Raw genomic sequence first — 41329 nt, 5'->3', positions numbered from 1 at the left:
GCATCCCCCCGATCGCTGGCCCATTGCCCCAGTGCGAACTCGCCCTGGCCCACCTCGCGGTGGGCCGGGCCCAACGCGGCCAGCAACTGCGCCTGGACCTGCTGCAGCTCCTGCCCTGCCTGTTCGCCCTGCCCGCGCTGCAGGGCCAGCATCGCGCGGGCGCGGCGCACCACCAGCGCCTCGGGATGGCGCGGGCCCCAGGCATCCTGTGCCGCCTGCCAGGCCAGGTCCAGTTCGCTGGCAGCAGCCTCGGTCCGGCCTTGCCGCGCCAGCACTTCGCCCCGTTGGCGGTGCAGGCCGATCACCTGTGGGCTGCGGCCATCGCTCGGCTGGTCCAGCAGTCCCAACGCCTGCTGGTAACCGGCCAGCGCCGCAGGCAGGTGGCCGGCGCTGGCATCCAGCCCGGCCAGGTCGGCCAGCGATTCGGCGCGGCCAAAGCGCTGCCCGATGCCCTCGTGGCGCAGGGCGAGGGCCTGTTCGAATGACGCGCGGGCCGCGTCCGCATTGCCCAGCTGCGCCTGGCAGCGGCCCAGCTGGCTGTGGAACTCGGCCACCGTCGCCGGCAAGGCGTCGGCTTCGCTGGTGGCCAATGGCTGCAGCGGTTGCAGGTGCGCCAGGCAATCGCGGTCGCGGCCCAGCATGCGCAGCGCGCGGCCCCGCTGGGTCACCGCTTCCAGCTGCAGGGCAGGCGGCACGTCGTCCACCTGCTGCAGCAGCCGGCGCTGCTGGTCCAGGGTCTGCAGGGCCAGCTGGTAGTCGCCCAGACCGATCCGCAGGCGGCCGATCACGCCTTCCAGTTCGGCCAGCGCCAGGGGCTGGTCGGCCAGCTCGGCCTCACCGCGCTGCTGCCCGGTGGCCAGCAGCTGCGGCACGTCGAAATGGCCATGGCGCTCACTGGCCGCCTTGTCGAACAGGCTGACGGTGAAATCCTGCATCGCCTGCGCGCGGGCCATTTCCACCTGCGCCTGGCGCGCCTGCCACAGCGCGACGGAGGTGGTCCCGAGCAGCGCCAGCACCGCCAGCGAGGCCAGCGCCACGCCCCAGCGGTGGCGGCCGATGTACTTGTTCACCCGGTAACCCACGCCGGGCGGCCGGGCCTGGATCGGCCGGCCCTGCAGGTAGCGTTGCAGGTCGCCGGCCAGCGCCTCGGCCGAAGCGTAGCGCTGTGCGGGATCCTTCTGCAGCGCCTTTTCCAGCAGCACGTCGAGGTCGCCGCGCAGCTGCCGGGCCTGCCGCTGCAGCGCGCGCCGGGCGGCACCCGGCTGGTCGGCCAGGCGCTGCAGCAGCGCCGAGGCGCGCGGGACCTGCACGTCCAGGATCGACCGTTCCCATTCGGCATCGCTGTGCCGGCGCAGGCGGTAGGGCTTGTGCCCGGTCACCACCTCGAACAGCACCACGCCCAGCGAGTAGACATCGGTGAGGGTGGTCACCGCCTCGCCGCGCACCTGTTCCGGCGCGGCGTAGTGCAGGGTGAACGCGCGCACCTCGGTGGGCGGGTGGGTGGCGTCGGCATCGTCGTGGTCGAGCAGCGCGGCGATGCCGAAATCGAGCAGCTTCACCGTGCCATCGGCGCGGACCAGGATGTTGGAGGGCTTCAGGTCGCGGTGCACCACCAGGTTGGCATGGGCATGGCTGACCACCGCGCAGACCTGCAGCATCAGCTGCAGGCGGGTTTCCAGCGGGGGCTGCAGGCGCCGGCAGTAGTCGCTGATCGGTTCGCCTTCCACGTAGTCCAGCGCCAGGTAGGGCTGGCCGTGCTGGTCCACGCCGGCATCCAGCAGCTGGGCCAGGTGCGGATGCTGCAGGCGGGCCAGGATCTGCCGCTCACGGCCGAAGCGCTGCCGCAGCCCGGGGTCGGCCACGCCGCTGCGCAGCAGTTTCAGCGCCACCTGGCGCTGGTACAGGCCGTCGCAGCGCTCGGCCAGCCAGACTTCACCCATGCCGCCCTCGCCCAGTGGACCCAGCAGGCGGTAAGGGCCTACCTGGCTGCCGGCGCGCCCCGGTGGCGGTGCGGTCCACAGCGGCTGGGCCATGAACTCCTGGCTGTCGGCCTCCTGCAGCAGCAGGTGTTCCAGGTCGCGGCCCAGGGTCGGGTCATGCTCGGCCAGGCGCTGCAGGCGCAGCTTCCGCGCCTCCGGGGCCAGCTCCAGCAGCTGGTCCAGCCAGGACGACAGTTGCTGCCAGCGCGCGGCATCCATAGTCGGCCTGCGCGCCTCAGTCGCCGCGCATCGCCGCCAGCAGGAACAACCGCGCCTTCTGCCAGTCGCGGCGGATGCTGCGTTCCGAGCGCTGGCTGAGTTCGGCGATCTCCTGTTCGGACAGGCCGGCGAAGTAGCGCAGCTCGACCACCCGCGCCAGGTGCACATCGACCGCCTGCAGGCGCTCCAGGGCGACATCCAGCGCCAGCAGGTCTTCGTCCAGGCGCACGCCGCTGCTGCTGTTCTCGGGGATCTCGGCCACCCGCTTCAGGTCGCCGCCGCGCTTGCGTGCCAGCCGGTTGCGCGCGTAGTCGACCACCACGCTGCGCATGGCCGAGGCGGCATAGGCGAAGAAGTGCGCGCGATCCTCGAAGCGCGCCGCGCCGCGGCTGCCCAGCAGTTTCAGGTAGGACTCGTGCACCAGCGAGGTGGCGTCCAGGGTGCGCCCCTGCTGGCCGGCCAGCTGGCGCCGGGCCATGCCGTGCAGTTCCTGGTAAAGCGTGGTCAGCACGCGGTCCAGCGCCGTGCGGTCGCCACCGCGCGCGGCATCCAGCCAGACAGTGATATCCGGTCCTTCGTCCATCGCAACCTCCCCCGCAGCGGATGCTGTGCGGACTATAACGCCGCCCGCGTCCGCTGCATGAAGAGATTCAGCGCTGGCAGCGGCTGCACCACACGCTGGCGCGCTGGCCGATCATCGCGTGCTTGAGCGGGCGCCCGCACTGCGGGCACGGCAGGCCGTCGCGGCCATAGACCAGCAGCTCCTGCTCGAAGTAGCCCGGGGCGCCATCGGGGCTGATGAAGTCGCGCAGGGTGGTGCCGCCGCGGGTGATGGCATAGCCGAGGGTGTCCTTCACTTCGCGGGCGAGCCGACGATAGCGTTCACGCGAGACCTTGCCGGCTTCACGCAGCGGGCTGATGCCAGCCTTGAACAGGCTTTCGGCGGCGTAGATGTTGCCCACCCCGACCACCACCGCCTGGTCCATCAGGAAGGTCTTCACCGGTGCGCTGCGGCCGCGGCTGCGTTCGAACAGGTAGTCGCCGTCGAAGGCGTCGTCCAGCGGCTCCGGGCCCAGCCCCTGCAGCAGCGGGTGGACCTCGCCGGCCGGCTGCCAGAGCAGGCTGCCGAAGCGCCGCGGGTCGTTGAAGCGCAGCAGGCGGCCATTGTCCAGGCTGATGTCCACATGGTCGTGCGCGCGCAGCGGGGTATCACCCGGCAGCACGCGCAGGCTGCCTGACATGCCCAGGTGCAGCACGGCGCTGCCGACGGCGGTATCCAGCAGCAGGTACTTTGCGCGCCGGCGCACCGCGTCGATGCGCTGCCCCGGCAGCAGATCGGCCACCTCCGGCGGAATCGGCCAGCGCAGGTCGGCGCGGCGCAGGATCACCCCGTGGACGCGGCGGCCTTCCAGGTGCGGCGCCAGGCCGCGGCGGGTGGTTTCTACTTCGGGCAGTTCAGGCATGGGCTGATTCTACGCCGGGCCATGCGAAGCCGCCGGGCATGGCCCGGCGCTACCGGTGATCGCGCTACCGCAGCGTCAGCGCGGCGGCGCCGACAGTTCGCGTGCATCCAGGAAACCATCGCCATTGGCGTCCTGCTTGTGGAAGCGCTGCACGATCACCTGGCGCTGCTGCTCGCGGGTGATCGGCCTGCCCTTGCCACCGGGCAGTTCATCGGCGGTCAGCACACCGTCGCCGTTGCGGTCCATGTGGTCGAAGGCATACAGCATCCACTGCACGTATTCGGTTTCGCTGACCTTGCCATCGCCATCGCTGTCCATGCGCTGCAGGTAGGTGGCGGTGTCACTGACCTGCGCGGCCGCGGCCAGCGGCAGCAGGCACAGCAGCGGAACCAGCAGCTGCCTCATGCGCCCACCAGGGTGTAGCCCTTCAACCGCGCGGCGTACGCCTGCAGCCCAGCGATGCCGCTTTCCTCGGCCTCGTGGCACCACGCCTGCAGGTGGCGCAGGCGCTCGGCGGCATCGTGGCCACGGGCTTCCAGCAGCGCGGCAAGGCGCGCGCGGTATTCCACCAGGGTGCGGATGCGCGGGCGCTGCGCGACCCACGCGCTGAGCTGGGCGCGGCTGTCGGGCTGCAGCCAGCGGCCATCGTTGACCAGGCCACGCCGCAGGCGGCGCGGCAACAGGCGGCGCAGCTTCGCCCCGGCCTGCGTGGCTTCCTCGCGCAGGGCCGGCATGAACACGTTGCGCTGGTAATCGGTCATCGCCTGGAAGCGGTGCGAGAGCAGCGCCTTCAGGGTCTCGGCATCGGGCACGGCGATGTTCGGGCGCACGTCCATGGCCGGTGCAACGCGCAGCACCTTGGCCAGGCGCAGCGCCTGCAGCAGGCGGATCGCGCTCCAGCCGATGTCGAACTCCCAGCGCCGCATGGCAAAGCGCGCCGAGCTGGGGAAGGCATGGTGGTTGTTGTGCAGTTCCTCGCCACCAATCCAGAACGCCCACGGCGTGAGGTTGGTGGACGTGTCGGCCGACTCGTAGTTGCGGTAGCCCCACCAGTGGCCCAGGCCGTTGACCACGCCTGCGGCCCAGAACGGGATCCACGCCATCTGGATCGCCCACAGGGCCACGCCGGGCAGGCCGAACAGCACGCTGTTGATGGCCAGCAGCAGCACCGGGCCGAGGGTGGCGCGCGGGGTGTAAAGGTGGCGCTCGATGGCATCGTCCGGGGTGCCACGGCCGTACTGTTCGATGTCCGCACGCATGCCGCGGGCCTCGCGGTAGAGCTCCACGCCGTGCCAGAACACCTTGCCGATGCCACGGGTGACCGGGCTGTGCGGGTCGTCCTCGGTTTCCACCTTGGCGTGGTGCTTGCGGTGGATGGCCACCCACTCACGGGTGATCATCGAGGTGGTCAGCCACAGCCAGAAGCGGAACACATGCGCGACGGCCGGATGGAAATCGACCCCGCGATGCGCCTGGCTGCGGTGCAGGTACAGCGTGACCGAGAAGATGGTGAGCTGGGTGAATACCAGCAGCACCGCCAGCATGGCCCAGCCGCCCAGGCCGAGCACGCCACCGGTGAGCAGGGAGATCAGGGCATCGGGCATGGCGGCACTCCAGATCGACGCGGGATGGCAGACATGATGGGCGCTTAAGTTGCAAACTGCACCCTCGCGACGGTCGTCGTGCACCGTCATAAAGTGGCACTGTTCACAGTTGGGGACCTGAGTTGTCGAGCCTTGATCCGCGCACCCGCGCCATTACCACTGCCCCGTCCGCCGCGGAGCTGCCGCCGCTGATCGAACTGGACCACGCCAGCGTGGTCCGCGGCCAGGTGAAGGTCCTGCACGGGCTCAGCCTGCGCATCGCGCAGGGCCAGCACACCGCGCTGCTGGGCCCGAACGGCTGCGGCAAATCGACGTTCATCAAGCTGATCACCCGCGAGCTGTACCCGCTGGCCCAGGCCGACGGCCGGGTGGCGGTGAAGGTGCTGGGGCAGAACCGCTGGCAGGTCGATCGCCTGCGTTCGCAGCTGGGCATCGTCACCGGCGACCTCAGCAGCAACCTGTCCGACATGCCCGGGCTGACCGTGGAACAGGCGGTGCTGTCCGGCTTCTTCGCCAGCTATGTGGTGCCGGCGTTCCGCGAGGTGACGGCGGACATGCGGGCACGGGTGGGCGAGACGCTGGCGATGACCGGCGCACTAGCCCTGCGCGAGCGCGCCTATGCCGAGCTGTCGGCCGGCGAGACCCGCCGGGTGCTGATCGCCCGCGCCCTGGTCAACCGGCCGCAGGCGCTGCTGCTGGATGAGCCCTCCACCGGGCTGGACCTGGTGGCGCGGCAGCAGCTGGTGGCGACCATGCGCGTGCTGGCCCAGCAAGGCATCACCCTGGTGCTGGTCACCCACCATATCGAGGAAGTGATTCCCGAGATCGAACGCGTGGTGCTGCTGCGCGACGGCCGCGTGCTGGCCGACGGCACCCGCGATGAACTGCTGCGCGACGAACCGCTGTCGGCGGTATTCGGCGGGGCGATCAGCGTGGTGGAACAGAATGGGGTCTTGACCGCGTACGCGGGGTAATCGACATGCCACTGTAGAGCCGAGCCCATGCTCGGCTGCTCCTGGCTACCGGGAACGGCAGCCGAGCATGGGCTCGGCTCTACATCATGCGGTGCGGGGGGGGGGGGGGTAAGGGCCGGCCCCCCGCCGGGGGCCCGGGGTAAAAAATCGGGGGGGGGGGGGGGGGGCCCCCCCCCCCCCGCCACCTTCTCCTCAGAACCGCAGCGCCAGCGCGCGTGATTCGATCGGCGCCATCCGGCTCTGGTCCTGCAGCTGCAGGTCACGCAGTTCATACGGCGCGCCGAAGCCGGGCGGCAGTGCGGCCTGGTCGAACGGCAGCACCAGCGCGCCACGGCCAGCGCCCTCGAACCATGCGGCCGCGTGCGCCTGCGCCACCGGCTTCAACTGGCCATCGGCGCCGGTGGCGTACAGCGTGCCGCGCGCCTCGTAGCGACCGGCCGCGGCGACCTGCAGCGGCAGGCTGACCTGGCGGCTGGCCGCGTCGGGCGTGGCCTGGCCGCTGAAGCGTGCGGTCGGCTGCGCCACGGCGAAGGCCACCTTGCCATCGCGCAGCACGCCATCGGCCTGGGCGAACACCTGCAGCTCCCACAGGCCCTGCACCGTGCTGGCCTCGGCCGGAATGCGCACCTGCGCACGCAGGCTGCCATCGGTGGTACGCAGCAGGCGCTGCGGCCAGCTGCGGCCGTCGGGCGCCACCAGCAGGGCTTCGCCGCCGAGGCTGCTGCGGCGCGTGGCCAGTTTCGCGGCGCTGGGGCCGTCTTCCAGCAGGCGCGCCTGCAGCTGCACGCTGCCACCGGCCAGCACCTGCGCCTGGCTGGCCTGCACCTCCAGCCGCACCGGGCTGTTGGGCTCCAGCACCTGCACCACGTAGCGCCCCTGCGCCTGCGCGCTCTGCAGCCGGTACGTGCCCACCGCGCTGCTGGCGCCAGTACGCAGCATGCTGCTGCCATCGGTCACCGCCATGCCTGCGGCCTGCAGCTGCCGCGCATCGACACTGCGCGCCACGCTGCTGCGGCCGGCCGCATCGCGTACCTGCAGTGCCTCGGCAGGCAGCGCGCGTGCACCGGTGCCCGGGCTGAGCTGGATCACGGCATCCGGTGCGGTCAGCGGCAGGTCCAGGCCGCGTTGCAGTTCGGCGGCGTCGACCTGCTGCCAGTAGCTGCGGCTGACGGCCGCGTAGGCGCCCGGTGCCTGCAGCGGCTGCGCCGGGTCCAGCGCCCAGGCGAAGGCCAGCGGCACACGCTCGCTGTCATCGGCCGGCAGCGGCGCGGCCACCAGTGACGCGGGCACCTGGTCACCGGCAGCGGCGGCACGCAGCGCCTGCGCGGCATGGGACGGCACGGCGGCAAGTGCTGTGATCACGGCTGCGGCCAGCAGGGTTGATTGGATCTTCATGGTCGTCTCCCTCACTGGGTCAGGTCGTTGCGCAGGATCGTGCCCAGGCCGAAGCACTCGCGGCGGCTCTGGTTGTGGCTCAGCGGCTCGGCGCCCTGGGTACGCGCCTTGTCGGTGAACCACAGCGTGCCGGCCGCCTTCTGGCTGCTGCACTCCAGGAAACCGTCCGAGCAGGACGACAGCCAGTTCTGGGTGAATTCCAGGCCGACATTGGCCGGGTAGCCACCGCAGTAGCTGTTGCTGTCCCACACCGCCGATTCGACATCGCTGCCAACCACCGCGCGGAACGGCCTGGGCAGTGCCGGGCGCCCCGCCGTGCCGTACAGGTTCTGCGCGTTGTAGGTCGCCATGTGGCCCACCTGCTGCATGCGTACCGCATCGTTCTTGTAGCCCAGCAGCCAGCCCAGCGAGGTTTCGAAGGTGTTGCCGTTGAGCACCGCGTCGGCCAGCGGCGTGCCGGCCGAGGACGGCGCCAGCGCGGTCACCTTGCGCAGGGTGCTGATGATCTTCGGGTAGCGGCTGTCGTAGGTGGGGTTGGACAGGATCCAGCGCACCACGTTGCCGCCGTTGGAATGGGTGATGACCACCAGCTGGGTGATGCCACGGCTGTCGATGAAGCCGGTCAGCTGTCCCGCCAGGCAGCCCGCGGCTTCCGGCTTCCACATGTACTGGGTGAAATCGCAGTTGATGACCACGTAGTTGCTGCTGTTCGGCAGGCCCTGGCGCACGGTGTCGATGATGGCCGGCTGCCAGTAGTCCTGGGTGGCGTTGGTCTGCGCGCCGGTGCCGTGCACGAAGGCCACGCCATACACGTCGGCGGACCAGGCCGGGGCGCTGGCCAGGCCCAGCAGCAGGGCCAGGGCGGTACTTCCTGTTGCGGTGCTGCGCATCGCATCTCTCCCTCGTCAGCGGATCCCCCCGGCCCGGCTGTGGGCCGATGCTGGCGGCGAACGCGCGTGAAAGTCCGTGCGCTGCGCCCGTATTCGGGAGATTGGCGACGATGGATGCCGTTGTTGCAGAATCGTGACCCCGGCGCGCCACCATGCCGGGTCTGGCCGTATGACCGATGGACGCTGCGGGCGGCGGGAGGGGCTGCGATCATGGCCGCTGTGTTTCCTGTCTCGAGCCTGCCCATGTCTTTGCCTGCCCTCCCCGCCCGCCCCCTGCTCGGCCTGGCCATCGCCCTGTCGCTGGCCGGTTGCGCGTCCACCGCCCCCGCGCCCACCGCGGTGGAAGCCACCATCACCACCAAGGCGGTGGGTTACCTGGACAAGACGGCCGTGCCGGCCAGCATCGCCCTGGTGCCGGCGCCGCCGGCGGCCGGTTCGGCCGGTTTCGCGCTGGACGAACAGGTCAGCCGCGAAGCCCGCGCCCTGCGTGGCACGCCGCGCTTTGCCCAGGCCACCCGCGATGCCGAACTCGGCTTCCCGGCCGGCGCCAACCAGTTCTCCTGCGCGGCCGACATCGACGTGGACGCGGTGAAGACCCCGGCCCTGTACCGCCTGCTGGAACGCAGCCGCATCGATGCCAGCGCGGCCACCAAGGCGGCCAAGAACCAGTACCAGCGCCCGCGCCCGTTCATGGTCAACGGCGAGCCGACCTGCACGCCGGACGATGAAGCCGGCCTGCGCAGGAACGGCTCCTATCCGTCGGGCCACACCTCCATCGGCTGGGCTTGGGCGCTGATCCTTTCGGAGATCGCCCCCGACCGCGCCGATGCCATCCAGGCGCGCGGCCGCAACTACGGCGAGAGCCGCCTGGTGTGCAACGTGCACTGGCAGAGCGACATCCTCGAAGGCCGCTTCATGGGCGCTGCCGCCGTGGCCCGCCTGCATGACAACGCGGCGTTCAACAAGGATCTGCTGGCGGCGCGCAAGGAGATCGCCGATGCGCGCAAGGCCGGCCTGCATTCCAGCCGCGACTGCGCGGCCGAGGAAGCGGTGCTGAAGGTGCGGCCGCAAAGCGCGCTGTAAGCGCAGGGCGGATCAATCGCTGCCGGCCAGCGGCCGGCACTACCGGGGACGAGCAGGGGTAGCGCCGGGCCATGCCCGGCGGACCTGTAAAACAGAAGGGCCGGCATTGCGCCGGCCCTTCTTCATTGCATCACGCCATCAGCCGCCTCAGAACTTCGCGGTGAACTCGACGCCGAACGTGCGCGGCTCGTTGAGGAAGCCGGTCAGGTTGTTGAAGTCGATCGCGCCGACCACGCGGGTCTGGTTGGTCAGGTTGCGGCCGAACACGGCCACGTCGTACTGGCCGTAATCCCAGTTGTAGCCCACGCGCAGGCCACCTTCCAGCGAGCTGCGGCTGCGGAACTCCGGCGACTCGTACAGGAAGAAGTTGACCGCACTCTTGTACGCCCAGTCGGTGTACACGTAGACCTCGCTGGCATCGTTGACCGGGAAGCCGGCACGCAGGGTCAGGTTGTGGATCCACTTCGGTGCCTGCGGCAGCGGGTTGCCGTTGACCAGCGCGTAGGTGCCGCCGTTGATGACGGTGGTCGGGTCGGTGATGGTGCAGCCACCGCCACAGATCGCCACGGCCAGGTCACGGTCCTTGATCTCGGTGTCGTTGTAGCTGCTGCCCAGGGTCATCAGCACGTGGTCGGTCAGGTACGCCTCGAAGTCCAGCTCGAAGCCCTGGCCGATGGTCTTGTCGGCGTTGAGCAGGGTGGCGGTGTTGTTGCTGCCACCCACGGCGATCAGCTGCTGGCCATCGACGTTGTAGCGGAACACGTTGAAGCCCAGGCGTGCGCGGCGGTCGAACAGGTCGGCCTTGATGCCGGCTTCGTACGAGATCACCTTCTCCGAATCGGCCTGGGTGACGCCGCCGAAGGCCAGGCGGCCCTGGATCGACGGTGCACGGAAGCCCTTGGCCACGCGCGCATAGGCGTTGATGTTGTCGGTGATCTGGTAGACGCCACTCAGGTCCCAGCTGACGTCGTCGACATCGCTGTTGGCCAGGTACGGGCCGCTGACCGGCGTGCCGCCCGACACGGCCTGCAGCACGCTGGCGGTGAAGTCCTTCTTGTCCTGGGTGTAACGCACGCCGGCACGCAGCTTGAAGCGGTCGGTCACGTCCAGGTCGCCCGAGGCGAACGCGGCCCAGGCCTTGTTGCGCTGGCTCTGCACGGCGTGGCCGGTCTGCGGGTTGCCCGGGGTCAGCGAGTCGTAGTTGAAGCTGTCGATGGTGACGTCTTCATCGAAGTAGAAGACGCCGGCCTGCCAGTCAAAGCGGCCCCACTCGTTGGATTCGACGCGGAATTCCTGCGTCCACTGGCGGTGGTGCGGCAGGCCGTCGGCCGATTCGGATGGGAACGGAATCAGGCCCGGGCCGGAGTTGCCGGCACCCAAGAACGCCGCGCCATAGCCACCATCGACGTCGCCGTGGTTCAGCGATTCGGCGGTTTCATAGCCGGTGATCGAGTGCAGGGTGACGCGGCCCAGGTCCCACTTGAGGCGTGCGCTGCCGCCCCAGGTTTCCAGGTTGGAGAAGTTCAGGCCATCGGTGGAGACCTTGTCGCGGTCAAAGTTCTCGACCAGCGCGTTGCTGCCCTTCTGGATGATGTTGGCGCGGAACAGGCGGGCGGTGCCGTTGAGCTTGCGCTTGTGCAGGTTGAACAGTGCTTCGACGTCGTCACCTTCGTACAGGAACTGCACGCGGCCAGCGGCCTCGTCATAGCCCTCGAAGCCCGAGCTGGGCGCGGTGGTGATGGTGTTGTCGACGTAGTTCTCGCGGCGCTGGTACAGCGCCGACACGCGCGCCGACCAGCGGCTGGTCAGCGGGCCGCCGTAGGCACCCTGCACGTTCCAGGTGTCATACGTGCCGTAGGACATCTTCACGTAGCCATCGGCGTCCTGCGACGGACGGGCCGAATCGAACTTCACCACGCCCGCCGGGGTGTTGCGGCCGAACAGCGTGCCCTGCGGGCCACGCAGCACTTCCACGCCGGCCAGGTCGAACAGCGGGAAGCCCTTCAGCAGCGGGCTTTCCTGCACCACGTCGTCGTACACCAGCGAAACCGGCTGCGAGGCATTGAGATCGAAGTCGGTGTTGCCCAGGCCGCGGATGTAGAAGCGCGGGAAGGCACGGCCGTAGGACGATTCGATGTTCAGGCTGGGCACGCGCGCGGACAGGAAGCGGATGTCATCGCCGGCGGAGCCGAGCACATCGAGCTTCTCGCCCTGGATCGCGGTGATTGCGACCGGCACGTCCTTGGCGTTCTCGACGCGGCGCTGTGCGGTGACCTGCAGGGCGTCGAGGGCAACCGGATCCTTGGCAGCGGGGGTTTCCTGGGCGGCTGCTACCAGCGGCAGCAGGGCGGAAAGAGCGGCAACGAGGGGACGCGCGACCGGAAATCGGCCACGGGAAGTGCGGGTCGGAGACATGGCGGTAGGCTGTGTTTGGAGGGGTGGTAAAACGGCGCTACCAGATAATTGTTGCAATACAGCACCTGCGCCGCAAATGCCGATCGTTCATGGCCCCTGCCCGCAGCACCCCCGGCAGGCCGCTAGACTCGCGCTTTCCCCTTGCAACAGAGCTGCTGCGATGACCCAGTGGTACTTCCACGCCGCCGGCCAGGCCGAGCGTATCGGCCCGCTCGACGAGCACGCTGCACGCCAGTTTGCGCAGGCCAACCCGCGGGCGCTGGCCTGGTGCCAGGGCATGAGCGGGTGGACAGCCGTGTCCGAACTGGCCGCATTGCACGCGGGCCCGGCAGCGCCTGCTGCCGCCGCACCGCCGGTACTGCCCGCCGCCACGCCCGCCGCCAAGCAGGCAGCCAGCAGCAGCGGCGGCCACGGCGATCCCATCGATTTCCGCATCGTCGGCCATGAAATGCAGTTCGTGGAGATCGGCCTGGACCCGGGCGAAAGCGCGATCGCCGAAGCGGGCGCGCTGATGTTCAAGGAATCGACGGTGCAGATGGACACCGTGTTCGGCGACGGCTCGCAGGCCAGCAGCGGCTTCATGGACAAGGTGATGGCTGCGGGCCGCCGCGTAGTGACCGGCGAAAGCCTGTTCGCCACCGTCTACACCCAGACCGGCACGGGCCGCGGTAAGGTCGCCTTCGCCGCGCCCTATCCCGGCACGGTGCTGCCGATGAAGCTGGACCAGCACGGCGGGCGCCTGATCTGCCAGAAGGACAGCTTCCTGGCCGGCGCGCGCGGCGTGCGCATCGGCGTGCAGTTCCAGCGCAGGATCATGACCGGCCTGTTCGGTGGCGAGGGCTTCGTCATGCAGAAGCTGGAAGGCGACGGCTGGGTCTTCATCCATGCCGGTGGCTGCGTGATCGAGCGCGAGCTGGCCGCCGGTGAACGTCTGGACGTGGATACCGGCTGCGTGGTGGCCTACCACGCGTCGGTGGAAATGGACGTGCGCCGGGTCAGCGGCATCAAGAGCATGCTGTTCGGCGGCGAGGGCGTGTTCCTGGCCACGCTGACCGGGCCGGGCAAGGTCTGGCTGCAGTCGCTGCCGTTCTCGCGGCTGGCCGGGCGCATGTGGATGGCCGCGCCGCAGGGCGGCGGGCAGAGCCGCGGCGAAGGCTCGATCCTGGGCGGGCTGGGCCGCGCACTGGGCGGCGACAACCGCTTCTGATCCTGCACGGTAGCGCCGGGCCATGCCCGGCGAGCACAGCGGCAGCTGAACCATCCGCCGGGCATGGCCCGGCGCTACCCACGGATTTTGCACCTTCGGTATGCTGGCGCCCTTTCCTGAACCCGGCGCCCTGAGCGCATTGCCGATGAGCCTGTTCCGCCCCCGCGTGCTGCTGTCCGTCGCCCTGCTCGGCCTGTTGGCCGGTTGTGGTGGCGAGGAGGTCCGCCCCACTCCGCCGCCGCAGCCGATCCTGGTACCGCAGGCCAAGCCGGTGAAGATCGGCATCGCTCTCGGTGGCGGCGCAGCCAAGGGCTTTGCCCACATCGGCGTGATCAAGATGCTGGAAGCCAACGGCTTCGAACCGGTGGTGGTGTCGGGCACCAGCGCCGGCAGCGTGGTCGGCGCGCTGTATGCCAGCGGCATGGACGCGTTCCAGATGCAGAGCAAGGCCGTGGCGCTGGATGAAGCCAGCATCCGCGACGTGCGCCTGTTCTCCGGTGGCCTGGTGCAGGGCCAGAAGCTGCAGGACTACGTCAACGAGCAGGTGGCCAACCGGCCGGCCGAAAAGCTGAAGAAGCCGTTCGCCGCGGTCGCCACCCAGCTGGAAACCGGCGAGCGCGCGATCTTCGTGCGCGGCAACGTCGGCCAGGCCGTGCGCGCGTCCAGCAGCATCCCCGGCGTGTTCGAGCCGGTGAAGATCGGTGGCCGCAACTACATCGACGGCGGCGTGGTCAGCCCGGTGCCGGTGGATGCCGCGCGCCAGCTCGGTGCCGAGTTCGTCATCGCCGTGGATATCTCCAGCAAGGCCAGCGGCAAGGCACCGACCGGCATGCTGGGCATCGTCAACCAGTCGATCTCGATCATGGGCCAGCGCCTGGGCGAGCAGGAACTGGCACGCGCCGACATCGTCATCCGGCCGAAGGTGCTGGACATCGGTGCCGCTGATTTCAGCCAGCGCGGCACTGCCATCCTCGAAGGCGAGAAGGCCGCGATGGCGGCGATGCCGCAGATCCGCGCGAAGATCCAGCAGCTGCAGAAGGCGCGCGCGGCGGCATTGGCACCCGCTGCACCGGTCGTGCCGAAGTGCGATGAGCCCTCGCGCCTGGGCAGGATGATGGGCCGCAAGGAAAAGTGCTGAGTGCTCTGCCGCGTCGCTGCTGAGCGGCGCGGCATCCCGCGCTAGCGCACGGGCCGGTAACCGCTGGCCTGCTGCCGTTCGCGCCGGCGTGCCTGGCGCGCCTGTTCCTGCAGCGCCGCGGTGTGCTGCAGCTGTTCCATGCCATCAGCGGGCACGTGCAGCTGGCGGCGCGCACGGGTCAGCGCCAGGTACACCGCGCGCACCGGGTTGTGCCAGATGCGCCCGCCCTGCCCTGCGCTGAAACAGCCGGGCGACAGCGAGACGACGTCGAACTGCAGGTTCTTCGCGTGCTCGGCCAGGCACAGCACCACGCGTGCATCGGCGGGCGTGTCCTGGTCATCCAGCGCCTGCAGCAGTGACTGCACGCGGTCGGCCGAGGCGAACAGGTCCGCCCATGCGCCCTGCCCGTCGCCGACCTGCGTGGCCAGGAAACGCTCCTGCATCTGGTTCGACCCGCTATCGCGGCGGCGCCAGGCATCCAGCGGCCCCTGCAACGCGCTGCGCAGCGCGCGCAACGAGGCCGGGTGCAGGTAGGGCCGCAGCCCCTGCGCCTGCAGCTGTGCGGCGTCCAGGGCCAGATCGGCGGCATTGCCGTGGATGCGCAGGCCCGTGCGTGGCACCTGCGACCAGTCGCGGTAATGCAGCACACCCGTGGCGCGGTCAGCGGCACCCACAAACGGACCGCTGTCCGGGCCCAGGCCATCCAGCGCGAGCGCCTGGTTGACCAGGCCATCGACCTGGTTGCCCTGGCGCACCGACTGGTGCATTTCCAGCACCTTCGATGCGGCCCAGCGCGGCACCGTGCCGGACAGGCACTGGTGCGGGTCGCCCAGGCTGACCACACCCGGTGCGTGGCCGGCCAGCAACTGCTTCCACGACGGGCTCAGGTCATGCGCCTCGTCCACCAGCAGCATGCCCATGTCCTGCGGCGGGGTGACGCCGCGCAGCGCCAGCCACTTGCCGATGTGCGCCGGGCTCAGGCTCAGCAGCGTGCCGCGCTGCAGCTCGGCATCGAACATGCTGCGCCAGACGTGCTCGGCCGCCGCCAGGTAGGGCGCCACGTCGAGCATGGCGGCCGGCACCGAGCGGTCGAAATGCTGGAACGCCATGCGCGGTGCGGACGACGCGCACCAGCGGTTGATCGCCTCGAAGGCGGTCAGCAGCACCTGTTCCGGGCTGCGCCCAGCGATGCCCTGCAGGCCGATGCGGCCGGCGATCTCGCGCGGGGTGCGGGTGCTGCGCCGGTAGCTGGCGACGAAGCCGCCGGTCTGGCCACTGCGCGCGGCGTGCTGGGCCACGCGGTTGCTGAATTCGATCTGGGTCAGCAGGCGCACGGCCGTGCTGGCCGGCACGCGGGCGCGGAATGCTTCGACCTGGCCGCGCGACGGCGCGATGTAGGTATAGCGGCCCGGCCGCGCATCCATCAGCGCCAGCACCAGGTGGCCCTTGCCGGTACCGGCGTAGCCATCGAGGTCGATCAGTTCATCCGGGTTGGCCGCGATCGCGCGCAGCACGCGGGCCTGTTCGGACGTGTAAAGGCCATGGTGTTCGACCGCGCGCGAATCGCTGGCAACGGCTTCGTCCTGGTCGTCGTCCTCATCGTCGCTGGCGAACGCGGCCGGGAAGCGGATCTCATGCTCGGCCAGGGTTTCCTGGCAGGCCTGCTGCAGGGCCAGGCCCGGGTACTCGCTGGGCGACTGCGCGATGAAGTCCTGCAGGATCTCCGCCGGTGCCAGCAGCACGCCATGGGCGGCCAGCGCGGCCAGCCAGGCATCGAGTTCCGGCTGGCCACCGCCACCCGTACCGGTCAACGGCGTGGCAGCGGTTTCGCGGGTGGCAAACAGTGCACAGGCTTCGTGCAGCAGGCGCTCGATCTCGGCTGGCGCATGCAGGCGCGCGCGGCACAGCTGCGCGGCCATCAGCCCGGCCTGTTCCAGCGCGGTCTGTGGCGGCGTGCCATGGGCGATGTAGCGCGCCAGCGACTTGCGCTGCAGCGGCAGGAAGGTGGTGGTAAGCACCGGGTGCTGGAGTTCGGACATGCCTGGAACCGGAAAGGAACGCTGCGCCGCGCGCAGGGCGGTGATGCTCGGCTACCCGCCCGGCGCCGTCAAATCGCCGCGGCCGGTTTACTCCAGCTGCGACAGCGGCAGTGCCTGGAAGCCCTTCACCGTGCGCAGCACGAAGCTGGAATTGGCGTCGGCCACGCCGCCGGCGTTGAGCAGCCTGTCCAGCAGGAAGCGCGAGAAGTGCTCCAGGTCGCGCACGTAGACGTGCAGCAGATAGTCCATGTCGCCGGTCAGGGCGTGGCAGGCCACCACCTCATCCCAGCCCTGCACGCTGTCCACGAAGTGGCCGATGGCCGCCTGGTCGTGCTTTTCCAGCTGCACGCGGACGAAGGCCTGCAGGCCCAGGCGCAGCTGGCGCGGTTCCAGGCGCGCGCCGTAGCCGACGATCACCCCTTCGCTTTCCAGCCGCTGCAGCCGACGCAGGCAGGCCGACGGCGACAGGTTCACCCGCGTCGCCAACTCCGCGTTGGTGGCGCGACCATCACGCTGGATCTCGGCCAACAGGCGTATATCCGTGCGATCGAACTGGACTTCTCCGGCCATTGCTGCCCCGCAACACGGTGAGTACGCAAGGATATTGCGCCACGAGGCCCATTACGCGCAACTTTTGCAACCCTGTTGCGCGCGCCCTGCCCTAGCATCACCGGTATCCCTTCAAGGAGTGCCCCATGGACCTCGCCCAGCCCCGCCGCGTCGAACACCAGCAGACCGACAAGGGCTACGTGCCGGTGTACACCACCGCGCTCGTCGAGCAGCCGTGGGACACCTATACCGCCGACGACCACGCCACCTGGAGCACGCTGTACCAGCGCCAGCGCGAGCTGCTGGTGGGCCGCGCCTGCCAGGAATTCCTGGATGCGCAGGACGAGATGGGCATGAGCGCGCACATGATTCCGCGCTTCGACCAGCTCAACGAAGTGCTCGGTGCCGCCACCGGCTGGACCCTGGTCGGCGTCGAGGGCCTGCTGCCGGAACTGGATTTCTTCGACCACCTGGCCAACCGGCGTTTCCCGGTGACCTGGTGGATCCGTCGTCCGGACCAGATCGACTACATCGCCGAGCCGGACCTGTTCCACGATCTGTTCGGCCACGTGCCGCTGCTGATGAACCCGGTGTTCGCCGACTACATGGAGGCCTACGGCCGCGGCGGCGTCAAAGCCCACGCGATCGGCCCGGATGCGCTGCAGAACCTGACCCGCCTGTACTGGTACACGGTGGAGTTCGGCCTGATCGACACGCCCGAAGGCCTGCGCATCTACGGTGCGGGCATCGTGTCGTCCAAGGGTGAATCGCTGTACTCGCTGGAATCGGCGGCGCCCAACCGCATCGGCTTCGACCTGCAGCGGATCATGCGCACGAAGTACCGCATCGATACCTTCCAGAAGACCTACTTCGTCATCGACAGCTTCGAACAGCTGATGCAGGCGACCTCGCCGGACTTCACCCCGATCTATGCCGCACTGGCCGACCAGGCGCACCTGCCCGCCGGTGATGTGCAGGCCGATGACCGCGTGTTCCAGGCCGGTACCGGCGAAGGCTGGGCCGACGGCGGCGACGTGTAAGTACGCAGTCGCGCAGGTAGTCTGCGGGACATGACTGATGTGTTTTCTGCCTTCCGCGTCACCGACATCGCCTTCGACGACGACTTCATCCTGCTGACCTTGGCCGATGGCCGGCGTACCCGCCAGCCGCTGCGTTGGGCGCCGGCACTGTTCGAAGCCGCGCCCGAGCAGCGTGCGCAGTGGGTCGCCACGGCCAATGGCCTGGGCGTGAACTGGCCGGCCCTGCTGCCGCCGCGCGAGGATGGCGTGGTCGATGTTCCCAACCAGGTGTGGGACGACCGCTACGAGGCGGCGCTGGCGCGCTTGAAGGCGGCTGCATGGACGCTGGATGCGTTGTCCGATGAAGACCAGCAGCTGGTGGCGCTGTGGCGCATGGAAGCGGATATCAACAACGGCGGCTTCATGCAGTTCCTGTGCAACTGGGGTGACCCTACCTGCCAGCTGGCGCTGCGTGCATTGCAGGCGATGGGCGCGGTGCAGACCCACGCGATCCTGGCCGGCATGCGCGGGTTGCTGGACCGGCTGGAGGACGACCCGGCGATCACGCAGCTGCACGACCTGTACGGCGCGATGACCGAGCAGGAGCAGGATGCCCTGCATGCCTTTGACGAAGCCTATTTCGAGCGGCCGGAAGACCTGGCGCGGCTGGGGCTGAAGCATTTCGGCCCGGAGCCGTTGTAGAGCCAAGCCGAGCGTAGGCTCGGCTCTACAGATCAGCGCAGCCCGTGTAGAGCCGAGCCCATGCTCGGCTGCGTTCAATCACGCGGGTACGCCAGCAGCACCACCAGATCCTCCTCACCCACCTGCTGCAGCGCGTGGCTGCTGCCGGTGCGCGTCAGCAGCGCGTGGCCCGCGCGCACGTCGTGCTGCTTTCCATCCAGCACGTAGCTGCCCTGCCCGCTCACGATGTAGTAGATCTCATCCTTGTGCTGCGGGTGCAGGCCGATGCCGGCGCCCTTGTGCAGCACGCGCTTGCGCAGCACGAACGGCAGGTCCGCAGCGTCGGCGAAGAACGGATACGCGGTGGTCGGCCCGGCGCCACCATGCGGGCCGGGCTGCATGCGTGCAATCGTGTCTTCATGCAGCACCTGCGAGGGCCGCTGCGCATCGGTGCCCTGCCCTGCCCCCATCACGTCGCAGTCGATATCACGCACCAGCGCCGGTTGCAGCGCCGGCAGCAGCGGCACGGCCTCGCGCAGCACCAGGCAGGCCACTGCATTGGCACCGGCCACGCTGAAATGCGTGCCGTCGGCCTTGCCCTGCGCAGGCACGAACAGGAAGTACGGGCGTGCGCCCTGCTCGCCCAGCGCACGGATCCAGCGCGTGCTGCGGTCGTTGAGTTCGATCAGCACGACGTGCTCGCGCGCAGCCAGCTGCTGCATCGCCACCGTGTAGCGCGCGTGCGTATCCAGCAGTGATCCGAAGTCGTACAGCAGCCGCGCCACCGGCGTGACCAGGACCGGCGTGGCGCCCTTGTCGCGCGCCACCTGCACATAACGCATCAGCAGGCGCGGATAGTCGGTGTCCGGGTCGGTGTAACGCGTGCGGTCTTCGAACTTCGCGTCGTTGTGGCCGAACTGGATCAGCAGCACATCGCCGCGCCGCAGCTCGCTGGCGATCGCGTCCAGGCGCCCTTCGTCGATGAAACTGCGCGTGCTGCGCCCGCCCTTGGCGTGGTTGTGTACTTCGAAACGTGCCGGGTCCAGGTAGCTCTGCAGCGCCTGGCCCCAGCCCGCCTGTGGCGCACGCTCCGGCCCGTATTCGGCGGCGGTGGAATCGCCCGCAATGAACAGCCGCACCGGCGCCGCCTGCGCGGTGGTGCACGAGAGCAGCAACAGCAGCAGCAGGTTGCGCATGGCGGCACTCCTGTAGAGCCGAGCCATGCTCGGCTGTTTTTCGATCAGGGCGCGACAGCCGAGCATGGGCTCGGCTCTACAGAACGGTGCGCGTCAGCGCGCCAGCCAACCACCATCGACCGGCAGCACCGCACCGTTGATGTAATCCGACGCCGACGACGCCAGGAACACGGCCGCACCGGCCAGGTCGTCCGGGGTGCCCCAGCGGCCGGCCGGGATGCGGTCGAGGATGGCCTTGTTGCGGTCCTGGTCGGCACGCAGCTGGGCGGTGTTGTCCGTTGCCATGTAGCCCGGCGCGATGGCGTTGATGTTCACACCCTTGCCTGCCCACTCGTTGGCCAGCAGGCGGGTGATGCCGGCGATGCCGCTCTTGCTGGCGGTGTACGACGGCACGCGGATGCCGCCCTGGAACGACAGCATCGAAGCGATGTTGATGATCTTGCCGTGGCCCTGTTCGATGAAATGGCGGCCGGCAGCCTGCGAGATGAAGAACGCAGACTTGATGTTGACGTTCATCACGTCATCCCAGTCCTGCTCGCTGAAGTCCACCGCATCGGCGCGGCGGATCAGGCCGGCGTTGTTGACCAGGATGTCCAGCCCGCCCAGGCCTTCGATGGTTTCGCGCACCACGCGCGCCACCGGCTCGATGCTGATCAGGTTGGCTTCGATGGCCAGGCAGCGGCGGCCCAGCGCGGTGATCTTTTCGATGGTTTCGGTGGGCGGGGCGATGCCGGCCACCGCGACGTCGGCGCCAGCGGCGGCCAATGCCACGGCGATACCCTGGCCCAGGCCAGTATTACCACCGGTTACCAGAGCGACCTTGCCTTCCAGGCTGAAGGGATTAGCCATTGCGTATGCATTCCTTGATAGAGGCGAGCGGGATCAGCGGCAACGGCCGCCGGCGCGCGGTGCGCGGCGGCCGGGCAGGGCTTACTTGAGCTGGCAGATGTCCAGCACGTGCATGTCGGTGTAATCCAGGTTCTCGCCACCCATCGCCCAGATGAAGGCGTAGTTGCTGGTGCCCGCGCCCATGTGGATCGACCACGGCGGCGACACCACCGCTTCGTTGTTCTGCATGACGATGTGGCGCTGTGCGTCCGGTTCGCCCATGAAGTGGTAGACGCGGTCGTTGTCGCCCAGGTCGAAGTAGAAGTAGACCTCGCTGCGGCGGTCGTGCAGGTGCGGCGGCATGGTGTTCCAGACGCTGCCCGGCTTGAGCACGGTCAGGCCCAGCAGCAGCTGCGAGGACTGGCAGGTGGCCGGCACGATGTACTGGTAGATGGTGCGCTCGTTGCTGGTTTCCAGCGCGCCGCGATCCAGCGCCACCGCATCCTTGATCGACAGCTGCTTGGTTTCGAAGCGTGCATGGGCCGGGGTCGAGGCCAGGTAGAACTGTGCCGGGTTGGCGGCGTCCTGCGAAGCGAACACGACGTCCTTGCTGCCCATCGCCACGTACAGGCCGTCCTTCGGCCCCAGCGTGTAGACGGTGCCGTCGACCGTGACGGTACCGGTGCCGCTGCCGACATTGATCACGCCCAGCTCGCGGCGCTCCAGGAACGGGTGGCCGGCGGCCGAGGCCGGTTCGGTCTGCGCCGGCAGGGCCAGCGGGGCATCGACCGGGGCGGCGCCGCCGAGCACGAAGCGCTCGTAGTGGGTGTACTTCAGGGTCACCTGGCCGGCATTGAACAGGCCGTCGAGCAGGTACAGCTCGCGCAGCTGGTCGTTGCTGGCGCCCTTGATGGCATCGGGATGGGTGGCGTAGTGGGTCTTGCAGTACATGGCTTCTCCAGAGCAGGGGGCGGGCCGAAGGGTTCGGCCCCGGCGCGGTTCATGGTCGATTCTAGCGGCGATTGGTAACCGGTGTCATTTTGCGCCGCACGATAGGGGGGGGGGGCTGGAGAGTCACGACCAACGGTCGTGACCCACAAACGGTCGTGACCTACCGGATTGAGGCCTTAAGGTGTCGCGACCAACGGTCGCGACCTACAGGACTGATTCCTCCGGAATCAGTCCTCTGGCGGCTGGCAGGAGTCGCGCACGATCAGGTGCGGGCGCACGCTGGCGATCTGCAGCGCGGCCTGGCTGTCGGGCTGGATCAGCATTGCTGCGGCGGTGCGGCCGGTGTCGCGGGTGTGGCGGCGCACCGAGGTCAGCGAGGGCCACAGGCGCGAGGCCAGCGGGCTGTCGTCGTAGCCGACGATGGACAGCTGGCGCGGGATGTTGATGCCCGCACGCAGCGCCACCTTGTAGATGCCGGCGGCCATTTCATCGTTGCCGGTGAAGATGGCGGTCGGCCGCCGCTTGCCCAGCAGCAGCTTCTCGGCGGCGGCCACGCCCGATTCGAAGGTGTAGCCGGCCTCGATGATGCGGTCCTTGGGCAGCTCGATGCCGCGCTGGGACAGCGCGTCGATGAAGCCGGCGGTGCGCTCATGCGCGGAGCGGTAGGCGCTGGGGCCGGTCACCAGGGCGATGTCGCGGTGGCCGAGCGAGAGCAGGTAATCGGCCGCTTCGGCCGCACCGTCGCGATCGTGGGTGACCACCATCTGCGAGCTGTCATCCAGCGGCAGCGCCGCCACGCGGGTGAAGCGGCAGCCGATCTCGTCCAGCATGTCGGCCAGCGCCTGGTCTTCGGAGGCACGCGGCACCAGGATCACCCCGTGCAGCTTCTGCTGCTGCACGAAGCGGCGCACGCCGTCGATGTAGCCCGGGCTGCGGCTGTCGCAGGGGTGTACCACCAGTTCAAAGCTGGAGCCGCGCAGCGCGTCCAGCGCGCCGTACTGCATGTCCACGATGTACTGGGCGGTCGGGTTGTCGTAGACCATGCCGATCAGGAAGGAGCGGCGGAAGGCCAGGCCACGCGCCAGCGGGTCAGGCGTGTAGCCGACCTCGCGCATCAGCGCCTCGACCTTGTCGCGCGTGTCCTTGCGCACCAGGGGCGAGTTGTTGATGATCCTTGAAACCGTTTTCTTCGATACTCCCGACAGTCGCGCGATGTCGTTGATCGTGGCGGCCTTGCCCTTCGCCAATGCCGGCGTGGCGGCATCGTTCTTGTTGCGCACTGACATGTAGTGAACCCGGTAAGTCTGGGGATTCCAGCGCGCGCTCAGTCCAGCGCGCGATAGCGGAAGCTGCGGAAGGTTACCGCACCATCGCCGGCCGCATACAGGGCCGGTTTCAGTGCCAGGAACTTGCCAGCCACATTGTGATGGTAACCGGACACTTCCATCTGAACCGGGTACTTCTCCCAGCGCTGGCCATCGGTGCTGGAGTGGATCGTCACGATGTGGCGGTTGTTGGTCACCCGCAGCCACAGCTTGCCGCCCTTCGTGCTGGCCGCCAAGCGGGTGGGGCGCTCCTCGCCATAGCGGTGCATGATGAACTTCTCGCCGTTGCTGCCCACGCCCACGTACAGCCGGTCGCTGTAGAACAGCAGGGCGCCGCCCACCGCGCCCGGGGCGATGTCCATCTCCACCTCGAACTGGTAGGCCTTGTCGCCGGCGATGGCGGTCAGCGGCGAGCTGTCGCGCGGGGTCTGGCCCTTGCCCTGCAGCACCAGGCCCTGGCCGCTGAAGCCCAGCCGCCGGTATTCATCCTGGGCCGGGTTGAAGAACGACCACTGCGGGCCGAGCGCCTTGCCGCGGAAGTCATCGGACAGGGCCATGCCGTGCGCGCCCACCGATTCACCGGAGGGCTTGCGCAGCGGCTGGCCGAGGTCGCCGCCCTTGGCCACGAACCAGCCGTCGGCGGTCCATTCGATCGGCTCCAGCAGGGCCTGCCGGCCCAGGGTCCAGTACCCGTTCTCGTAGCCGTGGTACATCATCCACCAGCGCCCGTCGGTGCCCTCGATCACCGTGGCATGGCCGCGCGACCACCACGGCTCTGCGGCCGACTGCGTGCGCATGATCGGGTTGTTGGGCGCGTTCACCCACGGCCCATGGATCGAGCGCGAGCGCGCAGTGATCACCATGTGCCCGGTCGGCGGGCCGGCGGTGCCGCCCACTGCGGTGGTCATGTAGTACCAGCCATCGCGGAAGTGGATCTTCGGACCTTCCTGCGCATAGGCCTCCACGTCCCAGCTCTGCGGGTACTTCCAGCCGTCGTAGACGTGCTTCGGCGTACCGGCCACGCTCAGGCCGTCGTCGGCCAGCTGCACGTAGTCGCCGCCGCTGAGGAACAGGTAGCGCTTGCCGTCCTCGCCCACGGCATGGCCGGGGTCGATGTAGCCGCCCAGGCCGATGTCGATCGGCTCGCTCCACGGCCCCTTGATGCTGTCGGCCCAGACCACGAAGTTGCTGCGGTGTTCACCGGTGCGCGCCGGGAAGTAGATGTAGTAGCGGCCTTCATGCTTGACGATGTCCGGCGCCCAGATCGCGCCCACGTTCTTGGTGATCGCATGGCCCAGCGGCTGCCAGTTCACCAGGTCGCGCGAATGCCAGATCGGCAGGCCCGGGTAGGCATCGAACGAGGAAAGGGTGAGGTAGTAGTCCTGGCCGTCCTTCAGCACCGACGGATCGGGCCGGTCACCGGCGAACACCGGGTTGAGGTAGTTGCCGTCGCCCAGGTCGGCCTGGCGCTGGTTCTCGATGCCACGTTTCCACGACGTGGCCGGTGCCTGCGCCTGCGCTTGCGCGAGGACGGGCACGGCCAGCAGCAGGGTGGCGGCAAGCAGGGTCTTCAGAGCGGTGCGCGACAGCATCGGGTTCCTCCGTGGTGCGGGTGCGGTGGCAGGTGCAGCGTCAGGGGGCAGGGCGGCCGAGGCGCGCGCGCCAGGCCGGCGCATCGCGGTCGAGCAGGGCCTGCGGCCAGGTGCCATACCAGTGGTAGCCGGTGCGGCGCTCGCGGCCGACCTGTTCGTAGGTCTGCAGGCGGTCGCCCTGGCGGTTGGCCAGCACGACGCTGTTGTCGGCCAGGTCATGGAAGCGGCCCCACAGCAGCGGCGCGGCCGGGTCGGCCAGCAGGCGGCGATCGACCGTGCTGCGGTGGTGGGCGAACTGTTCGGCGGGTGCGTCGAAGGTCTGCAGCCGCAGGCCATGCAGCGCGTTGGCCTGGAACCACGCCAGCGCGCCTTCGATGGCCTGCACCGTCTGCGGCGAGGGATCGGGAATGGACATCAGGTAACGCACCACGCCCACGCTTTCATCGGTCACCAGCGCGGCCAGTTCGAATTTTCGACCGGGTGCCGGCTGCAGCGTGGTGGCATCGTACTGGCCGGCCCAGAGCGTCGGCTGGCCGTGCTGGCGCACCTGCAGGCGCAGCAGGCAGGCATCACCGCGCTGCACCGCCGTGGCCACCCGCGTGCGGCGCGCGGCGTCGACAAAGGCGAAGCGCGGTGCGTCCTGCACCTGGCGCAGGGTGGCCAGCACGCCACTGGTGACGTCGTCGGCGAAGGTGATGCGGTCGTGGTAGTCGGTGCGTGCCGGCACCGAATGCGGCCAGCCGCCACAGCGCTCGATCTGCTGGTCGAGGATGAAATCCAGCCCACGCAGTGCGGCGTCGCGGTAGCGGGTGTCGCCGCTGCGGGCGAAGGCTTCGGCCAGGTAGTCCACCTGGGTGTAGGTGGTGCGGTTGTCGAAGCTGCCGCCGGGTTCATCCTGCGCTACGAGGGCGGCCGCGCGCGCGGCGGCGTCCAGCACCCGCAGCGGGTCCTGGTTCACCGGCCAGCCGCCGGAGCGGCGCTGCAGCAACAGCAGGTTGTCGGCGATCTGCCGGTACTGCTGTGGCTGCAGCCGTGCGTAACCATCGGCATGGCCGCTGCGCCAGTGGTTCACGCCGTCGTTGAAGCTGCCCACCGGAATGGCAGGTGCTGCTGCCGGCGGCGCAGCGTGGGCCGCCGTGGCGGCCATGCCCACGCCCAGCAACAGCGGCAACGCGCGACGCCGCATCATGCGCGCAGCGCGGCCGGCAGCCACAGCGAGAGCTGCGGGAAGAAGGTGACGATCAGCAGCACCGCCAGCGCGGCGAACCAGAACGGCCAGATCGTGCGCATGCTCTGGCCCACGGTGATCTTGCCGATGGAGGTACCGATGAACAGCACCGAGCCCACCGGCGGCGTCACCAGGCCGAGACCGCCGGTCAGCACCAGCACCAGGCCGAAGTGGATCGGATCGATGCCGTAGGCCTTGGCCACCGGCAGGAAGATCGGCGTGCAGATCAGGATCATCGGCGCCAGGTCCATGAAGGTGCCCAGCAGCAGCAGCATCACCACGATCATCAGCAGCACCATGAACTGGCTGTGTGCGAACGACTGCAGGAAGTCCACTGCGGCGGTCGGCACCTGGAGGTAGGCCAGCAGCCAGCCGAACACGGCGGCGGTGGCGATGACGAACAGGATGACGCCGGTGCTGCGCGCGGCATGGATGACCGTGTCGAAGAACTCGCGCCAGCGCAGCTGCCGGTACAGCACGGTGGTCACCAGCAGGGCGTAGACCACGGCGATGGCCGCACTCTCGACCGCGGTGAAGATGCCCGCACGGATGCCGACGAAGATCAGCGCGACCAGGCCCAGGCCGGGCAGGGCGGAGACGATGCGCAGCAGCACCGCGCGCCAGCCCGGGAACACTTCCACGCCGTAGCCGCGGCGGCGTGCCACGGCATAGCCGGTCAGCATCAGGGCGACGGTCATCAGCAGCGCCGGCACGATGCCCGCGGCGAACAGATCGGCGATGGACAGGCCACCGCCGGCGGCGGCAGAGAACAGGATCAGGTTGTGCGAGGGCGGCACCAGCAGCGCCACCAGCGCGGCGGTGATGCTGACGTTCACCGCGAAATCGCGGTCATAGCCGCGCTTGACCATCTGCGGGATCATCGTGCCGCCGACCGCCGAGACGTCGGCGATGGCCGAGCCGGACACGCCGCCGAAGAACAGCGAGGACAGGATCGAGACCTGGCCCAGGCCGCCGCGCATGCGGCCGACCAGCGAGGACGCCAGTGCGATCAGGCGCTCGGAGATGCCGCCGCGCATCATGATCTCGCCGGCGAAGATGAACAGTGGAATGGCGATCAGCGAGGCCGAGCCGGTGCCGGCCGAGATCTGCTGCACCAGCACGATGCTGGGAATGTCCAGGTAGAGCAGGGTGGCCAGCGCGGCGGCGGCCAGCGCGTAGGCCACCGGCACGCCGAGCAGCAGCAGCACGGCGAATACGGCGAACAGGATGGTGATGCCCATGGGTCAACGATCTCCTTCAGCGTCGTCGCTGCCGGCGTCGCGGGCCTGCAGCGCTTTCCACGCACGGTTGAGTGCGAACAGCACCATCAGCGCACCACCCACGGCCAGCGGCAGGTAGTTGATGCTCTGCGGCAGCTGGGCGCCGGCGGTCTTGATGTCCAGCCCGTCCAGCAGCAGGTCGGCCGACCAGAAGGCGATGAAGCCCCCCAGCACGGCCACCACCAGCTGCACCAGCACATCCACCGCGCGGCGCAGGCCGGGGGCCATGTAGGCGTGCAGCAGGAAGAAGCCGAAATGGCGGTTGGTGTGCACGCCGCAGGCCGCGCCCAGGCTCATCGCCGTGGCCAGCAGCAGCAGGGTGACCGGCTCGGTCCAGCTGGGCGAATCGTTGATGACGTAGCGGGCGAACACCTGCCAGCCCTGCACCACCACCAGCCCGAGGAGGGCGGCGACGGCACAGTAGATGGCGATGTCGGCGATGCGGTCCAGCAGGCGCTGTCCAGGCCCGGCGGCGGGCGGCAAGGTCTCGGTCATGGCAGGGTCCTCAGGCAGCGCGGATGCGGTCGACCAGCGCGGCGATGTCCGGCTGTTGCAGGTACTGCTGCAGCAGCGGCTGGGCGGCGGCGCGGAAGGCGGGCATGTCCACTTCGTTGGCTTTCACCCCGAAGTCGAGCACCGCGCGGCGCGCAGCGCTTTCGGAGGCATCCCACTGCTCGCGCATCACGCCCACCGAGGCGCGCGCGGTATGCAGCAGCAGCTGGCGGTCATCGGGGCTGAGGCGCTCGAAGCTGGCGCGCGACATCAGCAGCACGTCCGGTGCGTAGGAGTGATCGCTCTGCGACCAGTAGTGCGCGGCCTCGAAGTGACGGCTGGAATGGAAGCTGCGCATGTTGTTCTCGGCACCGTCGATCATGTGCGTTTCCATGCCCGAGAACGTATCGCCCAGCGACATCGGCGTCGGGTTTGCACCGAGCAGGCGCATCAGCTGGATGAAGATGTCCGAGGAGGCCACGCGCAGCTTCAGGCCATGCAGGTCCTTCGGCGAAACGATCGGATGCTTGGTGTTGTAGAAGCAGCGCGCGCCGGAATCGTAGATCGCCAGGCCCACCAGGTCGCGGCTCTCGAAGCCGCGCAGCACCGCGTCGGCCACGCCGTCATCCAGTGCGGCGCGCTGGTGCGCGACCGACTTGAACACGTAGGGCAGGCACAGTGCCTGGGTCAGCGGGAAGGCGTTGTTCAGCGCACCGGCGTAGACGCGGGTGATGTCGATGGCACCGAAGCGGGCCATGTCGATCGCTTCCGATTCGCGGCCCAGCTGGCCCGAGTGGTACTGCCGCAGGCGCAGCCGGCCCTGGGTTTCGCGCTCCAGCGTTTCGCCGATCCACTTCACCGCAGTGACGGTGGGGTAGTCGGCCACGTGCACGTCGGTGGCGGTCAGCAGGGTGCCGCCGTCCACGCTGGCGCCCGGCCCGCGGCCACAGGCTGCGAGCATCGGCGTGGCCAGGGCAGCAGCGCCACCGGCCAGGAAGTTACGTCGTGTGATCATCTGCGCCCTCCCGCGCGTGTTCACCAGGGCAGGCCAGCGGTTATCCCGCTGGCACGGCCCGGCAGGCAATGTCGCCGAAGCCGGCGAAACGCACCAGCGCGGTCTGCCCGGCGGTGATGTCATGGATGCCGGTCGCGTTGCCGGTGGCGATCAGGTCGCCCTTGCGCAGCGGCCGGCCACGCAGGGCCGAACGGGACAGCGCGAAGGCGTACGCAGCGCGCAGGCCACCCGGCAGGCGCGTCGCACCACCGGTGCCGACCACTTCGCCTTCGATCAGCGTCTCGGCACGCAGCGAGGTTTCATCGCGTGCGGTCCAGTCGGCGATCTCCGGCCCCAGCACCAGGCCGTTGTTGTTGCCGAAGTCGGACACCACCACGCGCGGGCCGAGTTCGTTGATGGTGGCCAGCGGGCTGCTGGCCACTTCCACACCGATGTACAGGCGCGCGGGCAGGGCCTCGGCCTGCTCCGGCGACCAGTGCAGTTGTCCGGCCGGAGCGTCCTCCAACAGCTCCAGCACGTACTCCGCTTCGACCGCGGCAAAGCCGCCGACGAACACCGGGATGTCCGTTGTTCCACCGGTAGCATTTTTCAGCTGACGGGAAAAAATGGGGCCCAGCAGGCGGTCATCCGCGGACACGTCACGGCGCTCGGCGGCGATGTAACCCACCTTCCAGCCGACCACGCGGTCATCCCAGGCGGCGATGGCCAGGTCCTGCACCTGGTAGGCGCCTACCAGGGTGTCCGGGATGGTGCCCGGGAATGCGGCCAGCGACTGCCCGGCGCGGCGGGCGGTGGTGAAGGCCTGGGCGATCGCGGCCGCATCGTCCGGCGGCGGCGTCTGCCCATGTGTGCCGTGTTCGTTGCTCAAGAACGGTCTCCCTGTGTTTGTTGCACTGCCCATCGACAGCGTCTGCAGGAGGTGTATATGGTAAACCGGTGTCATCGTGCAAGCCGCAGCGCATCACGTGCTGCCACCGGATGCACCAGGCACCCTGTCCCTGTCCTGCCGGAGCCGTTGCCTGCCATGCGTCTGCGTCCTGTCGTGCTGTTGTTCTGCGGGCTGTTGCTGGCCCTGCCGCTGACCACCTCCGCCGCGCCGCCGCGCGACAACGAACGCCCCGGCCAGGAGCTGGCCGGCGAACAGATCGCGCTGTGGCCGGCCGGGCAGGTGCCGGGTGAGCAGGGACCGGTGCGGCCGGCACGGGTGGTCGAGCGCAGCCGTGATCCGGCGCAGCCCGACCGCTATGTCGACCAGATCGATGCGCCCTACCTGCTGGTGCATCCGCCGGCGCGGCCGAACGGGCGCGCACTGCTGGTTATTCCCGGTGGCGGTTACCAGCGCGTGGTGATCGACAAGGAAGACAGCGCCCTGGTGCCGGAGTGGGTGGACCGCGCCGGCTACACCCTGTTCGTGCTGCGCTACCGCCTGCCGCAGGCCGGCCGTGACCGCCAGGCCGCGCTGGCCGATGCGCAGCGCGCGCTGCGCGTGGTGCGCGGGCAGGCCGCACAGCGTGGGCTGGATGCCGGCAGCGTGTCGGTGATGGGCTTTTCCGCCGGCGGCCACGTCGCCGCGCGGCTGGCCACCGCCTTCGATACCCCGGTGTACCCGGCGCGCGATGCGATCGATCGGTTGAGCGCACGGCCGGCGCGGGCGGTGCTGGTCTATCCGGTCATCGACATGGGCGCGCATGCGCACAGTGGCTCGCGCGGGCGCCTGCTGGGCGAACACCCCGATGCGGCGCTGGCGGCGCAGTACTCCATGCAGCAGCAGGTGCGTGCGGACATGCCGCCGACCCTGCTGGTGCATGCCAACGACGATCGCGTGGTGAGCGTGCGCAACAGCGTGCTGATGGCCGCGGCACTGGCCGACGCCGGCGTTGAACACGAACTGCACCTGTTCGCCCACGGCGGGCATGGATTCGGCATGCGCGTGCCGCCGGACTCCATCCTGGCGGCGTGGCCGATGCTGGCGGAAGCGTGGTTGGCGGCTGCGGGCATGGGGTCGGATGGGGGGTCAGAGCCCCGCTCCGGTGGCGAGGGAATCCGACCCCGGGGTAGCCGATGAACACCGCGCCGAACGATCTGCAGCGCCGCCGCTTCCTGCGCGACAGCGCGCGCTGGGCCTTGGCCACGGCCACCGTGGCATCACTGCCGGCGGCGCTGGCAGCACCCGGCCCGCGCGATGACACCCAGGTGCTGGCGCGGGTGCGCGGCGGGCGCGTGCGCGGCCAGCGCGAACAGGGTGTGCTGGTGTTCCGCGGCCTGCGCTACGGCGCAGATACGGCCGCCCACCGCTTCCAGCCGCCGCGCCGCGAAGCGGCCTGGCGCGGCATCGCCGACGCGCTGGAATTCGGTGCTGCGGCACCGCAGGGCGGCAGCGAAGGGCCTGGCAGCGAGGACTGCCTGTTCCTCAACGTGTGGACGCCCGCGCTGGATGCGCGCGCGCGCCGCCCGGTGCTTGTGTACATCCACGGCGGCGGCTTCAACAACGGCTCCGGCAGCGACCCGCTGTACGACGGCAGTGCGCTGTGCCGCCGTGGCGACGTGGTGGTGGTCACCCTCAACCACCGCCTGAACACCTTCGGCTACCTGTACCTGGGCGCGCTGGGCGACCCGCGCTACGCGGCATCCGGCAATGTCGGCCAGCTGGATCTGGTGCAGGCGCTGCAGTGGGTGCGCGAGCACGCTGCGGCGTTCGGTGGCGACCCGGGCAACATCACCGTGTTCGGCCAGTCCGGCGGCGGCGCCAAGATCGCCACGCTGATGGCGATGCCGGCCGCGCGCGGCCTGTTCCAGCGGGCGTGGACGATGAGCGGGCAGCAGGTCACCGCCGCTGGCCCGCGCGCAGCCGCACAGCGTGCAGCAGTGGCGATGGACGCAGTGCGCGCGCCGGACCTGGCCGCGCTGCTGCGCCTGCCCGCGGCCGATCTGCTGGCCGCGACGCGTGCCCGTGATCCCTCGCGGGTGGAGGACAGCGCCCTGTACTTCGGGCCGGTGCTGGATGAGGTGGTGCTGCCGGTGCATCCGTTCTGGCCGCAGGCACCGGCGCAGTCGGCGGCCATCCCGATGGTGATCGGCAACACCCGCGATGAAACCCGTGCCTTCCTCGGCAACGACCCGGGCAACTTCGCGCTGGACTGGATCACCCTGCCGGCGCAGCTGGAGAAGCAGCAGTTCGTCGATCTGCTGCCCTCGGTGGTGATCGAGCACTACCGCCGCCTGTACCCGCACTACACGCCGTCGGAGGTGTTCTTCGCGGCCACCACCGCCGGGCGCTCCTGGCGTGGCGCGGTGGAAGAACTGGAAGCGCGTGCCCGCCAGCCGGCCACGGCGGCGCCCACCTGGGCCTACCAGCTCGACTGGCCCTCGCCGGTGCAGGAAGGGCGCCTGCGTGCCTTCCACACCCTCGACATTCCGCTGGTGTTCGACAACGCCGGCCTGCCCACGGCGCGCACCGGCGGCGGCGCGGATGCACGTGCGCTGGCCGCGACCATGAGCGATGCACTGGTCGCCTTCGCCCGCCACGGCAATCCCAACCACGCCGGGCTGGCGGACTGGGCGCCGTACACCCTGCCGCAGCGGCGCACGATGCTGTTCGACGTGCGCAGCCGCGGCGCCGATGACCCGCGCGGTGGCGAGCGCGAGCTCTACCAGCGCGTCCCCTTCCTGCAACGAGGAACCGCCTGACATGCGCCTGCTGCCTGTTCTGCTGGCCCTGGCCGTGGCCGGCGCGGCCCACGCCGCCGTCGACCCGTCGATCAGCGACCGCCCGGCACCCACGCCGATCCGCGCCAGCAAGATCGTACTGGTCGGCGATTCCACCACCGCCGTGCAGGGCGGCTGGGGCCCGCGCTTCTGCGCCGACCACGTGACCTCGTTCGCCGCCTGCCTGAACCTGGCACGCGGTGGCCGCAGCACGTACAACTACCGCGCCGAGGGTTCGTGGGCCCTGGTCGAGGCGGAGATGCGGACGCCGGGCTACGCCGCCACCTGGGTGCTGATCCAGTTCGGCCATAACGACCAGCCGGGCAAGCCGGGGCGCTCGACCGACCTGCAGCAGGAGTTCCCCGACAACCTGCGCCGCTACGTGCAGCAGGTCCGCGCGGCCGGCGCCAAACCGGTACTGCTGACCCCGCTGACCCGACGCCAGTTCGTCGATGGCGTGCTGGTGGACGACCTTGCACCGTGGGCCGACAGCGTGCGTGCGGTGGCGCGCGAACTGCAGGTGCCGCTGGTGGATCTGCATGCGCGCAGCCGCGCCCTGGTGCAGGCACTCGGGCCGGTGCCGGCGATGCGGCTTGCGCAGGCACCGGCGAGCCAGGCGCAGGTGGCCAGCGCCCTGGGCGGCACCACGGTAGGCGCGAGCCCCGGCCTGGCCGGCGCGCCGGCGGCGGTGCAGAACGCGGCATTGGAGCCGATGGGGCAGGCCAAGCAGGCCTTCGATTACACCCATCTGGGCGACGAGGGCGCGCAGGTGTTCGCAACCCTGGTGGCCACGGAACTGGCTCGCGAGGTGCCGGGGATGCGCGCACTGCTGTTGCCTTGACGCGGCCAACGCCAAGAAACGTCGGTTAATTACGTCGAATTATTTCGTAATTGGCCTTTCGGCCGCAGGCTGGGCGGCTGCAAACATTCTGTTAACCCAGCTCGCCTAGACTGGCTGGCATGGGAGCAGCATTCACACCATTGCCGTTCACGGGCCGGGATCGCCTGCTGGCGGCCATCGACGGCGCGGTCTGCCTGGCCGATCCGCCGTTGATCACCCACGCCCTGCAGAGGGTGCTGCGCGAGGCCATCATCGATCCGCTCATCGAACTGCCCGCCTGTGTACGCCGTCCGGTGGACGGCCATTACGCGCGCCGCGAACTGCACCGCAGCCCGACGTTGGGCTACAGCGTCATCGCCATGTGCTGGGGGCCGGGGCAGGGCACGCCGCTGCACGACCACGATGCGATGTGGTGCGTGGAAGGCGTCTGGCAGGGCGAACTGATCGTCACCCCGTATGCGCTGCTGGAACGGCAGGGCGATCGCCACCGCTTCGCCGCGCAGGAGGCGCTGTACGGCTACCGCGGCAGCGCCGGCAGCCTGATTCCGCCGCACGAATACCACACGCTGCGCAACGCCAGCGAGACCGACGTGGCGGTGTCGGTGCATGTGTACCAGGGCGTGATGGAACGCAGCGCGGTGTTCGACCCGCTCGACGATGGCTGGTACCAGCGCCGGGTGAAGATGATGGAGACCGACGCGGCCTGACGTCGCGCATGAGCATCGCTTTCCGTAGAGTCGAGCTTGCTCGACTGCGCTTTGCTGACCGCGCGCATGCGCATCGCTCTCCGTAGAGTCGAGCTTGCTCGACTGCGCTTTGCAGGGCACCAACAGCAGTCGAGCAAGCTCGACTCTACGCAGGCGAGGCAGCGGCACGCCCCATCAACGCGGCACGTCGGCCACGTTGTTCAACCGGGTCACTTCCTCGCCGCCATCGGCCAGCGCCACGCGCACGCGCAGGCCGCTGCGGTCACCGGCGGGCAACGGCAGCGACACCACCACCGTCTTCGGCTGCAGGTCGGTCGGTGCGGCCAGCGCCGGCACCTCGGTGCGCGCGATCTCGCGGCCACGTGCGTCCTCCAGCACCGCTACGCCCACGCCGCTGCCGGCATGGCCCAGGCTGTGCACGGTCACGTGTACCTGGCGCCCGTCCACCCGCACATCGCCGCGACCGATGCCCAGGTCCGCGCGCATTTCCACCGGCGTACCGGCGGTGATCCGCTCGAACTCGAACACTTCGGTGCGGCCCGGTCGGAACTGCATCGGCACCGAAGCGCTGGTTTCCAGCTGCACGCTGCGTTCGGTGGCGGTGCCGTCGATGCGCCCGTCGCCATCGGCGTCCACGCCGCTGCGCACGCGCCAGGTGCCGCTGGCCACGTTCCAGCCGGTCATGTCGGCGGCGATGGTGCGCGTGCCCAGGTTGTGGCTGGTCACGGTGAAGCGTTCGCGTGACGGCGCGTGCACCAGCAGGGCCACCTGTTCGGCGGCGCCGTCGCGGTCGAAGCGCCAGCTGACGGTGTGGCCGGGCCAGCTCTGGTTGCGCTTCAGCGCGATGCCACCCAGGCGCGCGCGCTGCAGGAACTCGCTGGGCGCTTCCACGCGGTCGGACCACCAGTGGCCCTCGGTGTTCATGTAGGCGCGCTGCACCTTGGCCTGCAGGCCGTCGGCGTGCAGCGCGTCGATGTACTTCGTATCACCGCTGGCCTGCCACGCCATCAGGCTGGCGAAACCGGTCTTTCCAGCATCGGCGTCGGCGGTCAGCGTCGGGTACCAGTCCTGCTGCCTGCCCAGCACGTCCACGTAGTTCTCGCCCAGGTTGGCCAGCGCGCCCGGCCCACCACGCGCCACGCGGTAGTCCAGCGCCTGCAGGTACTTCGCATCGCCGGTCCAGCGCCACGCCGCCCAGAAGGTGTGCATCGTGTCGCCGCCGCCGGAGCCGTTGTTCAACTCGCCACCGCGGGTGGCACCGGTGGCCCAGTTGATCTCGTTGGGCAGGGTGAAGCGGCCCTTCCCGTCAGTGCCCGCGTGGGCCAGGTAGCCATCGGCCAGGCCGATCACCAGCTTGCGGCCGGTCGCATCGGCGTTGTACTGGCCCAGCAGGAACGCCGGGTGCAGCACCGGGAACGAATAGGGCTTCTGCCACTGCCAGTTCGGTTCGCGGTAGACCTTGTTGCCACCAAACCAGTTGCTGGAGAACAGCAGGTTGCCCTGCGGGTTGCGCAGGATGATGCGCTCGTCGAACGCTTTCACCGTTTCCATCAGGCGCTCCAGCGTCAACGGGTCGCCCCAGTTGAGGTAGAGCATGGCGCTGTTGGTGTTGATGCCTTCCTCGTAGGAATGCAGCTCGTCGGTCTCGATCGTGCTCAGGCCGTTGCTGAACATGCCATTGCGGTACACCGCATCGGACAGCGCGGTCAGCGAGGCATTCAGCCGGTCCGGCTGCACGCCCATCAGGGCCAGCCCCGGCCACTGCTGGGTCAGGTCGGAATCATCGGAAATGCCGCCGCCGAAATCGCCATAGGCCACCTGGCGCTGGTCGATCCACCAGTCGACGAACTGCCGCACCTGGGCCAGGTCCTGCACCTGGTTGAATGCCCACGCCGGCACGCCCTTGGGCACGGCCGGTGCGGTGTAGGGCGGGCGGCCCTGGCTGTTGTAGCTGATGTAGTTCCAGTACAGGCGGCCAAGTTCGTGGTCCGGGTCCACCCGCAGCAGGTCGCTGAGGTCGGCATACACGCGCGCATACAGGCGCTGGCGCTTGGAGGTGGTGTGCTCCTCGACCAGGAAGCCCCAGTTGTCGCGCACCTGGTTGAAGCGGTCGGCGACGTGCTCCTTCAGCGCGTCCGCGCGCGGCTTGAACACCAGGCGGATCTGCGCGCCATCCAGCGCGGCGGCATCGAAGCCCGGCGCGGCCGAGGCGATGCTCAGCCACAGGCTGTCCGGGGTGAGGATACGGTCGCGCAGGTCCAGCCACAGCGTGCGTGCCTGCCCCGGCTGCACCGACACCGAGACATCGATCATGTCGCGCGCCGGCCAGATCGGGTCCTTGATGCGGATGTTCAGCGGGATCAGGCCGCCGTGGGTGGCCGGCAGGTCCAGCGCAGGGATATCGATGGCCACGCCATCCAGGCCGTCGTGCATGTTTTCCCAGCTGTAGGCCCAGCTGCGGATCAACGGCTGGTTGGCCGGCGCATCGCCCACGCCGGAGGGAATCAGCACGTGCACGATCGGCCGCGGCTGCGCCGGCAGGCTGCCGGCATCACGGCGGCGCGAACCGGCGCCCTTGGGCAGGGCCATCACCGTGCTGCGCTCGGCCACCGGGTAGCGGCCATTGATGTAGTGCCGCAGCGCATCGAGGTTGGTGTAGTCGGGCAGCGCCTGGCTGTCGATCACGTAGGCCTGCTTCACCGTGCCTTCCGGCTCGGCGCCTTCGCTCACGTTGTAGGCCCAGATTTCCTGGATCGGCGTTTCCTGTTCGACGTTGCTGAAACGCAGCACGCCGCCCTGCTGCGCGGGAATGTCCTGCACGCTGCGCACCACGCCGCGCGGGCGCGTGGCCAGCACCTGCATGGCATGGGCAGCGTCGGGGCCGTGGGCCAGGGTGCCGAAGGCCGCACCGCGGATCTCCATGCGGTTCACCGTCTCCCCGGCCGGCAGGGTCAGATCCAGGTGCTGGCCGCTTTCCACGTAGGTGTTCCAGTCCGGCAGCTGGAAATAGTCGTTGCGGCCGGGCAGGCGCGAGCGGTTGTACACGCCCGGCCAGGTGGTTTCGGCGATGCCATCGGTGGCCTTCCACATCCATGCCTTCAGGTCACGGGTATCGGCAAACTCGATCTTGCGGATGCGCGTGCCGGCCGATGCCAGTGCCGGCGGTGCCGCACCTTCCCAGCCGAAGCGATGGCGCCAGGCACGCTCGTCGGTGGCCGCTGCCACTGCGCTGGCCGGCGCCTTGCCGCCCGCCAGCGCCTGCACGGCAGGGCCATCGAGCATGCGGTCGTAGACGCGGATGTGCTGGAAATCGCTGCCGCGCAGGAAGTTGTAACGGCTCTGCACCTGGTAGGGCGCCATCACCCGCCCGGCCAGGCCGAGCTGGTCCAGCGCCGCGTCGTAGTCACCGGTGGCCTGTGCACGCGCCACTTCGCGGCCATCGACGAACAGGCGCACGCCCTGGTCCTCGTCCCAGGCAAAGGCCAGGTGCAGCCACTGCTCCGGCCGCGGCGGCGTATCCATGCGGAACGACACGCGGCTGCGCGCGAGGTTGGCATCGGTGACGAACGCATCGAAGCCGTGGCCGTTCCAGTCGATGCGCAGCCATGCCATGTCCCAGCTGCTGTGGTCGGCATAGCCGACGCGGAAGATCACGAACGGTGCTTCGCCCACCGCGTAGCGCGGGCGCCAGTCGAAGGCGAGGGTGCCACGCTGGGCCTGGATGTTGCCGGGCGCATCCCAGGCCAGCACGCCATCGTCTTCCCACTGGATGGCCTTGCCGCGTGCACCGTCATCGACCACCGCCGCCTTGTCGCGGAAGTTCGGCACCGCTTCGCCCTGCGCCGTCACGGCAGTCAGCCCCTGGTTGGCGTCGACGTGGAACAGCAGCGTCGGCGACGGTGCGGCCAGCGCGGGCAGCGCGGTGGCCAGCGACAGCGCGGCCACCAGCAGGCGGCGGCGCGGGCGGATCAGGTCAGGAGCGGTACGGTGCATGGAACCTTCCTTTCAGCAGCATTCGACGGTGCAGCGGCATGGCGGCGGTGCGGTACGGCGGGGCAGGGGCGTGCTCAGAACTTGTAGCGCAGCCCCAGGTAGTACTGGCGCCCGGTGTGGGTGTAGCGGTCGGGCAGTGACAGGGCCGAATCGACGAAGCGCTCGTCGGCGCTGTCCAGCAGGTTGATCGCCTCGAAGCTGACGGTCAGCTGCTTGTTGAACTTCCAGGACATGTTGAAATCCACGTTCTCCACGCTGTACTTGCCGGTGACATCGGCGGTGGCGTACTGGTTGCCGTCCAGGTCCCAGACGTTTTCCTGGGTCAGGATCTGGTTGATGTAGGCATCGCGGTAGCTGGTGGACACGCGTGCGCTGAAGCGGCCGTCGTCGTAGTACAGGGTGGCGTTGTACGAGTTCGGCGACAGGTTCAGCAGGTCGTTCTCGGTGTAGGTGGTGACGATGGTGTCGCCGCTGCCGGAACTGAAGAGGTATTTGATCTTCGAATCGACGTGGGTGTAGTTCAGCTGGATGCCGAAGTTCTTCCAGAAGCCGGGCAGGAAGCTGAAGGGCTGCTGGTAGGTCAGCTCATAGCCCTTCAGCGGGCCACCGGGCGTGTTGAAGTAGCTCTGCACGTTGAACAGCGTGTTCGGGCTGAAGCCGGCCGGCAGCAGGTCCAGCGAATAGCCCATGTCGCCCCAGGTGGTCAGCAGGCGGGTGCGCTGCACGTAGGTTTCGATGTCCTTGTAGAACACCGCCGCCGACAGCAGGGCACCTTCCTGGAAGTACCACTCCGCGCTCAGGTCGTAGTTGGTGGAGCGGAACGGATCCAGCTTCGGGTTGCCCAGGTTGATCGAGTAGTAGCGGTCCTCGTCGAGGAAGCTGGTCGGGCCGCCGCTGACGCTGGGCGACAGGTTGGACAGGGTCGGCCGGGCCATGGTCTTGGCCGCGCCGAAGCGCAGCACCACGCTGTCGGTCAGGTCCCAGGCCAGGTTCAGCGAGGGCAGCCAGTCGTCATAGCGGTGGCCGACGGTGGTGGCCACCAGCAGGCGCTCGCCGGCATCGGCGGTGGCGCTGGCCACGCCCAGGAACGGTTCGCAAGCCGCCGACAGGTCGCTGCTGCTTGCCGCCTGGCACGGTGCATAGCCGCTGGCATCGATCTCGGTGCGCACGTAGCGCAGGCCGAGGTTGCCGCGGAACGGGCGGTCCCAGAGTTCGGTGTTGAAGTCCAGCTGCAGGTAGCTGGCGTAGCTCTTCTCGGTCACGTCGAAGTTGTTGTTCGAAGCACCGAAGTGGCCGACGCCGGCCAGGCGGTAGTCGCCGCCGAGGGTGCCGGTGTTGCAGTTGCAGTAGATGTCCAGCAGCTCGGCGATGCGGTTGAAGTCGGGGATCAGCCAGCTGCCCGGCGTGCTGCCATCCAGGCCCTTGCCGAAACCATCGAGGCTGGTGGACAGATCGCCCACGCCGACGCCATCGGGCAGCGCCTGCGACATGCGGCCATAGCTGATGTTGCGGTACTCCTGCGTGCGCATGCCGTAGTCCTTGTAGGCCAGGCCGCCGCGCAGGGTGAAGGTGGGCGACACGTTGAAGGTCAGGTCGACCTTGGCGGTGTCGAAGCTGTTGTCGACGTACTGCGGGTTCAGGCGCACTTCGCTGATGTTGCCGCCACGCGCGGTGCCGTTGGCGTTCACCGGCGCGGTGCCGTAGCCCAGCCATTGCCACGATGCCGCATCACCTAGGGCGAAGGGGAAGGTCATCGACGGCATGCTGGCGCCGTTGCGCATGTCCAGCACGAAGCCATCCAGGTTGCTGTTGTCGAAGCTGACCATGGAGAACACCGGCCGCTCGAAGCTGGACGAGGAGTGGCCGACCAGCGCATCCAGGCGCACGGCATCGTTGAAGCGGTGCTCGAAGTTCAGGCTGGCCTGCTTGAACTCGGTGCTTTCCTCGATGGCGGTTGATTCGGTGCGGAAGTCGACGTTGTCGAACACGCCGTAGACAAGCCGGTTCTGTGCATCCACCTGCGCCTCGCGCACCACGATCTGGGTCTTGCCGCCGTACTGCGCGGTGCGATGCAGGTTGGCGCCGATCGAGTCCTCGCGCTGGTCCTTGTCCAGCTTCGAGTACATCAGGTCGAGGTTGAGCAGGCTGTCGGGGCTGAAGCGGAACTGCAGCGCGCCGGTGACGCCCAGCCGCTCGATCTCATGCTCGGTGCGGATGTAGCGCGGGTAGCGCGGGATCCACGCATTGGTGGCGGTCTCGTAGGCGGCGATGTTCTCTGCCGTTGCATCGGGGCGGTCGATGCCGGTGCCGCAGTGGGTGGCGTCGATGCCATAGCTGCCCCAGCCGTTGCTGCGCGCCTGGTTGGCGGCGCTGCCGACGCCCTGCGCGGTTTCATTGGCGGCCGGGTTGCGCGGCGTCTGCGGGTCATAGCCGGCCGGGCTGCAGAAGCCGTAGGTGCCGTTGTTGGCGGCCGTGGCCTGGTTGGAGTTGCGGTAGTTGCCGTGCTCCCAGCGCACCGGGTTGTAGCCTTCCTCGAAGATCGTGCGCTTGCTCCACGCCGCCGACACCAGCGCACCGAAGCGGCCGTCGGCCCAGGTATTGCTCAGCAGCGCCGACACGCGCGGGTCCTTCGAGCGCGACAGTTCGTTGTAACCGTACTGGCCATTGAGCGAGGCCTGGAAACCATTGAAGTCGAACGGCCGCGACGCGCGCAGGTCGACGGTGGCGCCGAGCGAACCTTCGTCCATCTGCGCCGACTGGGTCTTGTTGACCTTGACCCGGCTGAACAGTTCGGAGGCGAAGGTGTTGAAGTCGAAGCCGCGGCTGCGGTTGACGCCGGTGCTGCCGCTGCCGGCGGTGGACAGCGCTTCCAGGCCGTTGATGCGCACGCGGGTGAAGTCCGAACCGAGGCCGCGCACGGAGATCTGCTGGCCTTCGCCGCCTTCGCGGTCGATGGAGACACCGGCGATGCGCTGCATCGACTCGGCCAGGTTCAGGTCGGGAAACTTGCCGATGTCCTCGGCGTAGATCGCATCGACCTGCTCGACGCTGTAGCGCTTTTCGTCCAGCGATTGCTGCAGGCTTTCGCGGTAGGTCGCCTTGACCTCCACCTTGTCCAGGTCGACCGCATCGGCGGCGGCCGCTTCCGGCGTCTGTTGTGCATGCGCGGCGTGGCTCAGCGCCAGTCCGATCGACAGGGCAAGCACGGTGAGCGGCGCGCGGCCGCAGTGAAGCGCGAGCGACGAATCCATCTGTAATCCCCTCCCAGGGTGTCCTCAAGCGTTGCGAAGGCGTTCTAGCGTGCGTACCGGCCTCCTCCGGTACGACGCAGGTGCAACGACTTGCTGACACCGCGGGTCACGCGTGAACGTAACAAAGCGCATGGCGCGCGGCATCTTGCGCCGCAGCAGCCGCAGCGGCGTTTCTTCGTTGCACTCGAAGTGGGGGGGGGGGGGGGCCCCCCCCCCCCGCCGGGGGCGGCGGCCGGGGGGGGGGGCGCGGGCCCCCCGCGCCGCCCCCGC

General features: G+C 69.2%; 32 protein-coding genes. 10 read left to right on the top strand and 22 right to left on the bottom strand.

Annotation, left to right across the window (positions count from 1 at the left end; all coding sequences use genetic code 11):
* The 5 genes from IAE41_RS11495 to IAE41_RS11475 form a co-directional block, all read right to left on the bottom strand.
* Positions 1 to 2198: serine/threonine-protein kinase (locus IAE41_RS11495; protein ID WP_200733210.1), on the bottom strand; the 2198-nt coding region annotated here is incomplete at its 3' end.
* A gap of 16 nt (positions 2199 to 2214) precedes the next feature.
* Positions 2215 to 2781, bottom strand: a complete 567-nt coding sequence (locus tag IAE41_RS11490; protein ID WP_079224557.1) for an ECF-type sigma factor — start codon at positions 2779 to 2781, stop codon at positions 2215 to 2217.
* A gap of 67 nt (positions 2782 to 2848) precedes the next feature.
* Positions 2849 to 3661: a bifunctional DNA-formamidopyrimidine glycosylase/DNA-(apurinic or apyrimidinic site) lyase gene (mutM, locus tag IAE41_RS11485; protein ID WP_200733209.1), complete on the bottom strand. Its 813-nt coding sequence runs from the start codon at positions 3659 to 3661 to the stop codon at positions 2849 to 2851.
* A gap of 75 nt (positions 3662 to 3736) precedes the next feature.
* Positions 3737 to 4066 (bottom strand): EF-hand domain-containing protein, encoded by a 330-nt coding sequence (locus tag IAE41_RS11480; RefSeq protein ID WP_079224554.1) that lies wholly within the window; start codon positions 4064 to 4066, stop codon positions 3737 to 3739.
* On the bottom strand, positions 4063 to 5265 hold the full coding sequence (locus tag IAE41_RS11475; protein ID WP_200733208.1) for a fatty acid desaturase: 1203 nt from the start codon (positions 5263 to 5265) through the stop codon (positions 4063 to 4065). The genes IAE41_RS11480 and IAE41_RS11475 overlap by 4 nt, the downstream gene beginning before the upstream one ends.
* A 152-nt stretch (positions 5266 to 5417) precedes the next feature.
* Here IAE41_RS11475 and IAE41_RS11470 point away from each other — a divergent pair, with 152 nt between their 5' ends.
* On the top strand, positions 5418 to 6239 hold the full coding sequence (locus tag IAE41_RS11470) for an ATP-binding cassette domain-containing protein (RefSeq protein WP_174208711.1): 822 nt from the start codon (positions 5418 to 5420) through the stop codon (positions 6237 to 6239).
* A gap of 192 nt (positions 6240 to 6431) precedes the next feature.
* On the opposite strand, the gene IAE41_RS11465 is transcribed toward IAE41_RS11470, so the two are convergent.
* Both IAE41_RS11465 and IAE41_RS11460 read right to left on the bottom strand, forming a co-directional pair.
* A complete protein-coding gene (locus tag IAE41_RS11465) occupies positions 6432 to 7634 on the bottom strand; it encodes a DUF4785 domain-containing protein (RefSeq protein ID WP_200733207.1) in 1203 nt (400 codons plus the stop codon).
* 11 nt (positions 7635 to 7645) lie between these two features.
* The gene (locus tag IAE41_RS11460; protein ID WP_200733206.1) at positions 7646 to 8524 is read right to left on the bottom strand and encodes a hypothetical protein; all 879 of its coding nucleotides are present in this window, start codon (positions 8522 to 8524) and stop codon (positions 7646 to 7648) included.
* 243 nt (positions 8525 to 8767) lie between these two features.
* Here IAE41_RS11460 and IAE41_RS11455 point away from each other — a divergent pair, with 243 nt between their 5' ends.
* The gene (locus tag IAE41_RS11455) at positions 8768 to 9607 is read left to right on the top strand and encodes a phosphatase PAP2 family protein (RefSeq protein WP_200733205.1); all 840 of its coding nucleotides are present in this window, start codon (positions 8768 to 8770) and stop codon (positions 9605 to 9607) included.
* 147 nt (positions 9608 to 9754) lie between these two features.
* Here IAE41_RS11455 and IAE41_RS11450 read toward each other — a convergent pair whose 3' ends face one another.
* On the bottom strand, positions 9755 to 12022 hold the full coding sequence (locus tag IAE41_RS11450) for a TonB-dependent receptor (RefSeq protein ID WP_200733204.1): 2268 nt from the start codon (positions 12020 to 12022) through the stop codon (positions 9755 to 9757).
* Positions 12023 to 12182: 160 nt separating this feature from the next.
* Between IAE41_RS11450 and IAE41_RS11445 the strand changes: the two genes are divergently transcribed.
* Positions 12183 to 13229 (top strand): TIGR00266 family protein, encoded by a 1047-nt coding sequence (locus IAE41_RS11445; RefSeq protein WP_200733203.1) that lies wholly within the window; start codon positions 12183 to 12185, stop codon positions 13227 to 13229.
* A gap of 145 nt (positions 13230 to 13374) precedes the next feature.
* On the top strand, positions 13375 to 14367 hold the full coding sequence (locus IAE41_RS11440; RefSeq protein ID WP_079224545.1) for a patatin-like phospholipase family protein: 993 nt from the start codon (positions 13375 to 13377) through the stop codon (positions 14365 to 14367).
* 41 nt (positions 14368 to 14408) lie between these two features.
* Here IAE41_RS11440 and IAE41_RS11435 read toward each other — a convergent pair whose 3' ends face one another.
* Positions 14409 to 16406 carry a hypothetical protein gene (locus IAE41_RS11435; RefSeq protein ID WP_200733202.1) on the bottom strand — a complete coding sequence of 666 codons (1998 nt, stop codon included), beginning with the start codon at positions 16404 to 16406 and terminating at the stop codon, positions 14409 to 14411.
* A gap of 87 nt (positions 16407 to 16493) precedes the next feature.
* Positions 16494 to 16976, bottom strand: coding sequence for an Lrp/AsnC family transcriptional regulator (locus IAE41_RS11430; protein WP_079224542.1), 483 nt, complete (start codon positions 16974 to 16976; stop codon positions 16494 to 16496).
* 125 nt (positions 16977 to 17101) lie between these two features.
* Here IAE41_RS11430 and phhA point away from each other — a divergent pair, with 125 nt between their 5' ends.
* Together phhA and IAE41_RS11420 are read left to right on the top strand one after the other, a co-directional pair.
* Positions 17102 to 17995 carry a phenylalanine 4-monooxygenase gene (gene phhA, locus IAE41_RS11425; protein WP_200733201.1) on the top strand — a complete coding sequence of 298 codons (894 nt, stop codon included), beginning with the start codon at positions 17102 to 17104 and terminating at the stop codon, positions 17993 to 17995.
* Between the two features lie 30 nt (positions 17996 to 18025).
* A complete protein-coding gene (locus IAE41_RS11420; protein WP_200733200.1) occupies positions 18026 to 18676 on the top strand; it encodes a DUF4375 domain-containing protein in 651 nt (216 codons plus the stop codon).
* 74 nt (positions 18677 to 18750) lie between these two features.
* On the opposite strand, the gene IAE41_RS11415 is transcribed toward IAE41_RS11420, so the two are convergent.
* The 10 genes from IAE41_RS11415 to IAE41_RS11370 form a co-directional block, all read right to left on the bottom strand.
* Entirely contained in the window at positions 18751 to 19851 is a 1101-nt protein-coding gene (locus IAE41_RS11415) for a GDSL-type esterase/lipase family protein (RefSeq protein WP_200733199.1), read from the bottom strand.
* A gap of 93 nt (positions 19852 to 19944) precedes the next feature.
* Positions 19945 to 20700, bottom strand: coding sequence for a 2-dehydro-3-deoxy-D-gluconate 5-dehydrogenase KduD (gene kduD / locus IAE41_RS11410; RefSeq protein ID WP_049456664.1), 756 nt, complete (start codon positions 20698 to 20700; stop codon positions 19945 to 19947).
* A gap of 81 nt (positions 20701 to 20781) precedes the next feature.
* Entirely contained in the window at positions 20782 to 21630 is an 849-nt protein-coding gene (gene kduI / locus IAE41_RS11405) for a 5-dehydro-4-deoxy-D-glucuronate isomerase (protein WP_079224536.1), read from the bottom strand.
* Between the two features lie 227 nt (positions 21631 to 21857).
* Complete coding sequence (locus IAE41_RS11400) at positions 21858 to 22916, bottom strand: LacI family DNA-binding transcriptional regulator (protein ID WP_079224534.1); 1059 nt, start codon at positions 22914 to 22916, stop codon at positions 21858 to 21860.
* 38 nt (positions 22917 to 22954) lie between these two features.
* Entirely contained in the window at positions 22955 to 24505 is a 1551-nt protein-coding gene (locus IAE41_RS11395) for a family 43 glycosylhydrolase (RefSeq protein WP_325167000.1), read from the bottom strand.
* 82 nt (positions 24506 to 24587) lie between these two features.
* Entirely contained in the window at positions 24588 to 25736 is a 1149-nt protein-coding gene (pelA, locus tag IAE41_RS11390; RefSeq protein WP_234458438.1) for a pectate lyase, read from the bottom strand.
* Positions 25733 to 27016, bottom strand: coding sequence for a TRAP transporter large permease (locus IAE41_RS11385; RefSeq protein ID WP_079224528.1), 1284 nt, complete (start codon positions 27014 to 27016; stop codon positions 25733 to 25735). Before IAE41_RS11385 ends, pelA begins: the two co-directional genes overlap by 4 nt.
* 3 nt (positions 27017 to 27019) lie before the next feature.
* Complete coding sequence (locus IAE41_RS11380) at positions 27020 to 27550, bottom strand: TRAP transporter small permease (RefSeq protein WP_200733197.1); 531 nt, start codon at positions 27548 to 27550, stop codon at positions 27020 to 27022.
* A gap of 10 nt (positions 27551 to 27560) precedes the next feature.
* Positions 27561 to 28562 carry a TRAP transporter substrate-binding protein gene (locus IAE41_RS11375; RefSeq protein ID WP_200733196.1) on the bottom strand — a complete coding sequence of 334 codons (1002 nt, stop codon included), beginning with the start codon at positions 28560 to 28562 and terminating at the stop codon, positions 27561 to 27563.
* A 40-nt stretch (positions 28563 to 28602) separates the two neighbouring features.
* Complete coding sequence (locus IAE41_RS11370; protein ID WP_108757866.1) at positions 28603 to 29430, bottom strand: 2-keto-4-pentenoate hydratase; 828 nt, start codon at positions 29428 to 29430, stop codon at positions 28603 to 28605.
* A 156-nt stretch (positions 29431 to 29586) separates the two neighbouring features.
* Between IAE41_RS11370 and IAE41_RS11365 the strand changes: the two genes are divergently transcribed.
* From IAE41_RS11365 to IAE41_RS11350, 4 genes are all read left to right on the top strand, one after another.
* The gene (locus IAE41_RS11365) at positions 29587 to 30627 is read left to right on the top strand and encodes an alpha/beta hydrolase (RefSeq protein WP_200733195.1); all 1041 of its coding nucleotides are present in this window, start codon (positions 29587 to 29589) and stop codon (positions 30625 to 30627) included.
* Positions 30624 to 32249, top strand: a complete 1626-nt coding sequence (locus IAE41_RS11360; RefSeq protein ID WP_200733194.1) for a carboxylesterase family protein — start codon at positions 30624 to 30626, stop codon at positions 32247 to 32249. The genes IAE41_RS11365 and IAE41_RS11360 overlap by 4 nt, the downstream gene beginning before the upstream one ends.
* A 1-nt stretch (position 32250) precedes the next feature.
* Positions 32251 to 33108, top strand: coding sequence for a rhamnogalacturonan acetylesterase (locus IAE41_RS11355; RefSeq protein WP_200733193.1), 858 nt, complete (start codon positions 32251 to 32253; stop codon positions 33106 to 33108).
* 119 nt (positions 33109 to 33227) lie between these two features.
* Entirely contained in the window at positions 33228 to 33815 is a 588-nt protein-coding gene (locus tag IAE41_RS11350) for a cysteine dioxygenase family protein (protein WP_200733192.1), read from the top strand.
* Between the two features lie 174 nt (positions 33816 to 33989).
* On the opposite strand, the gene IAE41_RS11345 is transcribed toward IAE41_RS11350, so the two are convergent.
* On the bottom strand, positions 33990 to 37808 hold the full coding sequence (locus tag IAE41_RS11345) for a LamG-like jellyroll fold domain-containing protein (protein WP_200733191.1): 3819 nt from the start codon (positions 37806 to 37808) through the stop codon (positions 33990 to 33992).
* A 74-nt stretch (positions 37809 to 37882) separates the two neighbouring features.
* The gene (locus tag IAE41_RS11340) at positions 37883 to 41059 is read right to left on the bottom strand and encodes a TonB-dependent receptor (RefSeq protein WP_079224513.1); all 3177 of its coding nucleotides are present in this window, start codon (positions 41057 to 41059) and stop codon (positions 37883 to 37885) included.
* Between the last annotated feature and the right edge of the window lie 270 nt (positions 41060 to 41329).

The organism is Stenotrophomonas sp. S39 (genome assembly GCF_016624665.1).
GTDB lineage: Bacteria > Pseudomonadota > Gammaproteobacteria > Xanthomonadales > Xanthomonadaceae > Stenotrophomonas.
This window is presented reverse-complemented; position numbering and strand designations above follow the sequence as displayed.

Excerpts from the sequence above, each read along its gene's own strand:
- IAE41_RS11490 (WP_079224557.1), bottom strand. The coding sequence starts at position 2,781 with ATGGACGAAGGACCGGATATCACTGTCTGGCTGGATGCCGCGCGCGGT.
- mutM (WP_200733209.1), bottom strand. The coding sequence starts at position 3,661 with ATGCCTGAACTGCCCGAAGTAGAAACCACCCGCCGCGGCCTGGCGCCG.
- IAE41_RS11480 (WP_079224554.1), bottom strand. The coding sequence starts at position 4,066 with ATGAGGCAGCTGCTGGTTCCGCTGCTGTGCCTGCTGCCGCTGGCCGCG.
- IAE41_RS11475 (WP_200733208.1), bottom strand. The coding sequence starts at position 5,265 with ATGCCCGATGCCCTGATCTCCCTGCTCACCGGTGGCGTGCTCGGCCTG.
- IAE41_RS11465 (WP_200733207.1), bottom strand. The coding sequence starts at position 7,634 with ATGAAGATCCAATCAACCCTGCTGGCCGCAGCCGTGATCACAGCACTT.
- IAE41_RS11460 (WP_200733206.1), bottom strand. The coding sequence starts at position 8,524 with ATGCGCAGCACCGCAACAGGAAGTACCGCCCTGGCCCTGCTGCTGGGC.
- IAE41_RS11455 (WP_200733205.1), top strand. The coding sequence starts at position 8,768 with ATGTCTTTGCCTGCCCTCCCCGCCCGCCCCCTGCTCGGCCTGGCCATC.
- IAE41_RS11450 (WP_200733204.1), bottom strand. The coding sequence starts at position 12,022 with ATGTCTCCGACCCGCACTTCCCGTGGCCGATTTCCGGTCGCGCGTCCC.
- IAE41_RS11445 (WP_200733203.1), top strand. The coding sequence starts at position 12,183 with ATGACCCAGTGGTACTTCCACGCCGCCGGCCAGGCCGAGCGTATCGGC.
- IAE41_RS11440 (WP_079224545.1), top strand. The coding sequence starts at position 13,375 with ATGAGCCTGTTCCGCCCCCGCGTGCTGCTGTCCGTCGCCCTGCTCGGC.
- IAE41_RS11435 (WP_200733202.1), bottom strand. The coding sequence starts at position 16,406 with ATGTCCGAACTCCAGCACCCGGTGCTTACCACCACCTTCCTGCCGCTG.
- IAE41_RS11430 (WP_079224542.1), bottom strand. The coding sequence starts at position 16,976 with ATGGCCGGAGAAGTCCAGTTCGATCGCACGGATATACGCCTGTTGGCC.
- phhA (WP_200733201.1), top strand. The coding sequence starts at position 17,102 with ATGGACCTCGCCCAGCCCCGCCGCGTCGAACACCAGCAGACCGACAAG.
- IAE41_RS11420 (WP_200733200.1), top strand. The coding sequence starts at position 18,026 with ATGACTGATGTGTTTTCTGCCTTCCGCGTCACCGACATCGCCTTCGAC.
- IAE41_RS11415 (WP_200733199.1), bottom strand. The coding sequence starts at position 19,851 with ATGCGCAACCTGCTGCTGCTGTTGCTGCTCTCGTGCACCACCGCGCAG.
- kduD (WP_049456664.1), bottom strand. The coding sequence starts at position 20,700 with ATGGCTAATCCCTTCAGCCTGGAAGGCAAGGTCGCTCTGGTAACCGGT.
- kduI (WP_079224536.1), bottom strand. The coding sequence starts at position 21,630 with ATGTACTGCAAGACCCACTACGCCACCCATCCCGATGCCATCAAGGGC.
- IAE41_RS11400 (WP_079224534.1), bottom strand. The coding sequence starts at position 22,916 with ATGTCAGTGCGCAACAAGAACGATGCCGCCACGCCGGCATTGGCGAAG.
- pelA (WP_234458438.1), bottom strand. The coding sequence starts at position 25,736 with ATGATGCGGCGTCGCGCGTTGCCGCTGTTGCTGGGCGTGGGCATGGCC.
- IAE41_RS11385 (WP_079224528.1), bottom strand. The coding sequence starts at position 27,016 with ATGGGCATCACCATCCTGTTCGCCGTATTCGCCGTGCTGCTGCTGCTC.
- IAE41_RS11380 (WP_200733197.1), bottom strand. The coding sequence starts at position 27,550 with ATGACCGAGACCTTGCCGCCCGCCGCCGGGCCTGGACAGCGCCTGCTG.
- IAE41_RS11375 (WP_200733196.1), bottom strand. The coding sequence starts at position 28,562 with ATGATCACACGACGTAACTTCCTGGCCGGTGGCGCTGCTGCCCTGGCC.
- IAE41_RS11365 (WP_200733195.1), top strand. The coding sequence starts at position 29,587 with ATGCGTCTGCGTCCTGTCGTGCTGTTGTTCTGCGGGCTGTTGCTGGCC.
- IAE41_RS11360 (WP_200733194.1), top strand. The coding sequence starts at position 30,624 with ATGAACACCGCGCCGAACGATCTGCAGCGCCGCCGCTTCCTGCGCGAC.
- IAE41_RS11355 (WP_200733193.1), top strand. The coding sequence starts at position 32,251 with ATGCGCCTGCTGCCTGTTCTGCTGGCCCTGGCCGTGGCCGGCGCGGCC.
- IAE41_RS11350 (WP_200733192.1), top strand. The coding sequence starts at position 33,228 with ATGGGAGCAGCATTCACACCATTGCCGTTCACGGGCCGGGATCGCCTG.
- IAE41_RS11345 (WP_200733191.1), bottom strand. The coding sequence starts at position 37,808 with ATGCACCGTACCGCTCCTGACCTGATCCGCCCGCGCCGCCGCCTGCTG.
- IAE41_RS11340 (WP_079224513.1), bottom strand. The coding sequence starts at position 41,059 with ATGGATTCGTCGCTCGCGCTTCACTGCGGCCGCGCGCCGCTCACCGTG.